We start from the raw sequence: 46,083 nt of genomic DNA, 5'->3' as shown, positions 1-46,083 counted from the left end.
TCAGAGAACTTCCTGAACCTCTAACACGCTGGCCTGTAAGCCGTTGTTCCGTGTCAGTGGAGGCGCAGTATAGGGATTTTCTGACGGCTGACAAGTTTTTATTGCAAATAAATTACCAAACGTCTTATTTTTAACCAAGTGAATAAAAAGAATACAACAAGCGTTCAATAATCCCCCAGATATAACCAGAAAACAGCAGGTGCCCATCACAGAATTGATAAATGAGATGCTATTCTTGCTGCACCGCAGGCAGATTTCTGCTGGCCTCCGAAAATAAAAAGGACGACCAATGATAAAATCCGCGCGCAGTATGGCCGGACTTCCGTGGATCGCCGCCATGGCGTTCTTTATGCAGGCGCTTGATGCCACTATTCTCAACACCGCTCTGCCCGCTATCGCCCATAGCCTGAACCGTTCACCGCTGGCGATGCAGTCAGCCGTTATCAGCTACACCTTAACCGTTGCCATGCTGATCCCCGTCAGCGGCTGGCTGGCCGATCGCTTCGGCACACGTAAAGTGTTTATCGTTGCCGTTTTCCTCTTCTCTTTTGGTTCCCTGGCCTGTGCGCTATCGAACTCGCTGGGCATGCTGGTGATCTCTCGCGTGATACAGGGCGTCGGCGGCGCGATGATGATGCCCGTTGCGCGACTTGCCCTGCTGCGAGCCTATCCGCGCAGCGAGCTGTTGCCGGTGCTCAACTTTGTCACCATGCCCGGCCTGATTGGTCCGGTACTTGGCCCTCTGCTGGGCGGGGTACTGGTGACATGGGCGACCTGGCACTGGATATTTCTCATCAATATCCCGATTGGGATCCTCGGTATTTTCTATGCGCGAAAATACATGCCGGATTTCACCACGCCGAAACGACGGTTCGACCTGCTGGGCTTCCTGCTATTCGGGCTTGGGCTGGTTGGGATATCGAGCGGTATCGAGCTGTTTGGTGAACGAGTAGTCTCCAGCCTTATCGCGCTGAGCGTGCTGGTCGGGGGAATTCTCCTTCTTCTTCTATATATAGTGCATGCCCGTCGCCACCCTTCGCCGCTGCTGCCGCTACCGATGTTTAAAACCCGCACCTTCTCCGTCGGCATTATTGGCAACATCGCCTCCCGACTGGGCACTGGCTGTATTCCGTTTCTGATGCCGCTGATGTTACAGGTGGGCTTCGGCTATACCGCACTGATTGCCGGATGCATGATGGCCCCGACGGCGCTGGGATCGATTCTGGCCAAATCGCTGGTGACTAGAGTGCTGCGCTGGTTTGGCTACCGCAAAACATTGGTCGGTATTAGCGTGATTATTGGCGTGCTGATCGCGTCATTTTCCCTGCAGTCAGAAAGCTGGGGCGTACTGGCGATGTTAATCCCGCTGTTCATTCTAGGGATGGCGATGTCCACCCAGTTTACGGCGATGAACACCATCACCCTCGCTGATTTAACCGATGCCAATGCCAGCAGCGGCAACAGCATGCTGGCGGTAACGCAACAGCTGGCGATTGGGTTTGGTGTCGCTGTCAGCGCGGCGGTACTGCGCTTTTATGAAAACTTCGATGGCACGACTTTCCAGCACTTCCACGCCACCTTCCTGACCATGGGGGTCATTACGGTGATTTCCGCGCTGGTGTTCCTGCTGTTGAAACCCGGGGACGGCCGCAACCTGATTAGCGACCGAGATAAAAAGAAGAAAGCTTAGCGTTCACCCACCGACGCGCGCGCAATTAACTCCGGGGTCAATACCAGCAGCTGCTGGCTGGCTCCGGGGCTGCTTAGCCGATGTAACAGCGTATCGATCGCCAGTTCACCCAACTCATCTTTCGGTTGATGGATGGTACTCAGTGGCGGGGTCATATAGCGCGCCAGTTCAATATCATCGTATCCCATCACCGCCATATCCTGTGGAATGGTCATCCCGGCCTGGTAAAGCGCCTGATAAACGCCAACGGCCATGGCATCATTACTGGTAAACACCGCCTGTGGTCGCGGTTCCAGCGTTAACAGCTGCTGCATGGCATTGAAGCCACCTTCAAACTCAAAATCACCGTCAACAAGATACCCGGGCAGGATCGGCAGTTCCGCCGTGGCCATCGCGCGCTGATAGCCTTCAAGGCGCAGGCGAGCCGGCGTCTTATCCTGAGGACCGGCAATACAGGCAATACGGGTATAGCCACGGGAAATCAGATGCTGAGTGGCCATTTCGCCGCCCAGCAACGAGTTATCCTGAATGATGTCGCTGCCGCCTTCAAACGGTGCCCAGTCCATCATCACCGAAGGTATAGAAGGATAGCGACCAAGGATCTCAGCAGAAGGCAGATGGCTTTCGGTACACATGATCAGCAGACCATCAACACGCTTTTGCAGCAGCGTTTCCAGGCTCCGATCCATGCGGTCCTTATCCCCCTCGGTATTACACAGAATCAGGCTGTATCCGCGCTCGTAACAGCTACGTTCAACGCCTCGTACCACTTCCGCGTAGAACGGGTTACTACTGGCGGTCAGCAACATGCCGATGGTGCGGGTCTGATTCAGTTTCAGACTGCGGGCCAGCGCCGACGGCGCATAGTTCAGCTCGCGGATTGCCGAAGTCACCTTCTCTCGAATCACTTCACTGACGAAGCGATTGTTATTAATGACGTGGGAGACGGTAGAGGTTGAGACGCCCGCAAGCCGGGCGACATCTTTCATAGTGGCCACGTTTACTCCTGCGATAGCAAGAAGCTGTCGATCTCTTCACGCCAGGGTACGGAAGGCTGCGCGCCATGACGCGTCACGGCAATCGCCGCGGCGGCATGGGCAAAGCGCACCGACTCGGGCATCGGCTTTTTCTCCAGCAGTGCGGTTATCAGCGCACCGTTAAAGGTATCTCCGGCTGCAATGGTATCCACCGCCTCAACGCGGAATCCCGGAATACGCTGGCCGTTGCCCTGCTCGCTCAGCCATACGCCGCGGCTACCGAGGGTGATCAGTACCGAATCAATCCCTTTGGCATGCAGTACGGCGGCAGCCTTCGCGGCATCCTCATCGGTCTTTACGGCCACGCCGGTCAGGATCTGCGCTTCGGTTTCGTTAGGGGTAATCATATCCACCAGCGACAGCAGTTCATCGGAAAGCGCCGTTGCCGGGGCCGGGTTCAATATCACCCGGGTCTGATTCTGGTGGGCAATACGCGCGGCGGCCAGCACGCTGTCCAGCGGGGACTCAAGCTGCATTAACAGCGCATCGGCATCGGCAATCACCTGCTGATGCTGGGCCACGCGCTCGGGCGTCAGTGCCGCATTCGCACCGGCATAAATCCCTATAGTGTTTTCACCTTCGCCGTTCACAAAAATCAATGCCACGCCGGTAGACTCACCCTCAACGGCAGCGACCGGAGCGACATCAATACGGTCGGCCGACAACTGTTTGCGAATGCGATCGCCAATATCGTCCTGGCCCACGCAGGCAATAAAGGCGATATCCGCGCCGCTACGTCCGGCAGCAACGGCCTGGTTTGCCCCTTTCCCACCAAACGCGACCTGATACTGCTTTCCGATCACCGTTTCACCCGGGCGAGGAAAATGCGCCAGGTTAAGAATGTGATCTGCATTGATGCTGCCAAGGACAGCCAGTTTGCCGGTATTTTTCATATGGGGAATCGTCCAGATAAGTGCGCCACCCGAAGGTGGCGCGTGCCATGCTTTTCTTTGATTTATTTGGTGACCAGTTTCAGGTCTACCGGATTTACCGCGTCGACTTTCTGCCCTTTCAGCACTTTATCAGCCGTCTCGACGCCGATAGAACCAATCTGCTCCGGCAACTGAGCCACGGTCGCGGCCAGTTTGCCGCCTTCAACAGCCTTCACCCCATCAGGCGTGCCGTCGAAGCCCACAACCACCACACCAGATTTACCGGCAGTTTGCAATGCGCGTAATGCACCCAGCGCCATTTCATCATTCTGGGCAAACACCGCCTGCACATCAGGATGCGCGGTCAGCAGGTTCTGCATCACGTTCAGGCCCTTGGTGCGATCGAAGTCGGCCGGCTGGCTGGCGAGGATATTGAATTTATGCGCATCGGCAGCCTGTTTGAAGCCTTCACCACGCTCACGCGCGGCGGACGTACCGGCAATCCCCTGCAGTTCGATAATTTTTGCGCCGTCACCCAGCTTCTGAGCGATGAACTCACCGGCCTGCTTACCACCAGCACGGTTGTCAGAGGCGATATGGCTAACCACCTTGCCCTGCGTGGCGACGCGGTCAAGCGTGATCACCGGGATGTTGGCCTGGTTAGCCATTTTCACCGCGTTGCCTACCGCATCAGAATCGGTTGGGTTAATTAGCATAACCTTGGTGCCGCGAACGGTCAGGTCCTGCACGTTCGCCAGCTCTTTCGCCGGGTTGTTCTGTGAATCCAGCACCACCAGGTTATAACCCAGCTTATCGGCTTCTTTCTGTGCCCCATCTTTCAGCGAGACAAAGAAGGGATTGTTCAGCGTGGATACCACCAGCGCGATAGTGTCTTTTGCCAGCGCATTGGTGCTCAGGGTCGCGCCTAACAGTAAAGCCAGTGCAGTCAATTTTTTCATGTTTTTAATCCTGTAGGGTAATCAGTTATTTACTGCTTTTGTTGTCTACCAGCACCGCCAGTAAAATCACTACAGCTTTGACGATCATTTGGTAGTAAGAAGAAACACCGAGCAGGTTCAGCCCGTTGTTAAGGAAACCGAGGATCAGCGCACCGATCAGGGTTCCCATAATTCGACCTTTGCCCCCGGCAAGGCTGGTGCCGCCGAGCACAACAGCCGCAATCGCATCCAGCTCATAGCCGGTTCCCGCCGTTGGCTGCGCGGAAGAAAGGCGCGCCACTTCAATGGTGCCGGCCAGCGCGGCCAGCATACCGCACAGCGCATAAACGGTGATTTTTACCCGATTCACGCTGATGCCTGAAAGGCGAGTCGCCGATTCGTTACCGCCCAGCGCATAGATATAGCGACCCAGGCGAGTGTGATGCAGCATGTACCAGGCGGCGAAGAAGACAATCGCCATCAGCCATACCGGCGTTGGGATCCCCAGCGGGCGACCAATACCGAACCAGCCAAACAGGTCCGCATTGTCGCTGAAACCGGTATTCACCGGGCTGCCGTTGGTGTACACCATGGTCACCCCGCGCAGCAGCAGCATCATCACCAGCGTGGCAATAAAGGCCTGAACCTTACCTTTCGCGACAATCGTACCGGTAATACCGCCGATTAAGGCGCCCAGTGCCAGCGAGGCGACGACCGCCACCAGCGCATTGACTTCCAGTCCGACGATCGATGCCGCCACGGCACCGGTCAGCGCCAGCAGCGAACCGACGGAGAGATCGATGCCCGAGGTCAGAATAACCAGCGTCATCCCCACGGCCATAATGGCGTTAACCGAGGTCTGTTGCAGAATATTGAACAGATTAGCCACGGTGAAGAAGTTCGGGCTCATGCTGGAGACAATGGCGATCAGTACCACCAGCGCAATCAGCGATTTCTGTTCAAGCAGCCACGCCTTACTGATCAGGCGGCGTGAAGGGATTGTTTGCGTACTCATAGTTATGCCAGCTCCGCGCTGTATTGTTTGCCTACCGCCGCCGCCATCAGAATTTCCTGCGAGGCTTGTTCAATCGGGAAGTCACCGCTCAGGCGCCCTTCGTGCATCACCAGCACGCGGTCGCTCATGCCCAGCACTTCCGGCATTTCAGAAGAGACCAGGATGATGCTCAGCCCCTCTTCTTTAAACTGGTTAATCAGCTGATAAATCTCTTTCTTCGCGCCAACGTCCACGCCGCGCGTTGGTTCATCAAGGATCAGCACTTTAGGCCGGGTCATCAGGCCGCGTGCGATAGCCACTTTCTGCTGATTCCCGCCGGAAAGCAGGCCGATCGGCTGGTTCATTGAGGGGGTTTTAACGTTAAATAGCTTGATAAAGTCGCCGACGGCCAGTTGCTCTTCAGCGTGCTTCAGGCGACCGCCGGTATGGCTGAAATACTTAAGGGCGGTCAGCGACATGTTCTCTTTTACCGACATCCCTAACACCAGACCATCGCGCTTGCGGTCCTCAGAGATATAGACGATGCCGTTGAGCAGCCCTTCTTCTGGCGAACGCGACACAACGGTTTTGCCATCCAGCGTCACCGTACCGGCTGAACGCGGCAGTGCGCCGTACAGCACCTTCATTAATTCAGTACGCCCCGCCCCCATCAGGCCTGCCACGCCGAGGATCTCCCCTTTGCGCAGGGTAAAGCTGACAGCATCAACGCCCGACCCGCTGAGGTTTTCCACCTTCAGACGAATATCACCCGGCGCTTTATCCAGCCGCGGATACTGCTCTTCCAGCTTGCGGCCCACCATCATTTCGATCAGCGACTCTTCGCTCAGCGTATTCACCTCACGCTCGGCAATAAACTGACCGTCGCGGAAAATGGTCACGTCATCGCACACTTCGAAAATCTCTTTCATGCGGTGGGAGATGTACACAATGCCGCAGCCCTGCGCCTTCAGCTCGTTGATCACGCGGAACAGCGAGGCGGTTTCGGTATCGGTCAGGGCATCCGTTGGCTCATCCATGACGATGACTTTGGATTCATAGCTCAGCACTTTGGCAATCTCAACCATCTGCTGGTCGCCGATCGACAGGTCGCCCACCAGTTTGTGGCTGCTGAAGCGCAGATTCAGACGTTTCAGTAACGCATCCGCCTTCTCGTGCATCGCCTTCCACTGAATGCGGCCAAAGCGGTTCACGAACTCGCGACCGAGGAAAATATTCTCCGCAATGCTCAACTGCGGGATCAGGTTAAGTTCCTGATGGATAATGCCTATCCCGGCTTCCTGCGATGCCTTCGGCCCGTTGAACGTCGTTTCTTTACCCAACCATTCAAAGCTACCGGCGTCGCGAGCGTAGATCCCGGTCAGGACTTTCATCATGGTGGATTTACCGGCACCGTTTTCCCCCACCAGCGCCATGACGCGCCCCGGGTAAACGGCAAGTGCGGCCCCCGACAGCGCTTTCACGCCGGGGAAGGATTTCTCAATGCCTTTCAGCTGCAGTAAAGGTTGCATAACGGCCTCAGAAGGTCACGCCAGCGTTAAGGATGATATTCGCATACGGGGAGCACTCCCCGCTGCGAATAACAGCCTTACTACGTTGTGTTTGTTGTTTGAACTGTTCGTGACTGATATAGCTGATACTGATGGTGTTTCCCTGGTGTTGTTGCAAGGATTCAAGCAGGGCGATCAGTTCGCTATGGAGCTGCGGGTTATGCTGCAAAATCTCTTCCGCAAGGATGGCACTCTCAACCTGCATTTCTTCAGTCACCGTTTTGGTTACCTGCAAAAAACTGGGAATACCGTGAGTCAGCGCGAGATCGATACGCTGCGGGCCGTGCGGAACAGGCAGGCCGGCATCGCCGATGGTCAGGCTATCAGTATGTCCCAAACGGGAAACCACGGACGAAATATCAGAATTCAGTAAGGTGCCTTTTTTCATCTTTCACTCCAGAGCGAAACGTTTCGCTGATTGCAGTTTAAGCAACGGCCAGGGGAAAACAATCGTCAGATCGTGAAAATGTGATCGCCATCGAAACGTTTCGCTGTCGTTGCAAAGGGATGAAATTGTCGCGCGCGGGAGGCTACCGGAGAGGGGTGTGGAAGTTGTTGAAATCTGGAGCGGCAAACAGGGGCAGCGCGAGATAATCTTCCAGCGAACGGCGGTATCCGCTTGATGCTGGAAGAGGAGTTTATCGCTCGCGCTGCCTCAAACCGGGCCTTACTGGCCGAGTTTTTTGATCTGCTTCACATCCAGTTCCAGGGAGTTGAAGTCTTTATCCAGCTTGCCCTGAAGTTCTACAGTGTCTTTCGGACCAACGGTCTGGCCCTGCCAGCGCTTATGGTCAATCTCTACCGTCATCGTGCCGGTAGCATCGCGAAACAGATAGTCTTCATCACCGATGCGTTTCTCGATATTGCCGCGCATCGTTACCCAGGCATCGTCGCTCATATCCTGTGCCTGCTTCACGGTGGCTACCGTGCCATTCGGGCCGTTAAATCCTCCGTGATGTACCACCGATGTCGGCGCGTTCGGGTCAACAAAGCCACCTCCCTGTACGGCCAGAACCGGGGTAGAAACCAGGGCGGTAATCGCCAGTAATGCAGCTGTTTTCTTCATATTCATCTTTATCACCTTTCTTCCTGAACGGAGGCAGTTTTCCACTGCCGGATAGACTCTGAGGGTGATTAAAACAAACGCTTCTTAACAGGATCTTAAGGAACGCCGGCTGATGAGTTTATTTCTGTTTACTGTGTAAATTCTGGCAATTTCGCCGATTGTCCCTGTACAGGCGGCATCCTCATTTCGTATAAAACCGCTAACAGCAAAGGATAAGCCGATGAGAATTTTACTGATTGAAGACGACCGCCTGATTGGCGACGGGATAAAAGCCGGGCTGGGCAAGCTGGGGTTTAGCGTTGACTGGTTTACCGAGGGCAATGACGGTTTGCTGGCCCTCGGCGCGGCCCCCTATGACGCCGTCGTCCTGGACCTCAGCCTGCCGGGGATCGACGGCATGGCGATCCTGCGCCAGTGGCGCCAGCAGGGCCGCGATGAGCCGGTGCTGATCCTGACCGCCCGCGATGCCCTTGAGCAGCGGGTCGAAGGCCTGCAGCAGGGCGCAGACGACTATCTGTGCAAGCCTTTTGCGCTCGCTGAAGTAGCGGCACGGTTGCAGGCGCTGATCCGCCGACGTCACGGCCAGCTGCAGCCCACCCTGCAGCACGGCGCGGTGATTATGGAACCGGCTTCCCACAGCGTTACCCTGGACGGTAAACCGCTGGAGCTGAAAGCGCGCGAGCTGGCGCTGCTGGAGCTGTTTCTGCTCAATCCTGGCCGGGTGTTGACCCGTGCCCGGCTGGAAGAGAAGCTCTACGGCTGGAATGAAGACGTCTCAAGCAATGCGGTAGAGGTGCATATCCACCACCTGCGCAGAAAGCTGGGCAGTGAATTTATCCGAACCGTTCACGGCGTGGGCTACACGCTGGGGGCGCTATGAAAAACAGAAGCCTGCGGCTGCGGCTGACGATCGGTTTTCTGCTGCTGAGCATTCTGTGCTGGGGAGCGGCCGCAGTAGGCGGCTGGTGGCAAACGCGGCACAACATCAATCAGCTGTTCGATACCCAGCAGATGCTGTTTGCCAAACGGCTGGCGGCAATCAATCCCGAACGACTCAGCGCCGATCCCCTCACCCTGCCGAAAACCAAAAAGCTGCTGCATCATCACCGTGGCGATCAGGAAGATGACGCGCTGGCCTTCGCCATCTTCAACCGCGAAGGAAGAATGCTGCTCAACGATGGCGATAACGGCAAAGATTTCGTGTTTCATTATCATCGCGACGGGTTCACCGACGGCCGGTTGAAAGATGATGACGATATGTGGCGGGTACTGTGGCTGACCACGGCGGACGGCCGCTATATCGTCGCGGTGGGTCAGGAGTGGGAATACCGCGATGATATGACCCGCGATCTGGTGCGGGCCAGCCTCACCCCGTGGCTGCTGGCGCTGCCGGTGATGCTGCTGCTGATGCTGTGGCTGGTCAGCCACGAACTGAAACCGCTTAAGCACATCGCGCGACAGCTGCGCCAGCGAGCGGCGGATGACGCCGCGCCGCTGGTGGCAGAACGCGTCCCACAGGAAGTCCGGCCACTGCTGGACGAGCTTAATCAGCTGTTTGCCCGCATAGGTGCCATGCTGCTGCGCGAACGGCGCTTCACCTCCGATGCCGCCCATGAACTGCGCAGCCCGCTGGCGGCGCTGAAGGTGCAGGCCGAAGTGGCACAGCTGGCTCACGACGACACCGCGGCGCTCGGCCACGCGCTGGGTAATCTGGATGTCGGCATCGATCGCGCCACCCGGCTGGTGGATCAGCTACTGACGCTCTCAAGGCTCGATAACGGCCAGGATCTGCAAAAGCAGCCGCTGGAAATGCAGTCCCTGCTGCAGCAGGCGGTGGTCGATCATTACGAACGTGCGCGGGAAAAAGGGATAGAACTCAGCCTTGACGCCCCGGAACACCCGCTCAGACGGCAGGCAAACCCGCTGCTGCTGGCCCTGATGGTGCGAAATCTGCTGGATAATGCCATCCGCTATGCGCCAGAAGGCAGCCAAGTGGCGCTGACGCTAACGGAAAACAGCCTGACGGTGAGTGACAACGGCCCGGGTATCCCGGCGGATCTGCTGCCGCGCATCGGGGAACGCTTTTATCGCCCTCCCGGCCAGCAGCAGTCCGGCAGCGGTCTGGGATTATCGATCGTTCATCATATTGCCCGGCTGCACGGCATGGGGGTAACGCTGAAGAATCGGGATGAGGGTGGATTATGCGTTACGGTGTGGCTGTAGGGCGCGGCCATATTCAGACCGCGCCCGGTCATCAGATTTCGACCTGGGTCCCCAGCTCAATCACCCGGTTAGGCGGGATTTCAAACTGATCGGGCGCGCGTAGGGCGTTCTTTTGCAGCATCAGGAACAGCTTACCGCGCAGGCGCAGATACCACGGTCGTTTACCGATAATCAGCGACTCGTGGGACATAAAGAACGAGGTTTCCATCATCCGGCAGCTCAGCCCTTCCAGGCCACAGCGGTGGAAGATCTCCTCGACGTTAGGCGTTTCACGCCAGCCGTAGCTGGCCACCACGCGCCAGAAAGTTGGGGAAAGCTGCTCAATGGTCACGCGTTTCACATTATGCACGTACGGTGCGTCTTCGGTCCGCAGCGTCAGCAGCACCACCCGCTCATGCAACACCTTGTTATGTTTGAGATTATGCAGCATGGCAAAAGGGATCACGTTCAGCGCGCGTGACATATAGACCGCGGTTCCCGGCACCCTGACCGGCGGCGATTTCTCCAGCGAGGCGATCATCGCCTCCAGCGAGTTGCCGTGCTCATGCATACGGCGCAGCAGTCTGAAGCGTTCGCTTTTCCAGGTAGTCATAATCACAAACATCACCAGCGCCAGCGCCAGCGGCAGCCAGCCACCGGAGAAGACCTTCACCAGGTTGGCGGAGAACAGGGAAATATCAATACACAGCATCGCCACGAGGATCAGCAGTGCCAGATAGCGATTCCAGTGCCAGTTTTTGATCGCCACCGTTGTACACAAAATCGCGGTCAGCACCATGGTTCCGGTCACCGCAATACCGTAGGCCGCGGCGAGGTTGCTGGAGTGCTTAAAGCCGATAATTACGATCACCACGGCAACAAACAGCAGCCAGTTGATCACCGGAATATAGATCTGGCCGGATTCCTGCTCTGAGGTGTAAACAATACGCATCGGCGGCAAATAGCCCAGACGAACAGCCTGGCGCGTCAGCGAGAACACGCCGGAAATGACCGCCTGAGAGGCGATAACCGTGGCCAGGGTCGCCAGCAGCAGCAGCGGGATCAGCGCCCAGTCAGGTGCCAGCAGGAAAAATGGGTTTTTGATGGCTTCAGGATGGGCCAAAAGCAGCGCGCCCTGGCCGAAATAGTTCAGCACCAGCGACGGCAGAACCACGATAAACCACGCCAGTCGGATAGGGAATTTGCCAAAGTGGCCCATATCCGCATACAGCGCTTCCACCCCGGTAATTGCCAGTACCACGGCCCCCAGCGCAAAGAACGATACGGTTTTATATTCAATAAAGAAGTGAACCGCCCAGTAGGGGTTCATCGCCTGCAGCACGTCCGGGTTATTGAGGATGCTGCGCGCACCCAGAACGGCCAGCACCACGAACCACACCAGCATGACCGGCGCAAACAGCTTACCGACGATGCCGGTCCCGTGCTTTTGAATGATAAACAGCAGGGTCAGCACCGCGATGGCCATTGGAACGATGTAGCTGTCGAGCGACGGCGCGGCAATCTCGAGCCCCTCTATCGCCGACAGCACGGATACCGCCGGAGTGATGACGACTTCGCCATAGAAGAAGCTGCCGCCAATCAGGCCCATAATCAGCAGGATCGCAGTAGCACGCCCGCCGGTATTACGCCCGGCCAGCGACATCAGCGTCAGAATACCGCCCTCACCGGCGTTATCCGCGCGCATCACGTAGGTGATGTACTTGAGGGATACCGTCAGGATCAACAGCCAGAAAATCAGGGAGAGGAAGCCGAATACCGCATCGCGCTCTACGCCAAAGCCGAACTGTCCCGACAGACATTCGCGCAGGGTATACAGTGGGCTGGTACCGATATCACCGTAGACCACGCCGATTGCGGCAAGGGTAACGGCACCAAGGGACTGCTTTTTGTCAGAGCTCATAGGTTAATCTTTTGTTGCAGCAGGCCAGCGCGGGATTGCGCACAGTTTACCTGGCTATCAAAAAGCGCACAGTATGCATGATTCATCATGAATGCCTATTGTTTATTGACGGGATATCACCCAATCGGAACTAACTTCAATGGCCAGTGTCACCCTTTGATAATAAAAAAGCTGACTGCTATCAACTCTTTCAAGCATCATAGTCAGTAGTGTTTGCGCTCGCCAGCCACGATGCTGGCCTGACCGTAGAAAAAGGATGGATGTTTGATTATGGCCCAGTCTCACTTACTGGCGGAGCGTATTTCCCGCCTGAGCAATGCATTAGAGAAAGGACTTTACGAACGCCATCACGCGATTCGACTCTGTCTTCTTGCCGCCTTGTGCGGGGAAAGCGTTTTTTTACTCGGGCCACCGGGCATCGCTAAAAGCCTGATCGCCCGTCGCCTGAAGTTTGCCTTCCAGCACTCGCGCGCCTTTGAATATCTGATGACCCGCTTCTCAACGCCGGAGGAGGTGTTTGGCCCGCTGTCCATTCAGGCACTCAAAGATGAAGGGCGCTATCAGCGTCTGACCAAAGGCTATCTGCCCGATGCGGAAATCGTCTTCCTTGATGAGATCTGGAAAGCCGGCCCGGCGATCCTCAATACCCTGCTGACCGCTATCAACGAACGCCGTTTTCGCAACGGCGACAACGAAGAAAAAATCCCGATGCGGCTGCTGGTGACCGCCTCTAACGAACTGCCGGAAGCGGACAGCGGGCTGGAAGCGCTGTATGACCGCATGCTGATCCGCCTGTGGCTGGATAACGTCCACGAGAAGCAGAATTTCCGCAGCCTGCTGACCCACCAGCAGGATGAAAATCAGAATCCGGTAGCGGAATCGCTGTGCATCAGCGACGAGGAGTATCTGGCCTGGCAGCAGGGCATTACTAAAGTGAACCTGCCGGATGATGTGTTCGAACTGATTTTCCAGCTGCGTCAGCTGTTAGAGAACCAGCCTGAAGCGCCGTATATCTCCGACCGACGCTGGAAAAAAGCCATTCACCTGCTGCAGGCCAGCGCCTTTTACAGCGGGCGTAATTCGATTGCACCGATCGACCTGATCCTGCTGAAAGACTGCCTGTGGCACGACGTGAATTCGATGAAGCTGCTGGATCGCGAAATCGATAATCTGCTAACCCAGCACGCGTGGCAGCAGCAGCCAATTCTGCTGAAGCTGCAGCAGGTTAATGCCCGCCGTCTGGCGCTTCAGCAGCAGCAGAGCGTGGAGCAGGCCATTCGCCTGGAGAAGCACGGCGGCATGTTCAGCCGCAAACCCCACTTCGAGCTGCCCGCATCAATGTCCGCCGATGAGCTGACCCTGATGCTACAGAAGCCGCTGACGCTGCATGATATGCAGGTCACGCACGTTACCCTGGCCCGCGAGGCGCTGCATCACTGGCTGCAAAAGGGCGGAGAGGTGCGCGGCAAACTGAACGGCATCGGCTTTGCGCAGATGCTGGACCTGCACGTGGACGCTCAGGAGTGCCTGACGCTGCGTGATATCAGTCTGCAAAGCACGCGGCTGATGCTGCCCGGTAAACTTCAGCAGGCGCTGCCGGAAGAGATTGTGCAGGCACTTGATGAGCTGGATACCCAGCTTCGCGCCCAGCGTACGCTGTTCAGCCAGCACCATCGCTGCCTGTTTATCAGCGATGACTGGCTGGCCCGCGTTGAGGACAGTCTGCAGCAGGTAGCCGAACAGCTGAAGCAGGCGCGTCAGTGATCTCACTCGATACGCTGAGTATGTTACTAACCATCAGCGAAAACGAGCTGATCGAAGAAGTGGCCATCGCCATGCTGGCCTCGCCAAAGCTGGCCGCCTTTTTTAAAAAATTCCCGGGGCTGAAAAATGCTCTGACTCGCGATCTGCCCAACTGGAAAGCCGGGGTGCTACAACAGCTGAAATCCACCCCGGTTCCCGATGATGTGGCCGAAGAGTTCAGCCGCTTTCAGCATTTCCAGTCGCTGAATTCGCACGAATTCAGCGCGCAGCTGCCCGAACTGCTCACGTGGCTGGATGCCAGTCACTCTCCATTTGCCGAAAAAGCCCGTCACCTGGTGGAACATACGGAGGCAGGTCACCTGAGTGCGGCACAGCAGACGCTGTTTTTACAGCGCTGGCGGCTGAGCCTGACCCTGCAAACCCTGTCGCTGAACCAGCAGCTGCTGGACCAGGAGCGCGACAAGCTGCTGGCCGAGCTACAGCACCGGCTGGCGATGAGCGGCCAGCTGGCCCCGGTGCTGGCCAGCGATGATGAAGCGGCGGCGGGCAGACTGTGGGATCTCACCCGCAGCTCGCTGCAGCGTGAGGATTATCAGTTGATCGTGCAGTACGGCGATTTCCTGGCGGGGCAGCCCGAGCTGATGAAGCTGGCTGAACAGCTCGGCCGCAGCCGTGAAGCCAAAGCCGTGCAGGCGGAAGACGCGCCGCTGGAAGCGTTCCACCAGCTGGTACGCGAGCCGGAAAGCGTGCCGGAGGAGGTCAACGGGCTGCATCAGAGCGATGATATCCTGCGCCTGCTGCCGCCGGAGCTGGCCACCCTCGGCATCAGCGAACTGGAATTCGAATTTTACCGTCGGCTGGTGGAAAAACGGCTGCTGACCTATCGGCTGCAGGGAGAAAGCTGGCACGAAAAAATCACCGAACGGCCCGTGGTCCATCAGCATCATGACGAACAGCCGCGCGGGCCGTTTATCGTCTGCGTTGATACCTCCGGATCGATGGGCGGTTTTAACGAACGCTGCGCTAAAGCCTTCTGCCTGGCGCTGCTGAAGGTCGCGCTGGCGGACAACCGCCGCTGTTACATCATGCTTTTTGCGCACGAGGTCGTCGGCTATGAGCTGACCGCCGGAGACGGCATCAGCCAGGCGATCCGTTTCCTCAGCCAGCGCTTTCGCGGCGGCACCGATCTCGCCGCCTGCCTGGATGAAGTGCTGAAAAAACTCAGCAGCAGCCCGTGGCAGGATGCCGATGCGGTTATCCTCTCGGATTTCATCGCCCAGCGCCTGCCGGAAGAGCTGGTTAAACGCGTTCGCGATCACCAGAATCGCCAGCAGCAGCGCTTCCATGCCGTTGCCATGTCCGATCATGGAAAACCGGCCATCATGCGCATCTTTAACCATATCTGGCGCTTCGACACCGGACTGAAAAGCCGCCTGCTGCGCCGCTGGCAACGCTAATCCCCCTCCCCTTCGCCCTTTGCGCAAAATGCGGCAAACCTTATTTGCTATAGTCATATCTCGGCTTTAGCCAACAGGCAGATGGGAGCATCACGTGACAGCACAACAACAACATCAGAGCGGGCTTCCCGCCCCTACCCGCACGCTTCTTCTTAACGGCGGCGATCCCGAACAAAAACGGCAGCAGCTGCTCGCCTACTTTCGCCAGACCTGGGAACTCTACGAGCGCCTGTTTGACTGCCTGGCGGACGAGCGGGCGTATTACAACAAAGCGATCCCGCTACGCCATCCGCTGATCTTCTATTTTGGCCATACCGCCACCTTCTACATTAATAAACTGATGGCGGGCAGGCTGATTGACGCCCGAATTGATGACCGGATCGAAGCCATGATGGCGATCGGCGTTGATGAAATGAGCTGGGACGATCTGGATAACAGCCACTACAGCTGGCCGTCGGTTAGCGAACTGCGAGACTATCGTGGCAAGGTGCGCGCGCACGTCGAACAGTTTATTGCAGAAATGCCGCTGTCGTTGCCCATCGGCTGGGACAGCCCGGCGTGGGTGATCCTGATGGGGATTGAACACGAACGCATCCACCTGGAGACCTCCAGCGTGCTGATGCGCCAGCTGCCGATCGGATGGGTTAATCCGCAGCCCCACTGGCCGGCCTGCACCGAAGCCCGCCACGATCGTCTTACGGTGCCGGAAAATGCACTGATCGCCGTCGCCGGTGGCCATGTTACCCAGGGAAAAACCGACCCGACCTACGGCTGGGATAACGAATACGGCACGCACGTGAGCGAAGTGAAGCCGTTTCGCGCCAGTAAAATGCTGGTCAGCAACGCCGAGTTTTTCACGTTTGTGGCGGCGGGTGGCTATCAGCAATCCCGCTGGTGGGATGAAGAAGGCCAGGGCTGGCGCGATTTTTCCAAAGCCACCATGCCAACCTTTTGGGTCGGCAGCGCCGAACGGCCGGATACCCTGCGGCTGCGGCTAATGACGGAAGAAGTGCCGATGCCGTGGGACTGGCCCGCCGAAGTGAATCAGCTCGAGGCCGCGGCCTTCTGCCGCTGGAAGGCAGAAGAGACCGGCAAATCCATCCAGCTCCCGGCAGAGAGCGAATGGATGCTGCTGCGCGAGCAGGTCGCGGGCGATCAGCCCGACTGGGAATCAACGCCGGGTAATATCAATCTGGCTTACTGGGCTTCATCCTGCCCGGTCGATCGTTTCAGCCAGGGGGAGTTCTTCGACCTGATTGGCAACGTGTGGCAGTGGACCACCACGCCCATTAACGGTTTTGAAGGCTTTCGCGTGCACCCGCTGTACGACGACTTCTCCACGCCCACCTTTGACGGTAAACATGCGCTGATCAAGGGCGGCAGCTGGATCTCCACCGGCAACGAGGCGCTGAAATCTGCTCGCTATGCGTTCCGCCGCCACTTCTTCCAGCATGCCGGATTCCGCTATGTCGTCTCCAGCCATCAGGAAACCATGGCGCAAAACCCGTACGAAACCGACACCATGGTATCGCAGTATCTCGATTTCCAGTACGGCCCGGAGTATTTCGGCGTAGCCAACTATGCACATGCGCTGGTGGAAATCGCCTGCGGACTGACGGATAAACGGCAGCGCGCGCTGGATCTCGGCTGCGCCACCGGCCGTGCCAGCTTTGAACTGGCGCGTCACTTCGAGCAGGTGGTGGGCATGGACTATTCGGCGCGCTTTATCGATGTCGCGCTGCAGCTGACCGGCGGTGAAGACTTCCGCTATGTCACCCAGGAAGAGGGCGATCTGGTGGAGTATCGTCAGGTCAGATTGAAAGATTTTGGTCTGGACAGCCATCAGGCCAGCCGCATTCAGTTCGTGCAGGGCGATGCCTGCAACCTGAAGCCGCAGCCTGAACACTACGATCTGGTGCTGGCCTCCAATCTGATCGACCGTTTACGTCAGCCCAAACGCTTCCTGCAGGATATCAGCGGCATGATCCGCAGCGGCGGCGTACTGGTGCTCTCCTCCCCTTATACCTGGCTGGAAGAATATACGCCGAAGGAAAACTGGCTCGGTGGGATACGCGAAAACGGCGAAGCGTTGACCACTTACCAGGCGTTGCAGCGGCTGCTGGCGGCGGATTTTGAAGAGATCGCCCCCGCGCAGGATATCCCGTTTGTCATTCGCGAAACGGCGCGTAAATATCAGCATACGCTGGCACAGCTGACCCTGTGGCGTAAGCGCTGATATCTCTAATCCCGCAGGCACGCCGGTGCCTGCGGTTCACGTCAATCGATTTGCCATCGTCTTCACTATCCCGCACAGTAGCGCTATTCCGATCGCCGGTAATTAATCATGGAGCCGCTATGGCCGAAAATATGCAGCCCGATAATCTCGATCGCGGCATTCTGATTGCCCTGATGGACAACGCCCGTACCGCCTACGCCGAGCTGGCAAAGCAGTTTAACGTCAGCCCCGGCACCATCCACGTGCGCGTAGAAAAGATGAAGCAGGCGGGGATCATTAAAGGTACGCGGGTTGAAATCGATCCGAAGCAGCTGGGTTACGACGTCTGCTGCTTTATTGGCATCATTCTAAAAAGTGCCAGAGACTACCCGGCAGCCGTAGCCAAACTTGAACAGCTGGACGAGGTAGTGGAAGCCTGGTACACCACAGGGCATTACAGTATTTTTATCAAGGTGATGTGCCGTTCTATTGATGCATTACAGTTGGTATTGATCAACAAGATCCAGACCATAGACGAAATCCAGTCCACCGAAACACTAATCTCGCTGCAGAACCCGATCATGAGGGCGATCAAGCCCTGATCGGGGAGTTATCCCCTCTCCCGAACGATTTCCGGACGATCCTGTGAATCATTTTATGCACAGATGTTTTCCTTAGTGCTTAATACTGTATCGACGTAATACCCCCACTTACCCACAGGTAGATCCCAACCTGATCACAGAGTACAATGCCCCCCTTTGTGACTCAGGGATCCCATCATGGCCGACATTACCTTAATCAGTGGCAGCACCTTAGGCAGCGCAGAATACGTTGCCGATCATCTGGCTGAAAAGCTGAACGAGGCAGGTTATACCACCGAGACGCTGTACGGTCCGGAACTGGATGAAGTACAGCCTGAAGGGATCTGGCTGGTGGTGAGCTCAACTCACGGTGCCGGTGAACTGCCTGAAAATATCCAGCCGTTCTTTGACGCTATAAAGGAACAGCAGCCGGATCTGAGCAATCTGCGCTACGGCGCGGTGGGCATTGGCAACCGTGAATACGACCTGTTCTGTGGTGCCATCGATCAGTTTGAGACGCTGCTGAGCTCGCTGGGTGCGAAACGCATTGGCGACTGCCTGAAAATCGACGTTCTCGAACATGAAATTCCTGAGGATCCTGCCGGTGTTTGGGTGGAAACCTGGAAGGATTCGATCTGAATAACACCTCGATCGGGCTGAGATCGCCTCGTTGATCCGCCCGATCGTCACGTTTCAGCCCCTGAGTTTTGTAAATTATGTGCTTTTTCGCCTGATTTTCCAGCATTCGTCTGTGGATAACTAAGCTTAAAACACGGTAATAACCGGTTGTTATCCAAAGAACAACTTGATACCTTGCCTGGGCCTGTGAATAACTAGTGATTTAGATCCCAGCTTATACGGATCGGGATCACCGATCATTCACAGCTAATGATCCTTCTTAATCGGTTGATCCTTATCAGCAAAAAGCGCTTATCCACAGAAACGGTCGATCCTAATAGAAGATCTAATAAAGAGATCTTTAAATAAAAAAGATCTTCTTTTTAATACGTGAAGATCCCGCCGCTTTCCCCGTCGTCTAAAGTTGAGTAGAATTCACACCCCAGACAACAGTCCCTTAATCGCACAAACCGCGAGGTGCAGTACCATGTTTTATCCAGATCCCTTTGACGTCATCATCATCGGTGGTGGTCATGCGGGAACCGAAGCTGCAATGGCGGCTGCCCGTATGGGTCAACAAACCCTGTTATTAACCCACAACATCGATACGCTCGGGCAAATGTCCTGCAATCCGGCGATCGGGGGTATCGGGAAAGGACATCTGGTTAAAGAAGTGGATGCACTGGGTGGGCTGATGGCCCATGCTATTGACCAGGCCGGCATCCAGTTTAGGATACTAAACGCAAGCAAAGGGCCTGCCGTCAGGGCAACCCGCGCTCAGGCGGATCGCGTGCTGTATCGTCAGGCGGTTCGCACCGCGCTGGAGAACCAGCCGAACCTGATGATCTTCCAGCAGGCGGTTGAGGATCTGATTGTCGAAAACGATCGCGTCGTCGGTGCCGTGACGCAGATGGGCCTGAAGTTCCGCGCGAAAGCCGTGGTGCTGACCGTTGGGACGTTCCTCGATGGCAAGATCCATATCGGACTGGATAACTACAGCGGTGGCCGTGCAGGCGATCCGCCATCCATTCCACTAGCGCGCCGCCTCCGTGAACTGCCGCTGCGCGTTAACCGCCTGAAAACCGGTACGCCTCCGCGTATTGATGCCCGCACAATTGATTTTTCAGTGCTGGCAACCCAGCACGGCGATACCCCGCTGCCGGTCTTCTCGTTCATGGGCAATGTGGCTCAGCATCCACAGCAGGTGCCGTGCTACATCACCTACACCAATGAGAAAACCCACGATGTGATCCGTAATAACCTCGATCGCAGCCCGATGTATGCCGGGATCATCGAAGGGATCGGACCTCGCTACTGCCCGTCGATCGAAGACAAAGTCATGCGCTTTGCCGATCGTAACGCGCATCAGATCTTCCTGGAACCGGAAGGCCTGACCAGCAATGAAGTTTACCCTAACGGCATCTCCACCAGCCTGCCGTTCGATGTGCAGATGCAGATCGTCCGTTCCATGCAGGGAATGGAAAACGCCAAAATCGTGCGCCCTGGCTACGCCATTGAGTACGATTTCTTCGACCCGCGCGATCTGAAACCGTCGCTGGAAAGTAAATATATTCAGGGGTTGTTCTTTGCCGGACAGATCAACGGCACCACCGGCTATGAAGAAGCCGCCGCCCAGGGACTGCTGGCCGGGCTGAATGCCGGTCGTTTCTCTGCGGATAAAGAGAGCTGGGCGCCACGCCGCGATCAGGCTTATCTTGGCGTGCTGGTTGACGATCTCTGCACCCTGGGCACGAAAGAGCCGTACCGCATGTTTACCTCACGCGCGGAATACCGCCTGATGCTGCGTGAAGACAACGCCGATCTGCGCCTGACCGCTGCCGGTCGCGAACTGGGGCTGGTCGATGACGCCCGCTGGGCGCGCTTCAATGAAAAACTGGAGCGCATCGAACTGGAACGCCAGCGCCTGCGTGATATCTGGGTTCACCCGAAATCCGCGACCGTTGATGAGGTCAATACGGTCCTCAGCGCACCGCTGACCAAAGAAGCCAGCGGTGAAGATTTGCTGCGTCGCCCGGAAATGACCTATCAGCAGCTGATGACGCTGAGCACTTTCGCACCGGCGCTGAGCGATGAGCAGGCCGCCGAGCAGGTTGAAATTCAGGTTAAGTACGAAGGCTACATTGCGCGTCAGCAGGAAGAGATCGACAGACAGCAGCGTAACGAAAATACCCTGCTGCCTTTGGAACTGGATTATCGTCAGGTCAGCGGTCTGTCTAACGAGGTGATCGCCAAACTCAACGATCACAAACCAGGATCGATCGGCCAGGCTTCGCGTATTTCCGGCGTTACGCCTGCGGCGATCTCCATTCTGCTTATCTACCTTAAAAAGCAGGGACTGCTGCGCAAAAGCGCGTAAGAACCGGGCCTGGGGCTGATTAGAATTCGCCCCAGGCCGGCATTTCTGCTGTCGTCATTATTCATTTTCTGGACCATCGCCTGTGATTAACAAACTTTCCGCCCTGCTTAAGAGCGCCAGCATTTCCCTGACCGATCTGCAAAAACAGCAGCTAGTTGGCTACGTGGACATGCTGCACAAATGGAATAAGGCCTATAACCTGACCTCCGTCCGCGATCCTGAACAGATGCTGGTGCGCCATATACTCGACAGTATCGTAGTGGAACCTCATCTGGAAGGTGAGCGCTTTATCGATGTGGGAACCGGCCCCGGGCTTCCCGGCGTGCCGCTGGCCATTGTGCGCCCGCAGGCACACTTCACGCTGCTGGACAGCCTGGGTAAGCGCGTGCGTTTCCTGCGACAGGTCCAGCATGAGCTAAAACTAGAGAACATTACTCCGGTACAAAGCCGCGTTGAAGATTTTCCTGCTGATCCGCCGTTTGATGGCGTGATTAGTCGCGCATTTGCGTCGCTGAACGATATGGTCAGCTGGTGTCACCACCTGCCGGGTTCAGAGGGGCGTTTTTACGCGCTGAAAGGCCAGCTTCCTCAGGATGAGATCGCTGCTCTGCCGGCGGGCTTCGTTGTTGAAAAGGTCGCCTCTCTCGCCGTTCCTGAGCTGGAGGGTGAACGCCATCTGGTGGTCATTTCGGCAAAAAACTGATTTTTTAAGTGAAAAAAAACTGCCTGTATCAATGCTGGCGGTTTTTTTTTCGCCATTTTTACGCTGTCAGGTGGCGATAATTCAGGGTATCATCGGCCAATACCCATTGAATTTGTATGATTTTTTCGTGCATTTAAGGCGATCTACGCGCTGCCGCTTTTCAACCGGTCATCATTTTTTCATTTTTTTCAGACCAATCAGCCTGGACGGAGCTGTTGCCATAGGGTTAAATCAGAACGCGGAAACGCATTGACAACTTCGTTTACATTTAACGTCCCATTCACAATTTATTATCACAACGATCACCTTGTCCGTGGCATTTTAGAGACAGAATAGTCACGCGAGAAAATATATCTTCTTAATAAATTCTCGTAAGTAATGGCTTTCAAGTTGTTAAATATTTGCTGGCGATGTCAATAAGCGGATTTAATCAGGATAATGGTCTGTTTTGCTAACAGACTAAATATAAGATACTGATAATTAAATGTTTGTTTGGGTTGTTGTAATAATTATTAGCATCGATCTTGTTTCTCTACTCGAAATGATATTACTAATTTGTGATCTTCCGCACGCTTTGTGAGCAAATTAGCCTCTTTATTTCAGAAAAATGGACCAGTCGGGCGGAAGTCATTTGTTTCGGAAAATAGGCCGCTGGAAAGAATTTTAAATAATTGTTCACCTTTTCTCTACTTATCCATTGAAATCACAGGTGCGCCCCGTATAATTTGCACGTTTTTTGCTGCTTGACTCAAAAGAGTAAAGGCAGTTTTATACGACACGCGACATAGCCCGAGCGGGGCAGGAGAGTTTCAGCGTCATGTCAGTGTCCCTTTACAGAGTGAAATTTGCCCGAACCGTGCTGATGTTACAGCTGGTGACATTCGTCTTAATCGGTGCGCTGTTTGCCCTTAAAGATTTGACCTGGGGCGTGTCCGCTCTGTTAGGTGGACTGGCAGCCTGGCTGCCAAACATGTTGTTTATGATTTTTGCCTGGCGCCACCAGGCGGGACATGAAGTAACAGGTCGGCTTGCCTGGACGTTCGTCTTCGGCGAGGCGCTGAAAGTGGTCGTTACTATTCTCATGCTAATCGTGGCGCTGGGTGTGTTTAAGGCGGTGTTTACGCCGCTGGGACTGGCCTGGTTATCGGTGCTGATTGTGCAAATCGTCGCGCCGGCTGTAATCAACAACAAAGGGTAAGGGCATCATGGCTGCAGGAGAAATCTCTACGCCGCAAGAATACATAGGCCACCATCTGAATAACCTTCAGCTGGACCTGCGTACCTTCGAGCTAGTGAATCCGCACGACGCTCCGGCGACGTTCTGGTTATTAAATATCGACTCCATGTTTTTCTCTGTGGTGCTGGGACTGGTGTTCCTGGTGCTGTTTCGCAAAGTCGCGAAGTCAGCAACCAGTGGCGTACCGGGCAAGTTACAGGCCGCTGTCGAGTTAGTTGTTGGCTTCGTTGACGACAACGTACGCGATATGTACCACGGCAAAAGCAAACTTATCGCTCCGCTGGCCCTGACGATTTTCGTCTGGGTATTCCTGATGAACTTCATGGATCTGCTGCCAATCGATCTGTTGCCATACATTGGTGAACATGTCTTTGGGCTGCCAGCATTGCGTGTGGTGCCTTCCGCAGACGTGAACGTTACGCTGTCGATGGCGCTTGGCGTATTTATTTTGATTCTGTTCTACAGCATCAAGATGAAAGGCATTGGCGGCTTTACTAAAGAGCTGACTTTGCAACCCTTCAACCACCCCGTATTTATTCCGATCAACCTGATTCTGGAAGGTGTGAGCCTGCTGTCCAAGCCTGTTTCTCTGGGTCTGCGACTGTTCGGAAACATGTACGCGGGTGAATTGATTTTTATCCTGATTGCCGGCCTGCTGCCGTGGTGGTCACAGTGGGTTCTGAATGTGCCTTGGGCCATTTTCCACATCCTGATCATTTCGCTGCAAGCTTTCATTTTCATGGTCTTAACGATTGTCTATCTGTCGATGGCATCTGAAGAACACTGATTTTTTTCTCAACACTACTGCGTTTTAACTGAAACAAACTGGAGACTGTCATGGAAAACCTGAATATGGATCTGCTGTACATGGCTGCCGCTGTGATGATGGGCCTGGCGGCAATCGGTGCTGCGATCGGTATCGGCATCCTCGGAGGCAAATTCCTGGAAGGCGCCGCACGCCAACCGGATCTGATTCCTCTGCTGCGTACGCAGTTCTTTGTTGTAATGGGTCTGGTGGATGCAATCCCAATGATCGCCGTTGGTCTGGGTCTGTACGTGATGTTTGCTGTCGCGTAAATAACCGATTGTTTATCGCCGACGCAGGTCAGCGATAAACGGCTTCTGCCGCTGTAACGGCGGCAGAAAAAGTTAACTTAATAAGAGGCATTGTGCTGTGAACATTAATGCAACAATCCTCGGCCAGGCCATCGCGTTCATCCTGTTTGTCCTGTTCTGCATGAAGTACGTATGGCCGCCGCTGATGGCCGCTATCGAAAAGCGCCAGAAAGAAGTTGCTGAAGGCCTTGCTTCCGCTGAACGTGCCAAAAAAGATTTGGATCTCGCGCAGGCTAATGCGACCGACCAGCTGAAAAAAGCGAAAGATGACGCTCAGGTAATCATTGAGCAGGCGAACAAACGCCGTGCACAGATCCTGGACGAAGCGAAAGCCGAGGCTGAACAGGAACGTAACAAGATCGTCACCCAGGCGCAGGCTGAAATCGATGCCGAGCGTAAACGTGCACGTGAAGAGTTGCGTAAGCAGGTCGCGATGCTGGCTGTTGCCGGCGCCGAGAAAATCATTGAACGCTCCGTGGATGAAGCTGCTAACAGCGACATCGTAGATAAACTGGTCGCTGAACTGTAAGGGAGGGGCTGATGTCTGAATTTACTACCGTAGCTCGCCCCTACGCTAAAGCCGCTTTTGACTTTGCGGTTGAGCATCAAAGTGTCGATCGCTGGCAGCAGATGCTGGCGTTTGCCGCCGAAGTGGCTGGCAATGAACAGGTATCAGAACTTCTTTCCGGCGCTCTGGCGCCGGAAGCGTTGTCTGGCGCTTTCATCGCAATCTGTGGTGACCAACTCGACGAAGCCGGCCAGAACCTGATTAAGGTTATGGCTGAAAACAAACGTTTGCCAGCGCTTACCGCTGTTCTGGAACAGTTCATCCAACTGCGTGCCGCACATGATGCGACCGCCGAGGTTGAAGTTATCTCTTCCACGACATTGAGCGATGAACAGCTGACCAAAATCAGCAGCGCGATGGAAAAACGTCTGTCACGCAAAGTTAAGCTGAATTGCAAAATTGATAAGTCTGTAATGGCAGGCGTAATCATCCGTGCGGGTGATATGGTCATTGACGGAAGCGTACGCGGTCGTCTCGAACGCCTCGCAGACGTCTTGCAGTCTTAAGGGGACTGGAGCATATATGCAACTGAATTCCACCGAAATCAGCGAACTGATCAAGCAGCGCATTGCTCAGTTCAATGTAGTGAGCGAAGCTCACAACGAAGGTACTATTGTTTCCGTAAGTGACGGTATCATCCGCGTCAACGGCCTGGCCGATGTGATGCAGGGTGAGATGATTGCCCTGCCGGGTAACCGTTACGCTATCGCACTGAACCTGGAGCGCGACTCCGTTGGTGCCGTAGTGATGGGCCCATACGCTGACCTCGCCGAAGGCATGAAGGTTAAGTGTACTGGCCGTATCCTGGAAGTTCCGGTAGGCCGTGGCCTGCTGGGCCGCGTGGTGAACACCCTGGGTGCACCTATCGACGGTAAAGGCGCTATCGACAACGACGGCTTCTCGCCGATCGAAGTGATTGCACCGGGCGTTATCGATCGTCAGTCCGTTGACCAGCCTGTACAGACCGGTTACAAATCTGTCGATGCGATGATTCCAATCGGCCGTGGCCAGCGTGAGCTGATCATCGGTGACCGTCAGACCGGTAAAACCGCGATGGCGATCGATGCGATCATCAACCAGCGCGATTCCGGCATCAAATGCGTTTACGTTGCTATCGGTCAGAAAGCCTCTACCATCGCTAACGTGGTGCGTAAGCTGGAAGAACACAACGCGCTGGCTAACACCATCGTTGTTGTTGCAACCGCATCTGAGTCTGCTGCTCTGCAATACCTGGCACCGTATGCCGGTTGCGCAATGGGCGAATACTTCCGTGACCGCGGTGAAGACGCGCTGATCGTATACGATGACCTGTCTAAACAGGCCGTTGCTTACCGTCAGGTTTCCCTGCTGCTGCGCCGTCCACCGGGCCGTGAAGCATTCCCAGGCGACGTGTTCTACCTCCACTCCCGTCTGCTGGAGCGTGCTTCCCGCGTGAGCGCCGACTACGTTGAGCGTTTCACCAACGGTGAAGTGAAAGGTAAAACCGGTTCTCTGACCGCGCTGCCAATCATCGAAACCCAGGCGGGTGACGTTTCTGCGTTCGTTCCGACCAACGTAATCTCGATTACCGATGGTCAGATCTTCCTGGAAACCAACCTGTTTAACTCTGGTATTCGTCCAGCAGTTAACCCGGGTATTTCGGTATCCCGTGTGGGTGGTGCAGCGCAGACCAAGATCATCAAGAAACTGTCCGGTGGTATCCGTACCGCGCTGGCACAGTATCGTGAACTGGCTGCGTTCTCTCAGTTCGCATCCGATCTGGACGAAGCAACCCGCAAACAGCTGAGCCACGGTCAGAAAGTGACCGAGCTGCTGAAACAGAAACAGTATGCGCCGATGTCCGTAGCGCAGCAGGGTCTGGTGCTGTTTGCTGCCGAGCGCGGCTTCCTGAATGACGTCGAACTGGCGAAAATCGGTAGCTTCGAAGCGGCACTGCTGTCCTTCGCGGATCGCGATCACGCTGAGCTGATGGCTGATATCAACCAGACTGGTAACTATAACGGCGAAATCGAAGAGAAGCTGAAAGGCCTCCTCGAGACGTTTAAAGCAACCCAGTCCTGGTAATGTCTGGCGGCTTGTTCCTTAGGGGGCAGGCCGCAAGGCTTTGAGGAGAAGCTTATGGCCGGCGCAAAAGAGATACGTAGTAAGATCGGCAGCGTGCAAAACACGCAGAAGATCACCAAAGCGATGGAAATGGTCGCCGCCTCCAAAATGCGTAAATCGCAAGAACGCATGGCGGCCAGCCGTCCTTATGCAGAAACCATGCGCAAAGTGATTGGTCACATTGCGTTAGGTAATCTGGAATACAAGCACCCTTACCTGGAAGAGCGCGCCGTTAAACGCGTTGGCTATCTGGTCGTATCTACCGACCGCGGGCTTTGTGGTGGTTTGAACATTAACCTGTTCAAAAGATTGCTGGCAGATATGAAAGGCTGGGCAGATAAAGGCGTTGAGAGCGATCTCGCCATTATCGGTTCTAAAGGCCTGTCATTCTTCAGTTCTGTCGGTGGCAACGTGGTTGCTCAGGTAAACGGAATGGGTGACAAACCTGCCCTCTCCGACCTGATTGGCCCGGTCAAAGTGATGCTGCAAGCATACGATGAAGGCCGCCTGGACAAGCTGTTTATTGTCAGCAACAAATTTATCAACACCATGTCTCAGTCTCCACAGATCGTACAGCTGCTGCCGTTACCGCCAGCGGATGATGCGGAAGGCGTTGTGAAGAAGAGTACCTGGGACTATCTGTATGAGCCGGATCCGAAAGCGCTGCTGGACACGTTACTGCGTCGCTATGTCGAATCTCAGGTTTACCAGGGTGTTGTAGAAAACCTGGCCAGCGAGCAGGCCGCGCGAATGGTGGCGATGAAAGCCGCAACCGACAACGGCGGAAACCTGATCAAAGAGCTGCAGTTGGTATACAACAAGGCTCGTCAGGCCAGCATCACCCAGGAACTTACCGAGATCGTCTCGGGGGCCTCCGCGGTTTAACCAGGTATACCCTGCTGCGTTTCGTACCGGCGGGGTATAAACGAATTAGGTAGAGGATTCAAGATGGCTACTGGAAAGATTGTCCAGGTAATCGGCGCCGTAGTTGACGTCGAATTCCCTCAGGACGCAGTACCACAAGTGTACAGCGCCCTTGAGGTTAAAAATGGTGATGCTCGTCTGGTGCTGGAAGTTCAGCAGCAGCTGGGTGGTGGCGTGGTTCGTACCATCGCCATGGGTTCTTCAGACGGCCTGAAGCGCGGTCTGGAAACTGTTGACCTTGAGCACCCGATCGAAGTACCAGTTGGTACTGCAACACTTGGCCGTATCATGAACGTGCTGGGTGAGCCAATCGATATGAAAGGCGATATCGGCGAAGAAGAGCGCTGGGCGATTCACCGCGCGGCACCTTCATACGAAGACCAGTCAAACTCTCAGGAGCTGCTGGAAACCGGTATCAAGGTTATCGACCTGATGTGTCCGTTCGCTAAGGGCGGTAAAGTTGGTCTGTTCGGTGGTGCGGGTGTAGGTAAAACCGTAAACATGATGGAGCTGATCCGTAACATCGCGGCTGAGCACTCAGGTTTCTCCGTATTTGCCGGTGTGGGTGAGCGTACTCGTGAGGGTAACGACTTCTACCACGAGATGACCGACTCTAACGTTATCGACAAAGTATCACTGGTTTATGGCCAGATGAACGAGCCACCAGGAAACCGTCTGCGCGTTGCGCTGACCGGCCTGACCATGGCTGAGAAGTTCCGTGACGAAGGTCGTGACGTACTGCTGTTCATCGATAACATCTACCGTTATACCCTGGCCGGTACTGAAGTATCAGCACTGCTGGGTCGTATGCCTTCTGCGGTAGGTTATCAGCCAACGCTGGCGGAAGAGATGGGCGTTCTGCAGGAACGTATCACCTCAACCAAGACGGGTTCAATCACCTCCGTACAGGCCGTTTACGTTCCTGCGGATGACTTGACTGACCCATCACCAGCCACCACCTTTGCGCACCTTGACGCAACCGTGGTACTGAGCCGTCAGATCGCTTCCCTGGGTATCTACCCGGCGGTTGACCCACTGGATTCTACCAGCCGTCAGCTGGATCCACTGGTTGTTGGTCAGGAACACTATGACACTGCGCGTGGCGTTCAGTCACTGCTGCAGCGTTATCAGGAACTGAAAGACATCATCGCCATCCTGGGTATGGACGAACTGTCAGAAGAAGACAAACTGGTGGTAGCACGCTCTCGTAAGATGCAGCGTTTCCTGTCCCAGCCGTTCTTCGTGGCAGAAGTATTCACCGGTTCTCCGGGCAAATACGTGTCGCTGAAAGATACCATCCGTGGCTTTAAAGGCATTATGGAAGGCGAGTTCGACCATCTGCCAGAGCAGGCTTTCTACATGGTGGGTTCCATCGAAGAAGCCGTGGAAAAAGCGAAGAAACTGTAATTTTACCCTGAGTCATTCAGGTTGCAGTAATGCGGCCTGAAGTATGACGGGTTAGTTTCTCAGGAGGTTAATTATGGCTATGACTTTTCACCTGGACGTTGTCAGCGCAGAACTGCAAATGTTCTCCGGTCTGGTACAAAGCATCCAGGTATCAGGTAGCGAAGGTGAGCTGGGTATTCGCCCAAACCACGCCCCGCTCCTGACTGCCATTAAGCCTGGTATGGTTCGCATCGTTAAGCAGCACGGTGACGAAGAGGTGATTTACCTCTCCGGCGGCGTGCTGGAAGTGCAGCCTGGCGCGGTTACCGTGCTGGCTGACACCGCGATCCGTGGTACCGACCTTGATGAAGCGCGCGCGCTGGAAGCGAAACGCAAAGCTGAAGAGCACATGAACAGCTCTCACGGCGATGTAGACTTCGCTATCGCGTCGGCAGAACTGGCGAAAGCCATTGCTAAGCTGCGCGTCATTGAGTTGACCAAGAAAGCGATGTAACTCAGGTTTAAGCTGCAGAATGCCAGTCAGGAAACTGACTGGCATTTTTTTTGCCTGTCGTTTCAAATCTCCGCTGTTCTGAAAGCTAATTTCGGGCCAAGAAAAATGTAGTATTCTTAGCGCTAAACCGCTTTACTTTCCTCATCAAAACAAGAATCAGGATGTCTATGTCTACCAGCCCGATGAGCGTGGTGATCCTTGCCGCTGGCAAAGGAACCCGCATGTACTCCGACCTGCCAAAAGTGCTGCACCTGCTGGCCGGAAAACCGATGGTTCAGCACGTTATCGATGCCGCCAAGGCGCTAAACGCGCAGCAGGTTAATCTGGTTTACGGCCACGGTGGCGATCTGCTGAAAAGCACGCTGGATGATGCCTCGCTGAACTGGGTGCTCCAGGCCGAGCAGCTGGGAACCGGGCATGCGATGCAGCAGGCCGCACCTCATTTTGCCGATGACGAAGATATTCTGATGCTGTACGGCGACGTGCCGCTGATCTCGGTGGATACCCTGCGCCAGCTTCAGGCCGCTAAACCCGAGGGCGGCATTGGTCTGCTGACGGTGATCCTCGATAACCCGACGGGCTACGGCCGCATCATTCGTGAAGGCGGCAAAGTGGTTGGCATCATCGAGCAAAAAGATGCCGCACCGGAACAACTGCTAATTAATGAAATCAATACCGGCATCCTGCTGGCCAACGGTGCCGACCTCAAGCGCTGGCTGGGCAAGCTGACCAATAACAACGCGCAGGGTGAATACTACATCACCGATATCATTGCGCTGGCCCATCTGGAAGGCCGCCATATCGAAGCGGTACACCCTGCCCGCACCACCGAAACCGACGGCGTCAACAATCGCCTGCAGCTGGCCACGCTGGAACGCGTTTATCAGGCCGAACAGGCTGAAAAACTGCTGCTGGCTGGCGTGATGCTGTTGGATCCGGCGCGCTTCGATCTGCGCGGTACGCTGGCGCACGGGCGTGATGTGGTGATTGATACCAATGTCATCATCGAGGGCCATGTGACCCTCGGCAACCGCGTCAAAATTGGCAGCGGCTGCGTGATTAAAAACAGCGTCATTGCCGACGACAGCATTATCAGCCCGTACACCGTGATCGAAGATGCACAGCTGGCCGAAGCCTGCACCGTCGGGCCGTTCGCCCGCCTGCGTCCGGGAAGCGAGCTGGCGGAAGGGGCGCATGTCGGTAACTTTGTTGAGATGAAAAAAGCGCGCCTGGGCAAAGGTTCCAAGGCGGGCCATCTGAGCTATCTGGGCGATGCCGAGATTGGTACAAACGTCAATATTGGCGCAGGTACAATCACCTGCAACTACGACGGGGTGAACAAGTCGAAAACCATCATCGGTGATGATGTGTTTGTCGGTTCTGATACCCAGCTTATCGCACCGGTTAAGGTGGCTGACGGCGTCACCATTGCCGCCGGAACGACTATTATGAAAGACGTGCCCGCCGCCGGGCTGGTCTACAATCGGAAAGAGCAGCAGCTGAACGCCAGCTGGCAGCGCCCGGTAAAGAAAAAATAAGTTTTCAACGGGACGGGGGAAAACCCCGCCCGATATAAAAAGCAGTAAACATAAAAATAATCCCCACTTTCTACAAAGGCTCGGGGAACCGGAAAATACGCGTCATCCTTCAAGCTACAGGTGTGTTGGCTTCGCCCGCTCACCCCGGTCACATAGTTCGCTATGCTCCCGGGGATTCACGGACTTGCCGCCTTCCTGAAGCATGAAGGATTGAGCGTTTTAACCGGAAAATCAGGTCAGAAGACAACGCTGATGGCATACGAAATGCCATTAAGTCAGGAAAATTTACTATGTGTGGAATTGTTGGTGCTGTAGCGCAGCGTGATATTGCAGAAATCCTGCTTGAAGGCCTGCGTCGTCTGGAATATCGTGGTTATGACTCCGCCGGTCTGGCCGTTGTTGACCAGCAGGGTCATGTCACCCGCCTGCGTCGTTTGGGTAAGGTGGTTAACCTGGCCGAAGCGGCGGAAGTCACGCCGCTGGTGGGGGGAACCGGTATTGCTCATACCCGCTGGGCGACCCACGGAGAGCCGTCGGAGGCCAATGCGCATCCGCATATTTCCGACCATATCATCATTGTTCACAACGGCATTATCGAGAACCACGAGCCGCTGCGTGAGCTGCTGATTGAACGCGGTTACACCTTTGCGTCCGAAACCGACACCGAAGTCGTTGCTCATCTGGTTCACTGGGAGCAGAAACAGGGCGGATCGCTGCGTGAGGTGGTGCTGCGCACTATCCCTCAGCTGCGCGGTGCCTACGGCATGGTGATTATGGACAGCCGCGATCCGTCGACGCTGATCGCGGCACGCTCAGGCAGTCTGCTGGTGATTGGTCGCGGCGTGGGGGAGAACTTCATCGCTTCCGATCAGCTGGCGCTGCTCCCGGTCACTCGCCGTTTCGTCTATCTGGAAGAAGGCGATATTGCCGAAATCACCCGCCGTGACGTGATCATCCTCGATCGCGACGGCAACACGGTGAAACGCGCGGAAATCGAATCCAACGTGCAGTATGACGCCGGTGATAAAGGGATTTATCGTCACTACATGCAGAAAGAAATTTATGAGCAGCCGGTGGCGATCAAAAACACCCTGAGCGGGCGTTTCAGTCACGGCGAGGTGGATCTTTCCGAGCTGGGGCCTAATGCCGACGCGCTGCTGGCGAACGTTGAGCACATCCAGATTGTGGCCTGCGGCACCTCCTACAACTCCGGTATGGTATCCCGCTACTGGTTTGAATCGCTGGCTAACGTGCCGTGCGATGTGGAGATCGCCTCCGAGTTCCGCTATCGCAAATCCGCCGTGCGTAAAAACAGCCTGTTGATTACGCTGTCGCAGTCCGGTGAAACCGCCGATACGCTGGCGGCGCTGCGCCTGTCGAAAGAGCTGGGCTACCTGGGATCGCTGGCCATCTGCAACGTGGCCGGTTCTTCACTGGTGCGCGAGTCGGATCTGGCGCTGATGACCAAAGCCGGCACTGAAATCGGCGTGGCCTCCACCAAAGCCTTCACCACCCAGCTGACCGTACTGCTGATGCTGGTGGCGCGGGTGGGTCGCCTGAAGGGTATCGACCCGCAGGTGGAGCACGATATCGTGCATGCCCTGCAGGCGCTGCCGAGCCGCATTGAGCAGATGCTGTCGCAGGATGAGCTGATCGCTGAACTGGCGGAAGATTTCTCTGATAAACAGCATGCGCTGTTCCTCGGCCGTGGCGATCAGTACCCGATCGCCATGGAAGGGGCGCTCAAGCTGAAAGAGATCTCCTATATTCATGCGGAAGCCTACGCGGCGGGCGAGCTGAAGCACGGCCCGCTGGCGCTGATTGATGCCGATATGCCGGTGATCGTGGTGGCTCCTAACAACGAACTGCTGGAGAAGCTGAAGTCGAACATTGAAGAAGTTCGCGCGCGCGGCGGCCTGCTGTACGTGTTTGCCGACGTCGATGCCGGATTTGCCAGCAGCGAAGGGATGCGGATTATTCCGCTGCCGCACGTTGAAGAAGTGATTGCACCGATCTTCTACACCGTGCCGCTACAGCTGCTCTCCTATCACGTGGCATTGATTAAGGGCACCGACGTCGATCAGCCGCGTAACCTGGCGAAATCCGTCACCGTAGAATAATTTCTACTCCGCCGTCTCTGTTTACAGATCCCGGCTAAAATATAATCCAGCCTGCTGACCTTCAGCCGGCTGGATTTTTTTTTCTTTCGGCAGCGGGATTATCCGGACGGGCGGCAGGAGCAGGACATGTTACTGAAAAAGTTGATGGCGATACTGATGGGGCTGGGCGGGCTGGTGGGGATATCCGGTGGTGTGCAGGCAGCCCGACCACCGCAGCCCGCGATGGATGCGCCGGGGGAGTGCCGCGACAGCGCTTTTTTACAGCAGCATCCGCTGACGGAAACCCTGCGCGCCGAGCCCTTTGTGATTTTCTACACCCGCAGCGGCGACAATGCGCCTCCGCTGGATGACACCACCGGCAGCGGCACGCCGGACTACGTTAAAAACGTGGCGATCCAGCTGCAGGCCGCCAATCAGTACTACCAGCAAATGCTGCGGTTAACCCCGCCGCTGGCGCAGCCGCGCTACCGACTGGCAAAAGCCATCCACGTCTACCTTTTCGATCTGCCGCGCGGCAACGGTATGGCGTTTGATGAAGTGACGCGGGTGAAGGGTGAGGACGGCAGCTGGCTGCCCTGTGCCTTGACCATCCGCATCAGTTCTAAGCTCAATCAACCGCTTAATCCCACGCCGGCCCACGAGCTGTTTCACCTTTATCAGTACGGCTACACCCAGTTTAAAGTCGGCTGGCTGCTGGAGGGCATGACGCGCTGGATTGAATCCGCGTTTAACGGCGAAATTATCATGTCGAAGAAACTCCAGGCGCGGCCGCCACTGAAAGGCGCTGAGCTTTATGCCCTGCGCTATTCAGCCTGGCCGTTCTGGCAGCGACTGGCCCGGGAGAAATACGGCACGGTGACGCTGTCGCCGGAGCTTGAGGCGGTACGCTACCTCGACGGTAATCCTGTTTTCCGCACCACCACCCTGCCGGGTGGCGAGGCGCTGGAACCGCTGCTTACCCGGCTGCAGGCGCTGAGCCGTGAACAGTCCCGCCAGGCGAATCTGCCGTTCTATCAGTGGCCGGAAAAGCTTCAGCAGTCGCACCAGTTTGACGACGTGATCTGCCAGGCGATGGAAGGCATTGAGTGTTCACGCTGAATGCCCGTTACGCCGCCCGGCAGTAATATGACCATCAGATTACCAGCGGCAGGACGCCCTGCCGCACCCGGGATCGGCGGCGGCCAGCGGTTTCTGCCGTTGCGCAATAATCCAGCGACGTTGATTTAAAGCCCATCCGTAATGTCCCAGTGTGCATGTCATAAAAGTGTCATATTTCGTACATTTTACTGTCACCAAACTGTCCTATTTTGCCTCCAGCAGCAAACATTATTCAGATAAACACAGCACTGGCCTGACTTTTAATCCCGTGGAGGGAACATGACACTGATGCACAAAACCCTGGCTCAATTCGTCGCCGTAACCCTGTCCCTGAGTGCGGTATCTGCCATGGCAGCCACCAACCTGACTGGCGCTGGCGGTACCTTCCCTGCTCCGGTTTATAACAAGTGGGCTGCGGAGTACAACACCGCAACAGGGACTCAGGTTAACTATCAGGGGATCGGTTCCTCCGGCGGCGTTAAGCAGATCATTGCTAAAACCGTAGATTTCGGTGCATCTGATGCGCCAATGAAAGACGAAGACCTTGAGAAAAATGGTCTGTTCCAGTTTCCGACAGTTATTGGCGGCGTGGTACTGGCGGTTAATATTCCTGGTATCAAATCTGGCCAGCTGATCCTCGACGGTAAAACCGTGGGCGACATCTACCTGGGCAACATCAAAAAGTGGAACGATGCCGCGATCACCAAGCTGAACCCGGGCGTGAAACTGCCGGACTCTGACATCAACGTGGTACGCCGCGCTGACGGTTCAGGTACCTCTTTCGTGTTCACCAGCTACCTGTCTAAAGTGAACAGCGACTGGAGCAGCAAAGTCGGTAAAGGCAGCACCGTTAACTGGCCGGTCGGTCTGGGCGGTAAAGGTAACGACGGCGTGGCCGCATTCGTACAGCGTCTGCCTGGCTCAATCGGCTACGTAGAATACGCTTACGCCAAGCAGAACAGCCTGGCCTACACCAAACTGGTGGATGCCGATGGTAAAGCCATCTCCCCTGGTGAGAAGAGCTTTAGCGACGCGGCTAAAGGCGCAGACTGGAGCCAGTCTTTCGCTCAGGATCTGACCTTCCAGAAGGGTGATAATGCATGGCCGATCACCTCAACCACCTTTATCCTGGTGCACAAACAGCAGGCTGACGCTGAGAAAGGCGCAACGGTGCTGAAGTTCTTCGACTGGGCTTATAAAAACGGCGGCAAAACCACCGCAGGCCTGGACTACGCTTCCCTGCCTGAGTCAGTGGTAACGCAGATCCGTGCCGCATGGAAAGCGAATATCAAAGACAGCTCTGGTAAAGCGCTGTACTAAGCTTCGGCTGACTATCCCAGGGGTCAGGCTTGCCTGACCCGATACTTATCCGCAGTATCAAAATCGAGAAGACTATGGCTGCAACCAAGCCGACATTCAAAGCTCCCGGCAAACAGGGTGACATTATTTTCGGTGCGCTGGTAAAACTGTCCGCGCTGATTGTTCTGCTCCTCCTCGGTGGCATTATTGTTTCCCTGATATTTTCCTCCTGGCCCAGCATCCATAAATTTGGTCTCTCCTTCCTGTGGACCAAAGAGTGGGATGCACCCAACGAACAATTCGGTGCGCTGGTTCCGATTTACGGCACCATCGTGACCTCCGTTATTGCCCTGATCATCGCCGTTCCGGTGAGCTTTGGCATTGCACTGTTCCTGACCGAGCTGGCACCCAACTGGCTACGCCGCCCTCTTGGCGTGGCAATTGAACTGCTGGCGGCCATTCCCAGTATTGTTTACGGCATGTGGGGGCTGTTTATTTTTGCGCCGCTGTTTGCCAAGTACTTCCAGCAGCCGGTCGGCGATGTGATGTCGAATATCCCGATTGTTGGCGCGCTGTTCTCCGGCCCGGCATTCGGTATCGGTATCCTCGCGGCGGGCATTATCCTGGCAATCATGATCATTCCTTACATCGCGTCGGTGATGCGTGACGTGTTTGAACAGACGCCCGTGATGATGAAAGAGTCGGCTTACGGCATCGGTTGCACCACCTGGGAAGTGATCTGGCGGGTCGTACTGCCGTTCACCAAAAATGGTGTGATTGGCGGCGTGATGCTCGGACTGGGTCGTGCACTCGGTGAAACGATGGCGGTGACCTTTATTATCGGTAATACCTACCAGCTCGACAGCGCCTCGCTGTTTATGCCGGGCAACAGTATTACCTCGGCACTGGCTAACGAATTTGCTGAAGCGGAATCCGGCGTGCATACCGCGGCGCTGATGGAGCTGGGGCTGATTCTGTTCGTCATTACCTTTATCGTGCTGGCATTTTCCAAGCTGATGATTATGCGACTGGCGAAAAGTGAAGGAGCGCGCTCATGACCACGATGGAATTGCAGGCTCGCGCTGAACTGGAAGCGTCGCGCCGTAAAATGCAGTCCTGGCGGCGGATGAAAAACCGTATCGCCCTCACCCTGTCGCTGCTGACCATGGCATTTGGTCTGTTCTGGCTGGTGTGGATCCTGTTCGCCACCGTGACTCGCGGTATCGACGGCATGACGCTGTCGCTGTTTACCGAAAACACCCCGCCGCCGAATACGGCCGGTGGCGGTCTGGCTAACGCCCTGGCGGGCAGCGGCCTGCTGATTTTCTGGTCAACCGCGGTCGGTACGCCTCTGGGCATTATGGCGGGTATCTATCTGGCCGAGTACGGACGCAAGTCCTGGCTCGCCGAAGTGATCCGTTTTATTAACGATATCCTGCTGTCTGCCCCGTCGATTGTGGTCGGCCTGTTCGTCTACACCATCGTGGTGGCGCAGATGCAGCACTTCTCCGGCTGGGCCGGTGTGGTGGCGCTGGCGCTGTTGCAGATCCCTATCGTTATCCGTACGACGGAAAACATGCTCAAGCTGGTTCCTGACAGCCTGCGTGAAGCGTCCTACGCGCTGGGTACGCCAAAGTGGAAGATGATTTCGGCGATTACGCTTAAAGCGTCAATCTCCGGCATCCTGACAGGCGTGCTGCTGGCGATAGCCCGTATTGCCGGGGAAACCGCGCCGCTGCTGTTTACATCACTGTCGAACCAGTTCTGGAGCACCGACATGATGCAGCCGCTGGCGAACCTGCCGGTCACCATCTTTAAGTTCGCCATGAGTCCGTTTGCCGAATGGCAGAGCCTGGCCTGGGCGGGTGTGCTGATTATTACGCTGTGTGTACTGTTACTGAACATCCTGGCACGCGTAGTTTTCGCCAAGAGTAAACATTAATTAAGCAGCGCGGCTGCGGCGGCGCGGACTAAGTGAGAGCAAAATGATTAATACTTCCGCTAAGATGATTCAGGTTCGTGATTTGAACTTCTATTACGGAAAATTCCACGCGCTGAAAAACATCAACCTGGATATCGCCAAAAATCAGGTTACCGCGTTTATCGGTCCGTCTGGCTGTGGTAAATCCACCCTGCTGCGTACCTTTAACAAGATGTTTTCTCTTTACCCGGAGCAGCGTGCGGAAGGCGAAATCCTGCTGGATGGCGATAACATTCTCACCGCCAGCCAGGATATCGCCCTGCTGCGCGCACGCGTGGGCATGGTCTTCCAGAAGCCAACGCCGTTCCCGATGTCCATTTATGACAACATCGCCTTCGGCGTTCGCCTGTTCGAAAAACTGTCGCGTGCCGATATGGACGAGCGCGTGCAGTGGGCGCTGACCAAAGCCGCGCTGTGGACGGAAACCAAAGACAAGCTGCATCAGAGCGGATACAGTCTGTCCGGCGGCCAGCAGCAGCGTCTGTGTATCGCACGCGGCATCGCGATTCGTCCGGAAGTGCTGTTGCTGGATGAGCCGTGTTCGGCGCTGGATCCGATCTCAACCGGTCGTATCGAAGAGCTGATTACCGAGCTGAAGCAGGACTACACCGTGGTGATCGTGACCCACAACATGCAGCAGGCGGCACGCTGCTCCGATCACACGGCATTTATGTACCTGGGCGAGCTGATCGAGTTCAGCGATACCGATACGCTGTTCACCAAACCGCATCAGAAGCAGACGGAAGATTACATTACCGGCCGCTACGGCTGAAAACAGGCAGTTACCTTTGCCAATTTGCGGCGGCGGCCTGCCCGCCCCCAAACTGACTGCGTTATTAACGCCTGTTTTAAACAGGTCTGGAGTTTGAGATGGAAAGCTTAAATCTGAACAAACATATCTCCGGCCAGTTCAACGCCGAGCTGGAGCATATTCGTACCCAGGTAATGACCATGGGGGGCATGGTGGAGCAGCAGCTGACTGACGCCATTACCGCCATGCATAACCAGGATGGTGAACTGGCCAACAAAGTGATTGAAGGCGATCACAAGGTCAACATGATGGAAGTGGCGATCGATGAAGCCTGCGTGCGCATCATCGCTAAACGTCAGCCGACCGCCAGCGACCTGCGCCTGGTGATGGCAATCATCAAAACTATCTCCGAGCTGGAACGCATCGGTGACGTGGCGGAGAAGATCAGCCGTACCGCGCTGGAGAAATTTACCCAGCAGCAGCAGCCGCTGCTGGTGAGCCTGGAATCACTGGGCCATCACACCATTGAGATGCTGCACGACGTGCTGGATGCCTTTGCGCGTATGGATCTGAATGCGGCGATTGAAATCTATCGCGAAGACAAGAAGGTTGACCAGGAGTATGAGGGCATCGTGCGTCAGCTGATGACCTATATGATGGAAGACCCGCGCACTATCCCGAGCGTGCTGACCGCGCTGTTCTGCGCCCGCGCCATCGAGCGTATCGGTGACCGCTGCCAGAACATCTGTGAAATCATCTTCTACTTCGTGAAGGGGCAGGACTTCCGCCACGTCGGCGGCGACCAGCTGGACAAGCTGCTGGCCGGTGACGACGGCGGCAGCAACCCGGCCTGATAATCAGTGGGGCCGATAATCGCGGCCCCGCTTTTTTTGCTGAACGCTCGCCGGGTATTCCTCCCCCGAGCGGCTTCTCTGCTTCAATATCTCGTTGACTCATTTTTTATTCATCGCTCTCCGTTCTCTCCTCTTCTTCTCTCATTGACGGTTTTTTCTGCTCACGCTGTTTCTCCATCCTCGTCTTTCTGATCCCCCTTGCGTCAGGGCTTTTTCCCTACCCGCCGCCCTGCTGATGCAACCGGATTTATTTCAGGTATATACTTGGCGCACAATTTGAACGATACGGCTTTGAAATAATGTCTTCTTCTCCTTCTGCCCAACGCGGCGTAACGCCGGGTAAAGCGATGGTTGCCGCCGTCAGCGGCTATGCAATGGATGGTTTTGACCTGCTGATCCTCGGCTTTATGCTGCCGGCGATTAGTGCTTCTCTGGTGCTTAATGCGTCTCAGGCGGGATCGCTGGTGACCTGGACGCTGATCGGCGCGGTGATTGGTGGGATTGTCTTCGGCCACCTCAGTGACCGACTGGGGCGTATTCGCGTACTGACCTTCACTATTCTGATGTTCTCGGTGTTTACCGGGCTATGCGCGGTAGCGCAGGGCTACTGGGATCTGCTGGCCTACCGTACGCTGGCCGGCATGGGATTAGGCGGCGAATTCGGCATCGGCATGGCGCTGATCGCCGAGGCCTGGCCCGCCAATAAACGCAACCGCGCCTCGGCGTGGGTCGGCATGGGCTGGCAGCTCGGCGTGCTGCTGGCGGCGTTTATCACCCCGTTCCTGCTGGACATTATCGGCTGGCGCGGCATGTTCCTCGTTGGCCTTCTTCCGGCGCTGGCCTCTTTTGCCATTCGTCGCGGCATGGGAGAGCCGGAAGCGTTTACGAAGCATGTCGACGTGAATCAAGGGCTGTCGTTCCTGGCACGCATCCGGCTGCTGTTTGCCGACAGGGCGACGTCTAAGGCCAGTATCGGCATCTTTATCCTCTGCTCGGTGCAGAACTTCGGCTACTACGGGCTGATGATCTGGATGCCCAGCTATCTCTCCTCCAACTTTGGCTTCTCGCTGACCAAATCCGGCCTGTGGACGGCGGTGACCGTGGTGGGTATGACCTTCGGCATCTGGCTGTTTGGCCTGCTGGCGGATCGCTTTGCGCGCTGGAAGATTTTCCTGATCTATCAGGTAGGTGCGGTGGTGATGGTGGTGGTTTATGCCCAGCTGCGTGACCCGACGGTGATGCTGTTTACCGGCGCGCTGATGGGGATGTTCGTCAACGGCATGATTGGCGGCTACGGCGCGCTGATCTCTGACACCTATCCGGTGAAGGTACGCGCCACCGCGCAGAACGTGCTGTTCAACCTCGGTCGCGGCGTCGGCGGCTTTGGCCCGCTGGTGATTGGCCTGCTGGTGGGCCAGTGGTCGTTTACCGCCGCCATCACCCTGCTGGCGCTGATCTACCTGCTGGATATCTTCGCCACCCTGTTCCTGCTGCCGAAAAAACAGGGCAGCGAGGACGTGCTGGGAGCGATTGGCTGATGCCCGTCTGGCCCGGATGCGATTATCGTCCGGGCCGAGCGGGTCTATCGCGCAGAGATCCGCACTTCACACGGCCGCAGCAGTTCCCCGCTCAGATTGCAGACTCTCACTCCCTTGCTGTTCCGCCAGCGTACCGTATTTACATAATGCATAACGTTTCCCTTCAGGTTTAATGGGTTGCCGACGAGGCCAGCATTCGCCGAAAGGCGCGGCCCTGGCTGTCAAACAGGTAGCAGCACTCCACTGGCAGCCCGACGCCGACGGTTTCGCCCACGCGGATCGTCGAGCGCTCGGGATTACGCACTACCCAGGGTTCACCGACGTTGCCGTTATCCAGATAGAGGTAGGTTTCATTACCCATATGTTCCACGAACATCACCTCGCCCTGATACTCGCACTGCGCGAGGCTACCGCCGCGAATATGCTCCGGGCGGATGCCGATATTCACGCTTTGCCCCTCGGCTTCGGGCGGCGTGGCAACAGGCAGCACCAGCGATTTACCGTTATCCAGCTCCACCACGCTCTGCCGCTCTCCGGCACGGCGCAGCACCGCCGGGATCAGATTCATTTTAGGGGAGCCGATAAACTGGGCGACAAATTCGTTAGCCGGATGGTCGTACAGCTCCAGCGGCGTGCCAACCTGTTCAATATTCCCCTGATTCAGCACCACAATCCGGTCTGCCAGGGTCATGGCCTCCACCTGATCGTGAGTGACGTAAATAATGGTCGATCCCAGCCGCTTGTGCAGCGAGGCAACCTCCATGCGCATCTGCACACGCAGTGAGGCATCGAGGTTAGAGAGCGGCTCATCGAACAAAAACAGCCGGGGTTCGCGCACTATCGCCCGACCAATCGCCACGCGCTGGCGCTGGCCGCCGGAAAGGTCCTTTGGCCGCCGCTCCAGCAGGGGTTCCAGCTGCAGGATGCCGGCGGTTTCCTGCACTCTGCGCGCGATCTCATCTGCCGGATGGCCCGCCAGCTCCAGCGCAAAGGCCATATTCTTAAACACGCTCATATGCGGATAAAGCGCATAGGACTGGAAGACCATGCCGATGCCGCGTTCGGCGGGGCTGTCATCGTTGACGTAGCTGCCGTCGATATACATGCCGCCGCCGCTGATCTCCTCCAGACCGGCGATCATGCGCAGTAGCGTGGACTTGCCGCAGCCGGAAGGCCCGACCACCACCACGAACTCGCCGCTGTTAATCTGAAGATCCAGTGACTTAATGACTTCCGCTTTGTTGCCGTAGCGTTTTTGCAGGTTTTTCAGCGTTAATTGCGCCATATTCTCTCCACTCAGCGTTTGCGATAGCTGGACGGGGCGCCGCTGCGCCCCCTCTCTGAACTTATTTCAGGTAATTAAGCCACGGGCTCTGGCGCGATATCATCACATCCACCAGCTCCGGAATGGCACGGCACTTATCGTTGACCGAATCCACCAGCAGCGCCTGAATTACCAGATCGCGCGAGCCGTTAAGGATCGCCTCCGCGGTCAGATCGTGAACACCAATCTGGTTGCACAGCAGCCCGGCGATGCCGGACGGAACCTCAACCGGAATGCCATGCACTCCTTTACGGTCGATAATGGCCGGGACTTCCACCGCGATAAATTCCGGCAGCTGTTTGATAAAGCCCTTGTTGGGGATATTTACCGCGGCTTCTTCATAACCGGAGTCGTTAATTATCCCCTCCATGATTGCCACTACCCGCTCTTTCATCTTCAGCTCGATCGACGGCTGAACTTGGCCGAGGTAGTTGCGATAGAAGGTATAGAAGTCGAGGATGCCCCGATGGTCACTGACTTCGCTGGCCCAGCGAATGTACTCGCCGAAGTGGCTGTCGCTGGTGATCGGCAGATAGTTAAACTTCTGCAAAATTTCCTTAAACAACGTGCGGTCCGACCATTCCCAGGCACTGTCCCGGCCGCCCAGCGCGGCGCGCTCGGTGGCACCTTCCGTCTCCAGCACCTTCCCGTGGATACGGGTGTAGGCCAGGATATCGCTGTAGCCCGGCAGGCGGGAGAAATAATCCGGCGCTTTGGCACGCACATCGGCATAGGCATCCTCGCCGCTGTCCTTATAGCGCGCCTCCAGCAGCACGCTAAAGTGGTTAAGTCCACCGGCCCGCAGGTTGAGATTGTCAAAGGAAGTGCCCAGCATTTCCGGCAGATAGCGCTCCAGAGAGGCAATTTCGTGGCACATGCCGACAAAATTCAGCTCCGGGAAACGGCGGTGTACGGTGGTACAGATACGGCTCATCGGGTTGGAGTAATTAAATACCCAGGCCTGCGGGCAGATATCGGCAATATCGGCGCAGATATCCAGAATCGGTGGGATGATACGCAGCGAATGGAACAGGCCGCCGGGGCCGCCGTTCTCGCCGTATACCTGCTGAATGCCGTACTGCTGCGGGATCTGCCAGTCGAGATCCCACAGCGCGAAGCGATCGCCCACCTCAATGGAGATAATCACAAACTCCGCGCCGCGCAGCGCTTCCCGGCGGTCGGTGGTGGCGCTGATGATAAACGGCAGATCCTGATGCGCGATAAAGTCACGTGCGGTTTTTTCCGTCACCGCCAGCGCAACGGGATTAATATCGAGCAGCACGATCTCACTGCCGTACAGCGTGGTGCTCTGGAAGATATCACCGAGCGTGCCGTAGCCGAACTGCGCGCTGCCCGCACCCACTAAAACGATTTTTGTAGCCATTTGCTTATCTCCTTGAGGTAAATCGACATTAGCCTTTAACTGCGCCGTTAGTTAATCCGCTGACGATGCGGCGCTGGAACAGCAGTACCAGCCCGACGATCGGCAGCGTGACGATGACCGAGGCCGCCATGATGGTGCCCCACGGAAGTTCATACTGAGAGGCACCCTGCAGCATGCCGATGGCGACGGGCACGGTGCGCTTGCCGCTGGAAATCACGAAGGTCAGTGCGAACATGAACTCATTCCATGCGCCGATAAACGCCAGCAGCCCGGTAGTGACCAGCGACGGCCCCATAATCGGCGCGAAAACGCGGGTAATAATGGTCCAGGTACTGGCGCCGTCGACGATCGCCGCCTCTTCCAGCTCCACCGGAATAGCGCGCATAAAGGTGGTCAGCACCCAGACGGTAAACGGCAGTGAAAACGTGGTGTAAGAGAGCACCAGCGCGCCCAGCGAGTCATACAGGCCCATAAAGCGCACCAGCTCGAACATGCCGGAAAGGACCGCCACCTGCGGAAACATCGAAACGCAGAGGATGGTAAACAGCAGATATTTGCGGCCGCGAAAGCGGATGCGCGCCAGCGCAAACGCGGCGGTGATGGAAACCAGCAGGCACAGGCCCACCGTCAGGGTCGCCACCGTCATCGAATTCAGCAGGCTGCGGGCGATGCCGCTTTCCATCAGCGCGTTCACGTAGTTGCCCCAGTTCAGCCCGTCCGGCAGATAGCTGACGCGGAACAGATCCTTGCCTTCCCGCAGTGAGGTCACGATGGCGTAGTAAAACGGGAACAGGCAAAGAATACTGGCCAGCGACGCGCCGGAAAAAATCAGCGCCTTATGGCCCATTTGCTGCTGGTGACGGCTCAGTTTCATTTGTTCTCTCCGTGATTGAAGCGGCCTGCGGCCAGGAAGCAGGCGGCAATACCCGCGACCATCATGAACACCAGCACCGAGGCCGCAGAGCCGGAACCCATCTGCTGATAGCTGACCATCAGGTCGCGGGCATAGCCGGAGACCGATACCGTGGCTTCGCTGTTGGAGGTCAGGACGTAAATCAGGTCAAACACCCGCAGCGCATCCATCACGCGGAAAATCAGCGCCACAATCATCGCGGGCATAATCAGAGGCAGCGTGATGCGGCGAAAGCGCTGCCAGGCGTTAGCCCCGTCAACCCGGGCTGCTTCATACAAATCGCCGGGGATCAGCTGCAGCGCGGCCAGCAGCATCAGCGCCATAAACGGCGTGGTTTTCCACACGTCGGCGATAATCACCGCCCACATCGACAGATGCGGTTCTGCCACCCACGCCAGCGGCGTGCTGATAACGCCCAGCTTCAGCAGCAGGTCGTTCACCACGCCGTACTGATCGTGAAACATCCAGCCCCACATCTTGGCGGAGACGATGGTCGGAATGGCCCAGGGAACCAGAATGGCCGTGCGTACCAGGCCCTGACCGCGAAACTTCTGGTTCATCAGCAGCGCCAGCAGCATGCCGAACACCAGTTCCAGCGATACTGAAATCAGGCTGAAGCGCAGCGTGTTGCCCACCGCCAGCCACCACTGCGGATCCGCCAGGATGCCGAAACGATGGCCGCCTCCGGCGAAGTCGAGATAGTTAGCGAAGCCAACAAAGCGATAATCGTCCGGCGTGTCCAGCATCGCATCGGTGAAGCTGTAGAACAGGGTGCGTAACAGCGGCCACCCCGCGACCGCCGCCAGCAGCAGCATAGCGGGCGCCACCAGCAGCCAGGCAACGCGACTGCGCCGCTGCTGGTGGTTCAGTTTGCTGCGTTTTGCCGTGGTCACCGCGTGCGGTTCCGGCGTTGCCGTCAGGGATAAGGAACGCGTTTCATCTTTCATCGTGCAGGCTCCGGTGTGTTTACAGGGCGATATCAGCGCCACTCTCTGGCTTTAATCCGTTCCAGCCTCTGCTGCAGGCCAGCGACCGCCGTTTCGCCATCGCTGCTGCCGCGAAGCACGTTAAAGGTGGCGTTGTAGATTGCCCGGGATACCTGGGCGTACTGTCGTTTGGTCTGGGTGGCCGGGCGCGGAATGGCGCGGGCGAAAATTTCCTTGAAGCTGGCGAGATAGGGCACCTGCGCCAGCACCTGCGGATCGTCATACAGCGCGGTGCGCGACGGCGGCCAGCCCATCAGCGTCAGCCCTTCACGCTGGGATTGGGCATCGCTGACGATTTTCAGCAGTTCGAAGGCGGCGTCGGGATTTTTGGTGTAGGCGCTGATCGCCCACTGCCAGCCGCCCAGCGTGCTGAGTGAGCGGCCTTCATCGCCCGCCGGGAGCGGCATCAGGCCCACTTTGCCTTTGATGGCGCTGCTGCTGTCCTG

41 protein-coding genes (1 of these 41 only partly in view) are annotated in these 46,083 nt (G+C 56.2%); 28 read left to right on the top strand and 13 right to left on the bottom strand.

All coding sequences use genetic code 11. From position 1 onward, the window contains the following. Positions 1 to 289: 289 nt before the first annotated feature. On the top strand, positions 290 to 1,690 hold the full coding sequence (gene mdtD, locus EC836_RS15595; protein WP_123334687.1) for a multidrug transporter subunit MdtD: 1,401 nt from the start codon (positions 290 to 292) through the stop codon (positions 1,688 to 1,690). Here the strand turns inward: mdtD and rbsR are convergent. From rbsR to EC836_RS15560, 7 genes are all read right to left on the bottom strand, one after another. Continuing rightward, entirely contained in the window at positions 1,687 to 2,688 is a 1,002-nt protein-coding gene (gene rbsR / locus EC836_RS15590) for a ribose operon transcriptional repressor RbsR (protein WP_233599343.1), read from the bottom strand. The two genes, mdtD and rbsR, sit on opposite strands and share 4 nt — an antisense overlap. Before the next feature lie 2 nt (positions 2,689 to 2,690). After that, positions 2,691 to 3,620 carry a ribokinase gene (gene rbsK / locus EC836_RS15585; protein ID WP_123334685.1) on the bottom strand — a complete coding sequence of 310 codons (930 nt, stop codon included), beginning with the start codon at positions 3,618 to 3,620 and terminating at the stop codon, positions 2,691 to 2,693. A 62-nt stretch (positions 3,621 to 3,682) separates the two neighbouring features. Then, positions 3,683 to 4,558 carry a ribose ABC transporter substrate-binding protein RbsB gene (gene rbsB / locus EC836_RS15580; RefSeq protein WP_123334683.1) on the bottom strand — a complete coding sequence of 292 codons (876 nt, stop codon included), beginning with the start codon at positions 4,556 to 4,558 and terminating at the stop codon, positions 3,683 to 3,685. 25 nt (positions 4,559 to 4,583) lie between these two features. Beyond that, positions 4,584 to 5,552, bottom strand: coding sequence for a ribose ABC transporter permease (gene rbsC / locus EC836_RS15575; protein WP_123334681.1), 969 nt, complete (start codon positions 5,550 to 5,552; stop codon positions 4,584 to 4,586). Between the two features lie 2 nt (positions 5,553 to 5,554). After that, complete coding sequence (gene rbsA, locus EC836_RS15570) at positions 5,555 to 7,060, bottom strand: ribose ABC transporter ATP-binding protein RbsA (protein ID WP_123334679.1); 1,506 nt, start codon at positions 7,058 to 7,060, stop codon at positions 5,555 to 5,557. Positions 7,061 to 7,067: 7 nt separating this feature from the next. Beyond that, positions 7,068 to 7,487, bottom strand: a complete 420-nt coding sequence (gene rbsD, locus EC836_RS15565; protein ID WP_105595272.1) for a D-ribose pyranase — start codon at positions 7,485 to 7,487, stop codon at positions 7,068 to 7,070. A gap of 279 nt (positions 7,488 to 7,766) precedes the next feature. After that, positions 7,767 to 8,165 carry a YgiW/YdeI family stress tolerance OB fold protein gene (locus EC836_RS15560; protein ID WP_123334724.1) on the bottom strand — a complete coding sequence of 133 codons (399 nt, stop codon included), beginning with the start codon at positions 8,163 to 8,165 and terminating at the stop codon, positions 7,767 to 7,769. Between the two features lie 220 nt (positions 8,166 to 8,385). On the opposite strand from EC836_RS15560, the gene qseB reads away from it, so the two are divergent. Together qseB and qseC are read left to right on the top strand one after the other, a co-directional pair. After that, a complete protein-coding gene (gene qseB, locus EC836_RS15555; protein WP_123334677.1) occupies positions 8,386 to 9,045 on the top strand; it encodes a quorum sensing response regulator transcription factor QseB in 660 nt (219 codons plus the stop codon). Next, positions 9,042 to 10,388: a quorum sensing histidine kinase QseC gene (gene qseC, locus EC836_RS15550; protein WP_123334675.1), complete on the top strand. Its 1,347-nt coding sequence runs from the start codon at positions 9,042 to 9,044 to the stop codon at positions 10,386 to 10,388. The genes qseB and qseC overlap by 4 nt, the downstream gene beginning before the upstream one ends. Before the next feature lie 31 nt (positions 10,389 to 10,419). On the opposite strand, the gene kup is transcribed toward qseC, so the two are convergent. Continuing rightward, on the bottom strand, positions 10,420 to 12,288 hold the full coding sequence (kup, locus tag EC836_RS15545; protein ID WP_123334673.1) for a low affinity potassium transporter Kup: 1,869 nt from the start codon (positions 12,286 to 12,288) through the stop codon (positions 10,420 to 10,422). A gap of 270 nt (positions 12,289 to 12,558) precedes the next feature. Here kup and ravA point away from each other — a divergent pair, with 270 nt between their 5' ends. The 25 genes from ravA (at position 12,559) to EC836_RS15420 (ending at position 41,030) form a co-directional block, all read left to right on the top strand. Then, positions 12,559 to 14,052: an ATPase RavA gene (gene ravA, locus EC836_RS15540; protein WP_123334671.1), complete on the top strand. Its 1,494-nt coding sequence runs from the start codon at positions 12,559 to 12,561 to the stop codon at positions 14,050 to 14,052. Then, the gene (viaA, locus tag EC836_RS15535) at positions 14,049 to 15,509 is read left to right on the top strand and encodes an ATPase RavA stimulator ViaA (RefSeq protein WP_123334668.1); all 1,461 of its coding nucleotides are present in this window, start codon (positions 14,049 to 14,051) and stop codon (positions 15,507 to 15,509) included. Before ravA ends, viaA begins: the two co-directional genes overlap by 4 nt. A 94-nt stretch (positions 15,510 to 15,603) precedes the next feature. Next, on the top strand, positions 15,604 to 17,745 hold the full coding sequence (ovoA, locus tag EC836_RS15530; protein ID WP_123334666.1) for a 5-histidylcysteine sulfoxide synthase: 2,142 nt from the start codon (positions 15,604 to 15,606) through the stop codon (positions 17,743 to 17,745). A gap of 119 nt (positions 17,746 to 17,864) precedes the next feature. Continuing rightward, positions 17,865 to 18,326 (top strand): transcriptional regulator AsnC, encoded by a 462-nt coding sequence (asnC, locus tag EC836_RS15525; protein ID WP_123334664.1) that lies wholly within the window; start codon positions 17,865 to 17,867, stop codon positions 18,324 to 18,326. Between the two features lie 177 nt (positions 18,327 to 18,503). Then, complete coding sequence (mioC, locus tag EC836_RS15520) at positions 18,504 to 18,944, top strand: FMN-binding protein MioC (RefSeq protein ID WP_123334662.1); 441 nt, start codon at positions 18,504 to 18,506, stop codon at positions 18,942 to 18,944. A gap of 466 nt (positions 18,945 to 19,410) precedes the next feature. After that, positions 19,411 to 21,300, top strand: a complete 1,890-nt coding sequence (gene mnmG / locus EC836_RS15515; RefSeq protein ID WP_123334660.1) for a tRNA uridine-5-carboxymethylaminomethyl(34) synthesis enzyme MnmG — start codon at positions 19,411 to 19,413, stop codon at positions 21,298 to 21,300. 82 nt (positions 21,301 to 21,382) lie between these two features. Next, the gene (gene rsmG / locus EC836_RS15510; protein ID WP_123334658.1) at positions 21,383 to 22,003 is read left to right on the top strand and encodes a 16S rRNA (guanine(527)-N(7))-methyltransferase RsmG; all 621 of its coding nucleotides are present in this window, start codon (positions 21,383 to 21,385) and stop codon (positions 22,001 to 22,003) included. A gap of 817 nt (positions 22,004 to 22,820) precedes the next feature. After that, positions 22,821 to 23,201: a F0F1 ATP synthase subunit I gene (atpI, locus tag EC836_RS15505; RefSeq protein ID WP_123334656.1), complete on the top strand. Its 381-nt coding sequence runs from the start codon at positions 22,821 to 22,823 to the stop codon at positions 23,199 to 23,201. Positions 23,202 to 23,208: 7 nt separating this feature from the next. Continuing rightward, complete coding sequence (gene atpB, locus EC836_RS15500) at positions 23,209 to 24,027, top strand: F0F1 ATP synthase subunit A (protein ID WP_123334654.1); 819 nt, start codon at positions 23,209 to 23,211, stop codon at positions 24,025 to 24,027. 50 nt (positions 24,028 to 24,077) lie between these two features. Continuing rightward, positions 24,078 to 24,317 carry a F0F1 ATP synthase subunit C gene (gene atpE / locus EC836_RS15495; RefSeq protein WP_003849523.1) on the top strand — a complete coding sequence of 80 codons (240 nt, stop codon included), beginning with the start codon at positions 24,078 to 24,080 and terminating at the stop codon, positions 24,315 to 24,317. A gap of 97 nt (positions 24,318 to 24,414) precedes the next feature. Further along, on the top strand, positions 24,415 to 24,885 hold the full coding sequence (gene atpF, locus EC836_RS15490) for a F0F1 ATP synthase subunit B (RefSeq protein ID WP_123334652.1): 471 nt from the start codon (positions 24,415 to 24,417) through the stop codon (positions 24,883 to 24,885). Between the two features lie 11 nt (positions 24,886 to 24,896). Further along, a complete protein-coding gene (gene atpH / locus EC836_RS15485; RefSeq protein WP_123334650.1) occupies positions 24,897 to 25,430 on the top strand; it encodes a F0F1 ATP synthase subunit delta in 534 nt (177 codons plus the stop codon). 16 nt (positions 25,431 to 25,446) lie between these two features. Then, a complete protein-coding gene (gene atpA / locus EC836_RS15480) occupies positions 25,447 to 26,988 on the top strand; it encodes a F0F1 ATP synthase subunit alpha (RefSeq protein ID WP_123334648.1) in 1,542 nt (513 codons plus the stop codon). 54 nt (positions 26,989 to 27,042) lie between these two features. Beyond that, positions 27,043 to 27,912: a F0F1 ATP synthase subunit gamma gene (gene atpG, locus EC836_RS15475; RefSeq protein WP_123334645.1), complete on the top strand. Its 870-nt coding sequence runs from the start codon at positions 27,043 to 27,045 to the stop codon at positions 27,910 to 27,912. Between the two features lie 63 nt (positions 27,913 to 27,975). Next, on the top strand, positions 27,976 to 29,358 hold the full coding sequence (gene atpD, locus EC836_RS15470; RefSeq protein ID WP_105595289.1) for a F0F1 ATP synthase subunit beta: 1,383 nt from the start codon (positions 27,976 to 27,978) through the stop codon (positions 29,356 to 29,358). A gap of 73 nt (positions 29,359 to 29,431) precedes the next feature. Continuing rightward, positions 29,432 to 29,851, top strand: a complete 420-nt coding sequence (locus tag EC836_RS15465) for a F0F1 ATP synthase subunit epsilon (protein WP_105595290.1) — start codon at positions 29,432 to 29,434, stop codon at positions 29,849 to 29,851. Positions 29,852 to 30,018: 167 nt separating this feature from the next. Beyond that, positions 30,019 to 31,389 (top strand): bifunctional UDP-N-acetylglucosamine diphosphorylase/glucosamine-1-phosphate N-acetyltransferase GlmU, encoded by a 1,371-nt coding sequence (gene glmU / locus EC836_RS15460; RefSeq protein ID WP_123334643.1) that lies wholly within the window; start codon positions 30,019 to 30,021, stop codon positions 31,387 to 31,389. A gap of 290 nt (positions 31,390 to 31,679) precedes the next feature. Next, positions 31,680 to 33,509, top strand: a complete 1,830-nt coding sequence (gene glmS / locus EC836_RS15455) for a glutamine--fructose-6-phosphate transaminase (isomerizing) (protein ID WP_123334641.1) — start codon at positions 31,680 to 31,682, stop codon at positions 33,507 to 33,509. 126 nt (positions 33,510 to 33,635) lie between these two features. After that, the gene (locus EC836_RS15450; protein ID WP_123334639.1) at positions 33,636 to 34,607 is read left to right on the top strand and encodes a peptidase; all 972 of its coding nucleotides are present in this window, start codon (positions 33,636 to 33,638) and stop codon (positions 34,605 to 34,607) included. A 279-nt stretch (positions 34,608 to 34,886) separates the two neighbouring features. After that, positions 34,887 to 35,927 carry a phosphate ABC transporter substrate-binding protein PstS gene (gene pstS, locus EC836_RS15445; RefSeq protein ID WP_123334637.1) on the top strand — a complete coding sequence of 347 codons (1,041 nt, stop codon included), beginning with the start codon at positions 34,887 to 34,889 and terminating at the stop codon, positions 35,925 to 35,927. Positions 35,928 to 36,001: 74 nt separating this feature from the next. Further along, a complete protein-coding gene (gene pstC / locus EC836_RS15440; protein WP_123334722.1) occupies positions 36,002 to 36,964 on the top strand; it encodes a phosphate ABC transporter permease PstC in 963 nt (320 codons plus the stop codon). Then, positions 36,961 to 37,848, top strand: a complete 888-nt coding sequence (gene pstA, locus EC836_RS15435; protein ID WP_123334635.1) for a phosphate ABC transporter permease PstA — start codon at positions 36,961 to 36,963, stop codon at positions 37,846 to 37,848. The genes pstC and pstA overlap by 4 nt, the downstream gene beginning before the upstream one ends. 43 nt (positions 37,849 to 37,891) lie before the next feature. Then, positions 37,892 to 38,659, top strand: a complete 768-nt coding sequence (pstB, locus tag EC836_RS15430) for a phosphate ABC transporter ATP-binding protein PstB (protein ID WP_123334633.1) — start codon at positions 37,892 to 37,894, stop codon at positions 38,657 to 38,659. Between the two features lie 98 nt (positions 38,660 to 38,757). Further along, complete coding sequence (phoU, locus tag EC836_RS15425; protein ID WP_123334631.1) at positions 38,758 to 39,492, top strand: phosphate signaling complex protein PhoU; 735 nt, start codon at positions 38,758 to 38,760, stop codon at positions 39,490 to 39,492. A gap of 299 nt (positions 39,493 to 39,791) precedes the next feature. Next, on the top strand, positions 39,792 to 41,030 hold the full coding sequence (locus tag EC836_RS15420) for an MFS transporter (protein WP_123334628.1): 1,239 nt from the start codon (positions 39,792 to 39,794) through the stop codon (positions 41,028 to 41,030). Between the two features lie 169 nt (positions 41,031 to 41,199). On the opposite strand, the gene EC836_RS15415 is transcribed toward EC836_RS15420, so the two are convergent. From EC836_RS15415 to EC836_RS15395, 5 genes are all read right to left on the bottom strand, one after another. Further along, complete coding sequence (locus tag EC836_RS15415; RefSeq protein ID WP_123334626.1) at positions 41,200 to 42,315, bottom strand: ABC transporter ATP-binding protein; 1,116 nt, start codon at positions 42,313 to 42,315, stop codon at positions 41,200 to 41,202. A 61-nt stretch (positions 42,316 to 42,376) separates the two neighbouring features. Next, positions 42,377 to 43,738 carry an alpha-glucosidase gene (locus EC836_RS15410; RefSeq protein ID WP_123334624.1) on the bottom strand — a complete coding sequence of 454 codons (1,362 nt, stop codon included), beginning with the start codon at positions 43,736 to 43,738 and terminating at the stop codon, positions 42,377 to 42,379. 28 nt (positions 43,739 to 43,766) lie between these two features. Next, positions 43,767 to 44,612, bottom strand: coding sequence for a carbohydrate ABC transporter permease (locus tag EC836_RS15405; RefSeq protein WP_123334622.1), 846 nt, complete (start codon positions 44,610 to 44,612; stop codon positions 43,767 to 43,769). Beyond that, positions 44,609 to 45,598 (bottom strand): carbohydrate ABC transporter permease, encoded by a 990-nt coding sequence (locus tag EC836_RS15400; protein ID WP_123334620.1) that lies wholly within the window; start codon positions 45,596 to 45,598, stop codon positions 44,609 to 44,611. Before EC836_RS15400 ends, EC836_RS15405 begins: the two co-directional genes overlap by 4 nt. A gap of 32 nt (positions 45,599 to 45,630) precedes the next feature. After that, positions 45,631 to 46,083: the 3' end of an ABC transporter substrate-binding protein gene (locus tag EC836_RS15395; RefSeq protein ID WP_123334618.1), read on the bottom strand. It continues 813 nt past the right edge of the window; only the last 453 of its 1,266 coding nucleotides appear in the window; the start codon falls outside the window, past its right edge; the stop codon is at positions 45,631 to 45,633.

This window comes from Erwinia sp. JUb26 (assembly GCF_003751505.1).
GTDB lineage: Bacteria > Pseudomonadota > Gammaproteobacteria > Enterobacterales > Enterobacteriaceae > Erwinia.
This window is presented reverse-complemented; position numbering and strand designations above follow the sequence as displayed.

Coding starts and splice junctions, on each gene's coding strand:
- mdtD (WP_123334687.1), top strand. CDS start 290: ATGATAAAATCCGCGCGCAGTATGGCCGGACTTCCGTGGATCGCCGCC.
- rbsK (WP_123334685.1), bottom strand. CDS start 3,620: ATGAAAAATACCGGCAAACTGGCTGTCCTTGGCAGCATCAATGCAGAT.
- rbsB (WP_123334683.1), bottom strand. CDS start 4,558: ATGAAAAAATTGACTGCACTGGCTTTACTGTTAGGCGCGACCCTGAGC.
- rbsC (WP_123334681.1), bottom strand. CDS start 5,552: ATGAGTACGCAAACAATCCCTTCACGCCGCCTGATCAGTAAGGCGTGG.
- rbsA (WP_123334679.1), bottom strand. CDS start 7,060: ATGCAACCTTTACTGCAGCTGAAAGGCATTGAGAAATCCTTCCCCGGC.
- rbsD (WP_105595272.1), bottom strand. CDS start 7,487: ATGAAAAAAGGCACCTTACTGAATTCTGATATTTCGTCCGTGGTTTCC.
- EC836_RS15560 (WP_123334724.1), bottom strand. CDS start 8,165: ATGAAGAAAACAGCTGCATTACTGGCGATTACCGCCCTGGTTTCTACC.
- qseB (WP_123334677.1), top strand. CDS start 8,386: ATGAGAATTTTACTGATTGAAGACGACCGCCTGATTGGCGACGGGATA.
- qseC (WP_123334675.1), top strand. CDS start 9,042: ATGAAAAACAGAAGCCTGCGGCTGCGGCTGACGATCGGTTTTCTGCTG.
- kup (WP_123334673.1), bottom strand. CDS start 12,288: ATGAGCTCTGACAAAAAGCAGTCCCTTGGTGCCGTTACCCTTGCCGCA.
- ravA (WP_123334671.1), top strand. CDS start 12,559: ATGGCCCAGTCTCACTTACTGGCGGAGCGTATTTCCCGCCTGAGCAAT.
- asnC (WP_123334664.1), top strand. CDS start 17,865: ATGGCCGAAAATATGCAGCCCGATAATCTCGATCGCGGCATTCTGATT.
- mioC (WP_123334662.1), top strand. CDS start 18,504: ATGGCCGACATTACCTTAATCAGTGGCAGCACCTTAGGCAGCGCAGAA.
- mnmG (WP_123334660.1), top strand. CDS start 19,411: ATGTTTTATCCAGATCCCTTTGACGTCATCATCATCGGTGGTGGTCAT.
- atpI (WP_123334656.1), top strand. CDS start 22,821: ATGTCAGTGTCCCTTTACAGAGTGAAATTTGCCCGAACCGTGCTGATG.
- atpB (WP_123334654.1), top strand. CDS start 23,209: ATGGCTGCAGGAGAAATCTCTACGCCGCAAGAATACATAGGCCACCAT.
- atpE (WP_003849523.1), top strand. CDS start 24,078: ATGGAAAACCTGAATATGGATCTGCTGTACATGGCTGCCGCTGTGATG.
- atpH (WP_123334650.1), top strand. CDS start 24,897: ATGTCTGAATTTACTACCGTAGCTCGCCCCTACGCTAAAGCCGCTTTT.
- atpA (WP_123334648.1), top strand. CDS start 25,447: ATGCAACTGAATTCCACCGAAATCAGCGAACTGATCAAGCAGCGCATT.
- atpG (WP_123334645.1), top strand. CDS start 27,043: ATGGCCGGCGCAAAAGAGATACGTAGTAAGATCGGCAGCGTGCAAAAC.
- atpD (WP_105595289.1), top strand. CDS start 27,976: ATGGCTACTGGAAAGATTGTCCAGGTAATCGGCGCCGTAGTTGACGTC.
- EC836_RS15465 (WP_105595290.1), top strand. CDS start 29,432: ATGGCTATGACTTTTCACCTGGACGTTGTCAGCGCAGAACTGCAAATG.
- glmU (WP_123334643.1), top strand. CDS start 30,019: ATGTCTACCAGCCCGATGAGCGTGGTGATCCTTGCCGCTGGCAAAGGA.
- glmS (WP_123334641.1), top strand. CDS start 31,680: ATGTGTGGAATTGTTGGTGCTGTAGCGCAGCGTGATATTGCAGAAATC.
- EC836_RS15450 (WP_123334639.1), top strand. CDS start 33,636: ATGTTACTGAAAAAGTTGATGGCGATACTGATGGGGCTGGGCGGGCTG.
- pstS (WP_123334637.1), top strand. CDS start 34,887: ATGACACTGATGCACAAAACCCTGGCTCAATTCGTCGCCGTAACCCTG.
- pstC (WP_123334722.1), top strand. CDS start 36,002: ATGGCTGCAACCAAGCCGACATTCAAAGCTCCCGGCAAACAGGGTGAC.
- pstA (WP_123334635.1), top strand. CDS start 36,961: ATGACCACGATGGAATTGCAGGCTCGCGCTGAACTGGAAGCGTCGCGC.
- pstB (WP_123334633.1), top strand. CDS start 37,892: ATGATTAATACTTCCGCTAAGATGATTCAGGTTCGTGATTTGAACTTC.
- phoU (WP_123334631.1), top strand. CDS start 38,758: ATGGAAAGCTTAAATCTGAACAAACATATCTCCGGCCAGTTCAACGCC.
- EC836_RS15420 (WP_123334628.1), top strand. CDS start 39,792: ATGTCTTCTTCTCCTTCTGCCCAACGCGGCGTAACGCCGGGTAAAGCG.
- EC836_RS15415 (WP_123334626.1), bottom strand. CDS start 42,315: ATGGCGCAATTAACGCTGAAAAACCTGCAAAAACGCTACGGCAACAAA.
- EC836_RS15410 (WP_123334624.1), bottom strand. CDS start 43,738: ATGGCTACAAAAATCGTTTTAGTGGGTGCGGGCAGCGCGCAGTTCGGC.
- EC836_RS15405 (WP_123334622.1), bottom strand. CDS start 44,612: ATGAAACTGAGCCGTCACCAGCAGCAAATGGGCCATAAGGCGCTGATT.
- EC836_RS15400 (WP_123334620.1), bottom strand. CDS start 45,598: ATGAAAGATGAAACGCGTTCCTTATCCCTGACGGCAACGCCGGAACCG.